This is a genomic window from Rubinisphaera margarita (assembly GCF_022267515.1).
In the GTDB taxonomy this organism is placed as follows: domain Bacteria; phylum Planctomycetota; class Planctomycetia; order Planctomycetales; family Planctomycetaceae; genus Rubinisphaera; species Rubinisphaera margarita.
Genome location: NZ_JAKFGB010000021.1, coordinates 346029 through 403699, shown reverse-complemented (window position 1 = coordinate 403699; position 57671 = coordinate 346029). Strand labels below are relative to the sequence as shown.

General features: G+C 56.7%; 39 protein-coding genes, 1 tRNA gene and 3 pseudogenes (2 of these 43 cut by a window edge). 22 read left to right on the top strand and 21 right to left on the bottom strand.

Features of this window, described 5'->3' with window-relative positions:
• A protein-coding gene (locus L1A08_RS23105) for a putative toxin (RefSeq protein ID WP_390896941.1) crosses the window boundary here: on the bottom strand, nt 1–33 show its start. Its footprint begins 366 nt before the window's first position; only the first 33 of its 399 coding nucleotides appear in the window; it begins with the start codon at nt 31–33; its stop codon lies off the left edge, out of view.
• A gap of 581 nt (nt 34–614) precedes the next feature.
• Between L1A08_RS23105 and L1A08_RS21265 the strand changes: the two genes are divergently transcribed.
• Complete coding sequence (locus tag L1A08_RS21265) at nt 615–767, top strand: hypothetical protein (protein ID WP_238758588.1); 153 nt, start codon at nt 615–617, stop codon at nt 765–767.
• A gap of 175 nt (nt 768–942) precedes the next feature.
• Nucleotides 943–1143, top strand: a pseudogene (locus L1A08_RS21260) (IS701 family transposase); the annotation flags it as partial.
• A gap of 404 nt (nt 1144–1547) precedes the next feature.
• On the opposite strand, the gene L1A08_RS21255 reads toward L1A08_RS21260, so the two are convergent.
• The 4 genes from L1A08_RS21255 to L1A08_RS21240 all read right to left on the bottom strand — a co-directional run bounded on the left by L1A08_RS21255 (nt 1548) and on the right by L1A08_RS21240 (nt 18294).
• Nucleotides 1548–2072, bottom strand: coding sequence for a hypothetical protein (locus L1A08_RS21255; protein WP_238758587.1), 525 nt, complete (start codon nt 2070–2072; stop codon nt 1548–1550).
• A gap of 20 nt (nt 2073–2092) precedes the next feature.
• On the bottom strand, nt 2093–15520 hold the full coding sequence (locus tag L1A08_RS21250) for a cadherin domain-containing protein (RefSeq protein ID WP_238758585.1): 13428 nt from the start codon (nt 15518–15520) through the stop codon (nt 2093–2095).
• A gap of 201 nt (nt 15521–15721) precedes the next feature.
• Nucleotides 15722–17650 (bottom strand): terminase gpA endonuclease subunit, encoded by a 1929-nt coding sequence (locus L1A08_RS21245; RefSeq protein ID WP_238758584.1) that lies wholly within the window; start codon nt 17648–17650, stop codon nt 15722–15724.
• A complete protein-coding gene (locus tag L1A08_RS21240; RefSeq protein ID WP_238758583.1) occupies nt 17647–18294 on the bottom strand; it encodes a hypothetical protein in 648 nt (215 codons plus the stop codon). Before L1A08_RS21240 ends, L1A08_RS21245 begins: the two co-directional genes overlap by 4 nt.
• A 513-nt stretch (nt 18295–18807) precedes the next feature.
• Between L1A08_RS21240 and L1A08_RS21235 the strand changes: the two genes are divergently transcribed.
• A complete protein-coding gene (locus tag L1A08_RS21235; protein ID WP_238758582.1) occupies nt 18808–19191 on the top strand; it encodes a winged helix-turn-helix domain-containing protein in 384 nt (127 codons plus the stop codon).
• 125 nt (nt 19192–19316) lie between these two features.
• Here L1A08_RS21235 and L1A08_RS21230 read toward each other — a convergent pair whose 3' ends face one another.
• From L1A08_RS21230 to L1A08_RS21190, 9 genes are all read right to left on the bottom strand, one after another.
• Complete coding sequence (locus L1A08_RS21230; RefSeq protein WP_238758581.1) at nt 19317–20645, bottom strand: DNA modification methylase; 1329 nt, start codon at nt 20643–20645, stop codon at nt 19317–19319.
• A 37-nt stretch (nt 20646–20682) separates the two neighbouring features.
• Nucleotides 20683–22248, bottom strand: coding sequence for a ParB N-terminal domain-containing protein (locus L1A08_RS21225; RefSeq protein ID WP_238758579.1), 1566 nt, complete (start codon nt 22246–22248; stop codon nt 20683–20685).
• 3 nt (nt 22249–22251) lie between these two features.
• Nucleotides 22252–24087: a hypothetical protein gene (locus L1A08_RS21220; protein WP_238758578.1), complete on the bottom strand. Its 1836-nt coding sequence runs from the start codon at nt 24085–24087 to the stop codon at nt 22252–22254.
• Nucleotides 24084–25157 (bottom strand): toprim domain-containing protein, encoded by a 1074-nt coding sequence (locus L1A08_RS21215; protein ID WP_238758577.1) that lies wholly within the window; start codon nt 25155–25157, stop codon nt 24084–24086. Before L1A08_RS21215 ends, L1A08_RS21220 begins: the two co-directional genes overlap by 4 nt.
• Before the next feature lie 14 nt (nt 25158–25171).
• Nucleotides 25172–25462, bottom strand: a complete 291-nt coding sequence (locus L1A08_RS21210) for a hypothetical protein (protein WP_238758575.1) — start codon at nt 25460–25462, stop codon at nt 25172–25174.
• Nucleotides 25463–25556: 94 nt separating this feature from the next.
• Nucleotides 25557–26138 (bottom strand): sigma-70 family RNA polymerase sigma factor, encoded by a 582-nt coding sequence (locus tag L1A08_RS21205; RefSeq protein ID WP_238758573.1) that lies wholly within the window; start codon nt 26136–26138, stop codon nt 25557–25559.
• A 179-nt stretch (nt 26139–26317) separates the two neighbouring features.
• Entirely contained in the window at nt 26318–26836 is a 519-nt protein-coding gene (locus tag L1A08_RS21200; protein WP_238758571.1) for a hypothetical protein, read from the bottom strand.
• 394 nt (nt 26837–27230) lie between these two features.
• Nucleotides 27231–27704: a hypothetical protein gene (locus L1A08_RS21195; protein ID WP_238758570.1), complete on the bottom strand. Its 474-nt coding sequence runs from the start codon at nt 27702–27704 to the stop codon at nt 27231–27233.
• A gap of 10 nt (nt 27705–27714) precedes the next feature.
• On the bottom strand, nt 27715–28452 hold the full coding sequence (locus L1A08_RS21190) for a hypothetical protein (protein WP_238758569.1): 738 nt from the start codon (nt 28450–28452) through the stop codon (nt 27715–27717).
• A gap of 176 nt (nt 28453–28628) precedes the next feature.
• Here L1A08_RS21190 and L1A08_RS22790 point away from each other — a divergent pair, with 176 nt between their 5' ends.
• The 4 genes from L1A08_RS22790 to L1A08_RS21175 all read left to right on the top strand — a co-directional run bounded on the left by L1A08_RS22790 (nt 28629) and on the right by L1A08_RS21175 (nt 31305).
• The gene (locus L1A08_RS22790) at nt 28629–28763 is read left to right on the top strand and encodes a hypothetical protein (RefSeq protein WP_261362997.1); all 135 of its coding nucleotides are present in this window, start codon (nt 28629–28631) and stop codon (nt 28761–28763) included.
• Between the two features lie 91 nt (nt 28764–28854).
• Nucleotides 28855–29364, top strand: a complete 510-nt coding sequence (locus L1A08_RS21185; protein WP_238758568.1) for a DUF2924 domain-containing protein — start codon at nt 28855–28857, stop codon at nt 29362–29364.
• Nucleotides 29351–30904 carry a recombinase family protein gene (locus L1A08_RS21180; RefSeq protein WP_238758566.1) on the top strand — a complete coding sequence of 518 codons (1554 nt, stop codon included), beginning with the start codon at nt 29351–29353 and terminating at the stop codon, nt 30902–30904. Before L1A08_RS21185 ends, L1A08_RS21180 begins: the two co-directional genes overlap by 14 nt.
• Nucleotides 30901–31305, top strand: coding sequence for a hypothetical protein (locus L1A08_RS21175; protein WP_238758565.1), 405 nt, complete (start codon nt 30901–30903; stop codon nt 31303–31305). The genes L1A08_RS21180 and L1A08_RS21175 overlap by 4 nt, the downstream gene beginning before the upstream one ends.
• Before the next feature lie 7 nt (nt 31306–31312).
• Here the strand turns inward: L1A08_RS21175 and L1A08_RS21170 are convergent, their stop codons facing one another.
• Both L1A08_RS21170 and L1A08_RS21165 read right to left on the bottom strand, forming a co-directional pair.
• Nucleotides 31313–32047, bottom strand: a complete 735-nt coding sequence (locus tag L1A08_RS21170; RefSeq protein ID WP_238758564.1) for a hypothetical protein — start codon at nt 32045–32047, stop codon at nt 31313–31315.
• 220 nt (nt 32048–32267) lie between these two features.
• Nucleotides 32268–36068 (bottom strand): SIR2 family protein, encoded by a 3801-nt coding sequence (locus tag L1A08_RS21165; RefSeq protein ID WP_238758563.1) that lies wholly within the window; start codon nt 36066–36068, stop codon nt 32268–32270.
• 607 nt (nt 36069–36675) lie between these two features.
• On the opposite strand from L1A08_RS21165, the gene L1A08_RS21160 reads away from it, so the two are divergent.
• The 6 genes from L1A08_RS21160 (at nt 36676) to L1A08_RS23090 (ending at nt 41781) form a co-directional block, all read left to right on the top strand.
• Nucleotides 36676–37830 (top strand): restriction endonuclease, SacI family, encoded by a 1155-nt coding sequence (locus tag L1A08_RS21160; protein ID WP_238758562.1) that lies wholly within the window; start codon nt 36676–36678, stop codon nt 37828–37830.
• Nucleotides 37831–37847: 17 nt separating this feature from the next.
• Nucleotides 37848–38831, top strand: a complete 984-nt coding sequence (locus tag L1A08_RS21155; protein WP_238758560.1) for a DNA-methyltransferase — start codon at nt 37848–37850, stop codon at nt 38829–38831.
• A 719-nt stretch (nt 38832–39550) separates the two neighbouring features.
• A complete protein-coding gene (locus L1A08_RS21150) occupies nt 39551–40900 on the top strand; it encodes a hypothetical protein (protein WP_238758559.1) in 1350 nt (449 codons plus the stop codon).
• A gap of 324 nt (nt 40901–41224) precedes the next feature.
• The gene (locus L1A08_RS23100; protein ID WP_390896940.1) at nt 41225–41353 is read left to right on the top strand and encodes a type I restriction endonuclease; all 129 of its coding nucleotides are present in this window, start codon (nt 41225–41227) and stop codon (nt 41351–41353) included.
• The gene (locus L1A08_RS23095; protein ID WP_390896948.1) at nt 41350–41523 is read left to right on the top strand and encodes a type I restriction endonuclease; all 174 of its coding nucleotides are present in this window, start codon (nt 41350–41352) and stop codon (nt 41521–41523) included. The genes L1A08_RS23100 and L1A08_RS23095 overlap by 4 nt, the downstream gene beginning before the upstream one ends.
• Before the next feature lie 42 nt (nt 41524–41565).
• Nucleotides 41566–41781: a hypothetical protein gene (locus L1A08_RS23090; protein WP_390896947.1), complete on the top strand. Its 216-nt coding sequence runs from the start codon at nt 41566–41568 to the stop codon at nt 41779–41781.
• 101 nt (nt 41782–41882) lie between these two features.
• Here L1A08_RS23090 and L1A08_RS21145 read toward each other — a convergent pair whose 3' ends face one another.
• Entirely contained in the window at nt 41883–43010 is a 1128-nt protein-coding gene (locus tag L1A08_RS21145; protein WP_238758557.1) for a hypothetical protein, read from the bottom strand.
• Nucleotides 43011–43211: 201 nt separating this feature from the next.
• A complete protein-coding gene (locus L1A08_RS21140; RefSeq protein ID WP_238758556.1) occupies nt 43212–43880 on the bottom strand; it encodes a hypothetical protein in 669 nt (222 codons plus the stop codon).
• Nucleotides 43881–44728: 848 nt separating this feature from the next.
• Between L1A08_RS21140 and L1A08_RS21135 the strand changes: the two genes are divergently transcribed.
• The 7 genes and pseudogenes from L1A08_RS21135 to L1A08_RS23080 form a co-directional block, all read left to right on the top strand.
• A complete protein-coding gene (locus tag L1A08_RS21135; protein WP_238758555.1) occupies nt 44729–48145 on the top strand; it encodes a class I SAM-dependent DNA methyltransferase in 3417 nt (1138 codons plus the stop codon).
• A gap of 54 nt (nt 48146–48199) precedes the next feature.
• Nucleotides 48200–48364, top strand: coding sequence for a hypothetical protein (locus L1A08_RS21130; RefSeq protein ID WP_238758554.1), 165 nt, complete (start codon nt 48200–48202; stop codon nt 48362–48364).
• Nucleotides 48365–48634: 270 nt separating this feature from the next.
• Entirely contained in the window at nt 48635–49006 is a 372-nt protein-coding gene (locus L1A08_RS23085; RefSeq protein ID WP_390896939.1) for a toxin-antitoxin system HicB family antitoxin, read from the top strand.
• 23 nt (nt 49007–49029) lie between these two features.
• Nucleotides 49030–49665, top strand: a pseudogene (locus L1A08_RS23140) (rolling circle replication-associated protein); the annotation flags it as partial.
• Between the two features lie 282 nt (nt 49666–49947).
• The gene (locus L1A08_RS21125; protein ID WP_238758553.1) at nt 49948–50205 is read left to right on the top strand and encodes a hypothetical protein; all 258 of its coding nucleotides are present in this window, start codon (nt 49948–49950) and stop codon (nt 50203–50205) included.
• The gene (locus tag L1A08_RS21120) at nt 50195–50446 is read left to right on the top strand and encodes a helix-turn-helix domain-containing protein (protein ID WP_238758552.1); all 252 of its coding nucleotides are present in this window, start codon (nt 50195–50197) and stop codon (nt 50444–50446) included. The genes L1A08_RS21125 and L1A08_RS21120 overlap by 11 nt, the downstream gene beginning before the upstream one ends.
• A pseudogene (locus L1A08_RS23080) lies at nt 50337–51446 on the top strand (tyrosine-type recombinase/integrase); the annotation flags it as partial. The gene L1A08_RS21120 and the pseudogene L1A08_RS23080, both read left to right, overlap by 110 nt.
• A gap of 202 nt (nt 51447–51648) precedes the next feature.
• Here L1A08_RS23080 and L1A08_RS21110 read toward each other — a convergent pair.
• A tRNA-Asn gene (locus L1A08_RS21110) sits at nt 51649–51721 on the bottom strand.
• Between the two features lie 224 nt (nt 51722–51945).
• Nucleotides 51946–52962, bottom strand: a complete 1017-nt coding sequence (locus L1A08_RS21105) for a DUF1559 domain-containing protein (protein ID WP_238758550.1) — start codon at nt 52960–52962, stop codon at nt 51946–51948.
• A gap of 238 nt (nt 52963–53200) precedes the next feature.
• Between L1A08_RS21105 and L1A08_RS21100 the strand changes: the two genes are divergently transcribed.
• Together L1A08_RS21100 and L1A08_RS21095 are read left to right on the top strand one after the other, a co-directional pair.
• Nucleotides 53201–54631, top strand: coding sequence for a sensor histidine kinase (locus L1A08_RS21100; RefSeq protein ID WP_238758549.1), 1431 nt, complete (start codon nt 53201–53203; stop codon nt 54629–54631).
• Nucleotides 54628–56040, top strand: coding sequence for a sigma-54-dependent transcriptional regulator (locus tag L1A08_RS21095; protein ID WP_238758548.1), 1413 nt, complete (start codon nt 54628–54630; stop codon nt 56038–56040). The genes L1A08_RS21100 and L1A08_RS21095 overlap by 4 nt, the downstream gene beginning before the upstream one ends.
• A 30-nt stretch (nt 56041–56070) precedes the next feature.
• Here the strand turns inward: L1A08_RS21095 and L1A08_RS21090 are convergent, their stop codons facing one another.
• Nucleotides 56071–57671, bottom strand: partial view of a protein-L-isoaspartate(D-aspartate) O-methyltransferase gene (locus tag L1A08_RS21090; RefSeq protein ID WP_238758547.1) — the 3' portion only. 412 nt of this gene lie beyond the right edge of the window; 1601 of the gene's 2013 nt are visible here — the last part of the coding sequence; its start codon lies off the right edge, out of view; it ends in the stop codon at nt 56071–56073.

The following is a 57671-nucleotide window of genomic DNA, read 5'->3' as shown; positions in this document are numbered from 1 at the left end:
ACTTGCGGCTCTTCGGACTACCTCCCCTTTCAAGACGGAGTTACGAACCCTACGCGCCGCCTCCAAAGTTTGTACTGAAGTGCTGGCAACGACTTACAGCAAATGCGTCTCGAATGGTCCCCCCTAAACCGAACCCGACGGATACGAACTCACGACTGGTTGGTTAACAGAAATCAAGGGCTGCGCGCATTTTCGAGACTCTCCAAATGACGCGCGCGTATTTTTCAGAGCGCAATCCGGCCTGGCGGGAACCCCGATCCCGGTCCCCTGCTCTGCCATATAAACTCGGCGCACACCGGCTGACGTCCGGGGTGCAAATATTCTTCGCTACCTGCTGGGAAGCTCCTTTGACACAGATTTCAAAGGTCGAACGCCATGCGACGCACTCTGCACCCGCTGTTTGTGATGCTGGCCTCTCGGAGAACGTCGAACAGGCTGGCGATCAAGATCGTGTCACGGGTTTTCCGAAATCGCCACGCCAACATCATCAACCAAGGTTAATGCGGCCGTCAATGGAGAAATGTGATTGCCGGCATTCTCGGACACCGCTGATTCGTCTCCGACCGGCTCTGTGACACTCGCTGAGCTATTCGAAGCAGTCAGCGACATCAGGGGTGAGTTTCGTCAGGCTGGCCGCCTACATCGTCGATACCCAGGCTGACCGAATCGTACTCCAGATCGGCGTGCGTCAGACCGACCGCGTCCAGTACGGTCATGCGATCCCGCAGTTCGACGATGTTCTCACCCCCAGGTGGTTGGACAGCTGAATCGTGCCCTCATTGACGAGGTGCAACGGCCGATTCCGCGAGCCACTTGAAATAGGCCCGGAACCCCTCGTCCCATTCGGTAACAGGTACCAGAAATACGACAATTGCCATTCGCCACGATGGAGGCTGTGTCTTCATTGGTATCCGTTCGACCGTTGTTGCCTTTGACGATCGCTTCCCTCGCGGGCTGCTGGTGCGTCGGTCTTTAAGCGCCTCGGAAGATTTGGCTTACTACTACACTTTTAGCCCCAAGCGGACTCCACTCTCGCGACTGGTGGAGATTGCCGGAAGTCGCTGAGCGATCGAGGAATGCTTTGAGCCAAGCAAACAGGAAACCGGCCTGGACGAATACGAAGTCCGTTCGTGGCATGGCTGGTAGCGGCACATCATGCTCTCGGTGCTGGCTCACGCGACCTGTAGGTGATTCGTTCCCGGCAAGGCGGAGAACTTCCCACAAAAGCGACCAGTCCCTGATTCCGCTGACGATTCCGGAAGTCCGCCGACTGCAGGTCGAGATCATTCTGAAGCAGGTGGCCCTGCTGATCGTGCGATCACCTGGTCAATCTGGTGGCGGCACCATCAAGGCGTTGCGCAACTGTGTCACTATCGAAAGCGAGGCCCCGCCCTGTGGGTGAAGTGCAACTGTAGTACCAGGAAAACGAAGAGGCAACCCATTGGAGATCCCATGCTTGTCCCTATCAGCATGACCTCCGCCAACTGGCTCCCGAGATGCAGGCATGAAATCATCAGTGTTGAGTGGCACCTGGCGTAATTCAAGGTTCATTTTCTGTCGACATAACGTTCCCACAACTCTACCATATAACGTCGTTCAGATTCATTGTTAAACTCTAGATCCGTGTATTCCTCAAAATATATCTTCCTTGCCGTGTCCAAAGTGCAGCGGTAAGAACAAGAAATAAAATTGCTATCTCCACATAACATGTAGTACTTATTCGAATTGTGCTTGTAATAAACAAACAACTCACTGACTGATGTCAAGATAGCAGTTCTCCATGTGTTTCTAAAGTTATATTCCAGAATCGCATCCCGAGATACGTGTACGCGCTCGACATCTGGATTCGCCTTGAATTCAAATGCGATTCCGACCACTTCCTCATCCCCAAGTCTGTCAATTGCGTCGGCCAGCCACTCTGCTTTCATCGAGTCCAATACATCAGGAACAGGAAGAGACCACCAGTTCATTTCTCGCAGTGCCTTTATTGACATCTCCTCATTTGCGTCGATCCACTTTCTCATGAATTGCCCACACCACCCATCTATCCGTGATCTTTCACTTTCACTCATCTTACACTTCCTTTCGGTGATCAGTCATAACGAATTTCGACACCACGCCCATTCGATCGACGAATCTCCAGAGTAGGACGTCCATAGGAACTTCCCGGTCTGACAGTCACTATTTGGCCGTCTGGCAAGATCCCCGTCCGTCCGGGCCCCCATTTTGTCTCGAAGCTTTTCACGTTCGAGGGGCCGAGCGAATCAAAGTCTGTATTTGCGGTACTAAAACTGCCTTGCTTGTGACGTTGCAGAGACGGCCCCGCAGTTTTTCTTCCTGGCGTCGTACCGCTGAGTATTTTGTCAAGTCTTTTTGCGCACTCAAGAGCGTTCTCGACTTGTTGGCGTGTATTTTTTACCTTCTTCAGTGCGTCCAAAACCTCGTCCGTTTGCTCTGCGTTTTGAAGGATAGCCTCTAAGGCTTTCAATTCTTTAGCCGCTGCAGAAGCTCCCTTCACTCCCCGGCCGATGAGTGCGGTAACCGGTAGTACCGCAAAGGCCGTGGAGATCCCCGCAATGGCATGATCGAGCTTGGAAAGTTCCTCTCCGGTAAAGAAGTTTTTCCCCTCTGCCGTTTCCACGAAACCTACGATCGCCCCCACAAATGGCGTAACGTCAACGATGATTCGGGCCGTCTTTTGACCGATTTCGACGATCTCGCCGGTCTGGTTGAACATGTTCCAGGCAGCCGCGTGGTTCTTTTTGGCTTTCTCTTGGTGTTTGCCGACAGTTCTAAACAGTTCCACGGCATCGGGCGGCTCGTAAGCAATCTCCCCTCCATCAGGAGGGTTGAGACCTTCCGCACCATACTCCCCAAATTTCGCAGCCACCTCCGGAATCTGGAACTTCGCCCCCTGGGCCATGGAGTTCGAAGGGCCGGTCGGCGGCGATTCCGCCTGGCCGGCTTCAGTTCCATCGTCCACCGGGATAACTTTACGAATCGAGTAATCATAAGCAATAGCACTGACGATGTTTCCGTCTGTATCATAGAGATTGCCGACTACTGCTCCATGCCCAAATGGCCCTACGTCATAGACCTTAAAGACGCCATAGCCGACGTAAACGTCATCGGACTTATCTTCCGGAGTGTCGTTATCGTCGTAGTAATACTCATACCAAATTTGATCTAGATCTCGGTACTCCGTCGGGCATTCGCAGTTGCAGGAATCAGTTTCGCCGTCCGACTCGCCGCCGGTCGTCCCATCACCTGTCCCACTGTCGTCACCTGCTGGTGTTGGCACCTGCTGCGTGGACTCCCACGCCGGCAGAAGGTTGTTGGCAGGTGCCGGGTATCCGTCTCCTTCCATTGAGAACTGAGGGTGCTGTCGACTTGCCGGTCCTTCTCTATCCCAGATGTCGAATCCTTCATAGTCGTCTGTGGAGCCGAGCTTCTGGGCGTTATTGGTCTTCTGTAGCATTGCGTTTGGAAAACGAATGCTCACGTCAAAGCCGGCCGGTTGATGCGAGTTATCGATCGCCGACTCAAGGGCTTGAATGCGTGGCTCGACCTGTTCAGTCAACTCCGGAACGGCCAGCCCATCATGGTATTCGGCCGGAGCCGTCCAGTTCGAGCTGTCATCATAGTAGAAGATGTCTTCCTGCTCGTAGATGCTCGGATTCGACAGCGGGGGCTCGTAGAAATGCTCTTCGTCGAACATGCCCATCATTTCGCTGGGACTCACCGCACGTTTCGCACCCGTCGCCGCCACGCCGGTCACGGTGTAATCGATCTTGCCATCGTCGCCGTAACTCCCCTCGGCGTCGACACTGATACCTCCAGTGGCAAACTCGGAATACGACATGGCATCGTACCCGTCGGCCGCATCAGCGTTCTCATGCTGGTGCTGAAGTGAGACTCGGTCCAGAACAGTTTGCCCAAGAGTCTCTTTGACCGAATTCTTTCCGCCCGGATAATTCGAAATCTCGATCTCGGACTTGTAGGCAGCGGTTTGGGTTCTACCTCGAGAACCACTTGACTTCAGCGGCAGCTGATTCGAAACCGTTCCCAAAACGTTCCACTCAAACTCCGAGTCGATCTGGACCATGTGGAAGTCGTCTGCGAGGACTTTGCGATCGACGCGGCCATCGCGAGCTTTGATCTCCACATAGTCATCCCAGCGGGCGTAAACGTGTGTCCGATACATCAGAACCGCGGAAATGATGTGATCGCCCCCGGAGAGTGTTACCACCTCAGCGGTACGGTTGCGTCCGGTACCCGTGATCGTGTTCGAGTGCCCCTGGGAACGACTGACCGATTCCCGTTGATCGGTCGAGCTTGTCCCCCGGCCAGTGATGACAATCGTGGCCTGCCGAGATTCTTCCGATTCGTAGTTGTCCTCGAATGAATCCGTATCGTAGAAGGTGGGGAATTCCGGGCTGAATTCTGCAGACGACACGACGTTGTCGCCATAGGCGATCGTGTCAACGATTGCATGAGCGCTGCTAAATTCCAGCTGGTGCTGTTTTGACGAGAACATCCAGTCTTTTCGGTCGATTCGATTGGCACTCTCGTTCTTGCTCTGATTCGACAGAAGCTGCACGGACTCGCTATGGTCGTAGGATTCGCCCGAATTCTGTCCAGCATCCGAAGTTGTCCAGGCGTCGCTCCAACTGTTGAGCGTCATGCCGTCACTGGCCTTGACTTCCGCGGCCGTCAGTGTCGTCTCCGCATCAGCATAGCTCATCGCTAGTGCATTGTATTTGATCGGCCCCTGTCCCTGGGAATTCGCGACCGCTCTCGTCTGCAGATGACCGATGACGGGCAACTGGGCGACCGGACCGACGTCGGTCGTTGTCGTGCTTGGCGTGGTGTTCGGTGTCGTGAACGTTGTCGTACTTCCGTCGTCGATCAGATCGAACGTCTCGGTCGTATAGAACTCTCGGGTTCTCACGTCCTGATTTCCGACATCTGAAATCCAATGACTGAAAGCAGACTTCGTATCGTATTTGTACTCGCTGGGGGGCCCCCCACCCTGAGATTGAACCGTGACAACATCGTCCGGCACGACTTTCTCGCCGATGGTCTCGGACACGGAAGAAGCCGTTTCCTGAAACAGGGTCGTCGCGGACCAGGTCGAAGATCCTCGGATCGTTGTAAAGGAGCCCGTTTTGTAGGGATAACCTGCAAACGCCTGGTTCGTGAGCAAGATCTCATTGGAAATCTCATCTTCGACGGATGTCAGACGTTCGTAGCCTCCGCGTCCCCAGACATATTCGTCGGTGAAGTTCGATTCACTTCTCGCCGTGATCCGACCATCTGCGTCGAGTGCGAGATTCTCTGTCTCCCAGTAGTGCCTTCTTCCGTCACCTTTTCCTTCCGACTGCCCGGAGGAGTAGCGAACCCTGGATTGACTGTTCTGGTCCGACTCATTGTAACGTGCGGTGCTCTTTGAGCTCGCGGTGTAGTCGAAGTACTCGTCAAACCGGTAGCTCTCATCCATCGTCGTATTGACGACCGCCGTGCTAGTTGGCTCAGTCTGCTCATCGTCGTCCCAGCCATTCTCGGTGGTCAGCGTATCCGTCACGTCATATTCAACAAATCCGCTGTAGACCTCGCTGATCTCTTTCAGACCAGACTCTGACTCGGACATTGACGATCTACTGCGCTTCGTCACACCATCCGTCGTTTCTGTTTCCAACGAATCGGCGTCAACGGAATAGTACGAATAGACGTTCTTCCCGGTGAGTCCCTCGGCTTTCCCGGTCATTCCGCTGTAGTCGTCGCGAGAATAGATCTCCAGTTCGGCTTCCTGCTCACCGTCCTCGACGACTCCATCGCCGTCCACATCAGCATTGGACAGCGTTAGCGTAAACGTACCGGTGCCACCAAAGTGACTGCTCCATTTCATTGGACCGGTGGCAACGTCATGCGAATCACTGTCCTGGGGCTGACTCGTTCCACCATAAGGATCCGTCCCATCGACGAGGTCCACAGTCCCCTCGAAGAACGCCAGATCAAAAGTGGTCGAGGTCCCGTCCCCTTCTCCCCAAATTCCGTCTGCATCGCTGTTCTCGGACGAGTGCTGTTCCAGGCTCGTCGCATAGTTAAAGCTGCCATCGCTCTGATCGTCATACAGGGTCGTGACGGATGTCACCGTCTCTTCGGTCGTATGATCGAAAGTAATTGCTCCACTCGAACTTGCAGTTGAGTTCCAGTCATCGCTGCCGGCGAAGTAATCATAAAATGTCTGATGTCCGGTCGAACTGGTTTCGCCTCCGTTTTCGTCAGTCTCGACCGTGCCAGTCGGTCGCACCTCTTCGTAGTAATAGGAAACAGTCTGTGCGGTGCCGCGTGAAGCGAAGGCCGTATTGAACGAGAGAGTCTCTTCCGCCGAAACAGCCGGGGTGTAAGCCGCAGAGCGGGTGTCGGAGACTTCGTAGGAGCTTGGGTCCGACTCGGGGGTCAGCGTCCGGAAGTACTCTTTCGAATGGTAAACGCGATCGCCGCCCTGTATCGAACCGGCTGCGTCAAGAGTCGCGTTCTCCCACACTTCCGTGTCAGCACCGACTTCGTAGTTCGACAGGCTGGTTCCGGCCTCCACGTAGTTCGATGCGGCTTGACCGGTCCGCTTGCCATCAGCGTTGATCGCACTGCTTGAGATCGCGTACCCGCCTTCTTCTCCGGTTCCGAAGAACGATGTGAAATCCCCGCTGTCATCGATCGATTCACTGATCGTAATCGAGGTGATCTCTCCGCTCGTGGCTCCCACACCGATCAGCGTTGTCAGCGTATCTCCCACGACTCCGTAGCTCCCGGAGCTGCTGCTGCGAATTTTGAAACTAACGGTTTCCACCAGGTCAGGTGACAGGCCAGACTCCCGATTTCCGATGAGCTCAAAGTCGAACGCCGAGGTGCCGTCACTACTGATATCCATCGAGCCTATCAGCTTCGACGTCACCGTGAAATCTTCCGATGTGCCCGTGCCCCCTTCTTCGTCCGGTTCCGCCGTCACCGTTTCGGTTGTCGTTTCCGATTCATTGAAGTCAGACGTCGACAGAAATGCGAAGGTATCGTTTCCGTCTCCGCTAAATTTATAGTATTCATCGCTGGTGAGGACGTCTGTGCCGTCACCGGTTAAACTCAGCGTTCCCTCGAAGGTCCATCCCGCAGATCCATTCGATGAATCGGTCACGATAATCGTCGTACCCTCTTCGCCAGATACCATCGGCGCCGCCACACTGGTGAGCATGGCATAGCCGTAATCTCCAGAGACCTGCAGGTTCAGCGCGTAGTTTTCAGTGACGTCAGGAATCGCACCGGTCTCGTCGACGGATCCATCCGCGACCAGAGACATCGTCTGCGTACCGGAGATCTCATAGGGACCACTGTCCGTCGCATTCGGATCGCTGAAGTCCAGCGTGGTTGTCCATTCATCGTCGTCGACGAAGGTGACCGTTCCATCCAGGCTGAAGCTGAATGTGTCGGTTCGCATCTCTTCGTCATTCAGCGTGTAGAGTGCGTATTCAAAGACACCATTATCCATTTCGATACGCCAACCGAACTTGTCGGTGCGAGAGCGAGATCCTGCAAACGTGATCTCTCCATCAACATCCTGGTCCAAATCGAACGCCAGCGTCCAGACTGAGCTTCGATCGATCACTTCAGTGTAGGTCCAATTGTCGGCATCGACGTAGCTCCCCGATACCGTTCGGTCCCCCGTGATGACCTCACTGATGGAAAGTGTTCCGAGCGGAAGATCCACGATTTCATCGGCGGGGGTGTCGGCGTACGAGGTGATCGTCTGCGGAACGTTGGCCTGGCCCGGATAAGCAGCGGGGAGATTCCATTCCGAAATCATCTCGCTGAGATACTCGGGAATGTCGGCCGAGACAAACTCCGGAATCACCCCAGTTTCGGGAAGTGCCACGGGCGTCTCGAACGGGTCGTCGGCAAAGCTGGCGTATGTCAGCAGTTGCTCCATAGTTTTCGTCAGGTCGGTTTTGGTCTGCTTTTCGACCTCGACCGGTAGATCGACGGTCTGGGAACTCGTCCCATCGCTCACCTGAACCTGCAGCGTGTATTCGCCCGTCACATCGGCATCGAATCCCGCCGCGGCCGCCGCGACAGTTACAACGCCGGTCGCCGCATCGATCGCGAACAACCCGCCGGCGTCATTGAGCAGTGAATAGGTCAGCACCGCACCGTCATCGACGTCGCTCGCCTGAACGGCACCAACAACGTCTCCCTGCTGAGCGTCGTCCAGCATCGACAGCGACGTAGTCACAAAAACGGGTGCATCATTGGCATCGGTCAGCGTGATCGTGTATTCGGCGGTCTGGCTCTGGGGTCGCAGGCCATCATCGGTGACTTCGATCACCAGCGTATGATCCGCCAGTGTTTCATAGTCAAGCGGCGCATCCTGTTTCACGGTGACTTCACCGGTCTGTGGATCGATCTCGAAGTACCCCGATTCATTGCCGGACACGATCCGGTAAGTGAGATTGTTTCCGTCGGTGTCAGTCGCCCGGTTGCCCCCAACGACAACATCCCCACCAACGCTGTTCTCAGCGAGTTGGACCGAGATATTCTGGAGGACCGGAGCCTTATTCGCATTCGCACCGGCACCAGCGACAAGAATGGTCACGTTTGCCGTCGCCTGTAGCGTCCCGGAACCATCGTCGGTAACGCACACCTCCAAGGCAAATGACGGGGTCGTGAGATAATCGATTTCCGAAGGATTCAAGACCGTGATGACGCCAGTAGCGGCATTGATGGCGAAGGCGTTGTTCGTGTTTCCCTCGGTAATCGCGTAGGTCAGGCTCTGTCCCTGATCTGGATCGGACGCCTCGATCGTTCCAATCACCGTGCCCATTGGTGCGTCTTCATCGACGATCAGTGTCGTCGTCGAGATCGCCGGAGCCTCATTGACATCCGTCAGTGAGATCGTGTAGGTCGCGCTCGTCGAGACATTCGGGAAGCCATCGTCCGTGACCTCCACAATCAGCGTATGCGCGGGAACAGTGTCAAAGTCGAGGACTGCACCGCTAGCGACGGTGATCTCCCCCGTCGCTGCATCGATGGCGAACAGATTGTCTTTGTTTCCACTCAGAATCCGATAGGCCAATGTATCCCCGTCGGCATCCGTCGCCAGATTACTTGGCACAACAGAAGTGCCCGCAGCCGCATCTTCGGCGATGCTGAAGTTCGCGTCGGTAAGGACCGGAGCGTTGTTCGTTGTGATCCCGTGCCGGACGGTAATCGTGACGGTCGCCGTGGCAGTTGTCAGTCCGTCAGTCACTTCGTAGTCGAACGTCTCCGTGCCTTCGAAGCCTACCTCCGGCGTATACATCAATGAGCCGTCGGATTCGAAGGAGAGCTTGCCGTTCGGTGTCAGGATGCTGCCGTCATAGTCGCGATGTAGCCCCTCCCGCGTAAGCACATCAAGAGGGTCTGCATCGGGATCCGGTTCCTGAATGCCCAGGATCGTATAAACGAGAGGATCCCCGTCAGCATCCGTATCATTATCGCGAGGGTCGAACTTGAGGAAGCCATCCCGGTCGACCCCAAGGGCGTCGTCGGTGGCGACAACGGCATGATTTACAGACGCCGCCCCCGTTACAGCTACCTCTCCGAAGTACCATTCGCCACGATCATTCTCCAGCACGTAGACGAGTGTTTCCTGCTGGCCGTCGGCAAGAGTGGAGTTCTCGTATTCGATGACATAGCGCAACCGATCGTTGATCGTTCCGTAGTCCCAAATGTAATCCTCCAGACTCCCGTAATGGTCCGCAATGTATCCGTCGAGAGAACCGTGGCGCTGGGCCCCGCCAGTGCTCTCATAGTGAGCGACCAGTGCTTCAGGAACTTCAAAGCGGACCGTGGCCGTCCCCTGTGTCGCCGCCTCAACCGCCACCAGACGCCATTGGCCCTCATAGCCCATCTGATCCTCCACAGAATCGTCCGGGACCTCGCGATCAACCATGCCCGACGGGTAGAGATCCAGCAGAGGATTCAGGCTACCGGTCTGTCCCTGCTCCACGGTCAATGCGGCGATCGGAGCGGCAAGATGGGCATCGCTGATGTCGAGCAATACGGTTTGAGGAGATGAAATCTGGCCGCCATAGGTAACCGTATACGTGAAGGCGTCGCGTCCTGAATAACCGCTGCCGGGTGTGTACGTAAACGTTCCATCGCTCTGCACAGTCACCTGGCCGTGAAGAGGAGCGTCGACCAATGTCACGGTGATCGATCCGGGTTGATAAAGATCATTGGCCAACAGTCCGAAGTCTGGCAGACTGACATTCAGCACCTGATCCGGTCTCAACGCGTACTGATCAGCGACGGCCAGGGGCGTGGGCGCTGCCGAACCATCCGCCGTGATCGTGAACGTAATCGTTCCGGCGCTTTCCTGACCATTCTCATCAGTCACCGTGTAGGTCACGGACTCAGAGCCGGTGAACTGCGGATCGGTGGCCACGTAGTACAGCACGTACTTACCGCGATCGAGCGGTGATCCTTCGGACCGATAGTAGTTGTCAAACCCATTGTCGAGTTTGCCGATCGGCCCCAGACTTGCTTCAAAAACGTCATCATCTTCCGCTTCCCAGTCGATCGTCTCAGCGAACCAGTCGACCGATAGCTGATCCTCGTCGGCGAACCGATCGTTGACATACGCTCGCAACGTGCCCCACACGTCTAAACCACCAGCCATTTCGAACTCAGCCAGTAGCGAGTCAGAAACCTTCGGCTGATAGGCCAGTTTCCCATGCGAAAGCGTGAGAACGGTCTGTTCATCGAATCCGGAAAGCGTAATTGACGCACCATCCCAGCCGGAGTCATTGGCGAGCGGATCCACGGTGACGCTGCCTCCGGCGGCGACCACCACCTCATCGTGCTGCGCGACCGGGATCGCCTCAGCGACGTCAATAGAGACCGTCGTTTCGGTGTATAGTCCACTGGCCGTTTCCGTGGCTCGCAGTTGCAGGTCGTATTGAGCCGTCACCTCGGGATCAAGGACCGATGCATCAACGATGCGAATGACGCCCGTCGCGGCATCGATGGAGAAGATGCCCTGCCCAGTCCCTCCCACCAGGGAGTAGGTAATCGAATCAGCGTCATCCGGATCCGTGGCCAGAACCGTCCCGACGACGGACTGACTCAAGCTTCCCACGTAGGCCACGAGTCCGTCAGGCAGCAGAGAGAACTCCGGCGCCTCGTTGACGTCCGTGACGGTTACCGTGAGATCATGCTCCGTTGCGAGTTCCCCGGCATCCTTCACGATGACAGTGACCGTGAGCGTCGGATTCACTTCATGATTGAAGAAAGTCGCATCCTTCACCTGAAGCTGGTTGCCGACAATCTGAAACGCATCATCGCCAAAGCCAGGTTTGACGGTGAACGTGACCGTATCGCCAGCGTCTGGATCACTCGCCATGAGTGTCGCGACTGCAGTTCCATTCATCGAATTCTCGGCCACGCTTACCGTCGTCGGCGAGGTGAGGTCAGGTGCCTCGTTGACATCGGTCAACGCGATCGTCAATGTGGCCGTGTCGACATTCATTGCAGAATCGGTCACCTGGATCTGCAGGTCCCATGTCGGGGTCGCCTCAAAGTCGAGCACCGGATCAGGAGTCGCAAGAGTGATCACCCCCGTCTGCTCGTCGATGACGAAGGTGTTATCGGTGTTGCCGCCAACGATTTTATAACTCAGCGACTCGCCGCTATCGGGATCCGTCGCGGACAGAGTTGCGACAACGGTCCCTCCAGAAGAGTTCTCCGCGATGCTGGGAGTGCTCGGCAGCGTCAGTGTCGGATCTTCGTTCACATCCGACAGAGTCACCGCCACAAAGGCGGAGTCTGTGTTGCCAGCGGCATCAGTCACTTCGATCTGCAGGTTCCAGACAGTGGGGCTTTCGAAATCCAGCAGGAAGTTGTCGGCGACTGCCAGCACACCTGTGGTTGAGTCGATCGCGAAGGTGTCACCTGTGTTGCCGCCGGTGATTGCATAACTCAGGCTGTCGCCCACATCGCTATCGGTCCCTACGAGCGTGGTCACGACAGTCCCGAGCTCGGAGTTCTCATCCAGCGACACCGTTGTGTCCGGCAAAGTGGGGGCCTGGTTCGTGACCGTGATCGCGACCGTCGCTTCGGAACTGTGAAGTCCATCGAACAAAGCGTAGGTGAAGAAGTCGGTTCCCATAAAGCCGGGACGCGGCCTGTAGACAAAGGTCCCATCGTGACTCAGCTTCAATGCTCCATTCACTGGGCCGCTGACCAGCCGCGTAATAGCCAAATCGCCATCATTCACCGAGTCGTTGTTAAGCAACGATGTTCCGGCCGTGTCGATTGTCAGCTCACCTGACATCGCGACGGTATAGCTCTCATCCAAAGCCGTGGGAGCGACCGTGTTTGCCGCTGGATCGGTCTGAGCACGGAGAGTCTCCCAATCGGTCGCCGGGTTACCTTGAGAACTGACGCTCACCTCCACGTCATGCCCCACCGCCTGCACGCGAACTTCCGCCGTATACTCGTTCCCATCGCCGTCAGTTGCGGTGTACGTGAAGAGATCTGTTCCCGCAAACCAGGCCGGTGTTGAGTACTGCAGCCGGTCGACAGTCGTCGTGCCATTTCCCTGGACGATCGAAACGGTTCCGAACTCCGGCGTCGTGACAGATGTGATATTCACCGACGCCGGATCGGCACCGATGCCATCATTCTTGAGAACATCCAGATCCAGCGTGACCACACCATCAACATGGCTCAGCTGGGCCACTGACGCGTTGCGGAACGAAACCTCCGTTGCCGTCAGCGTCAGATCGTCGTCGGGACCGGAGTACGCCCAGTTAAACATTCCCACCAGTTTGATATACGCCGTCCCTGCTCGGAACAGGTTCGGCTCGGCTCCACCGGGAGCGATCGTCCCGCCTCCAATGACCGTATGATAGTTTGTCCATTCGGAGTTGATGTATTCCGAGTGCAGAAGCGCGTAGTTGTATGTTGTTCCACTTTGGGCATTCCGGACCTTGGTCCCGGCAGCGATCTTCCCATTGCCATCCAACAGTCCGTCTGTGCCATCGGTGATCGCCGCACTGACCGATCCGGTGACAGCGATCTTCCAGAGTGTGACCGTTGAACCGCTGGAAGCTTCGATCGGCGCCCCATTCGCGTCGAGAATCAAATCCCTATTTCCGTCGACCTGATAGGTGGCCGACGAGATTCCTCCGGAAGCCCACATTCCACCACTGCTGAAATTCTGAGTGACGTATCGGGAATAGTCACTGTGGACGTGACCGGTACTGTCCGCATAACTCATGAAGCTCAGATTGCGGGTGTGAGCCGCTCCGCCGGTACTCCACCCGGAGAGGTCTCCGGACAGGTACATGGTCCCGCCCGCACTTGGATCAAAATCCACAGCCAGAGTCGCTTCCTGCGAACTGCCGTAGGTCAGCACGTGAATCGGTTTGATCAGATTCAGGTCAATATCGTACGAGGCAAATCCGAAGTAGTGCCGCTCGGCCGCCGCTCCCGACTGCTGCTGGGCCTGCATCTCCACAGCGATCTCGTACTGGAGGGCCGTGTCCACCGGCAGTATCTGATCGGACATGATCTCGTCACGAGCGGTGCTCGTTGTATAGGTCGTCTGCCCGCCGAAGGTCAGATCCACGGTGCCGTCCCGATAGAGATCAACGGCCCGGCTGACAGTCAGATCCCGCCATGAGAACAGATTGCCGGTTGTTGACTCATTGGCCCGCACGATCGGCCGGATGTAAGCGGTATCGGGACGGAGCTTCAGCGTCGTCTCTGAGGTTGTCGTTGTCTGGCCACTGAGCAGCAGCGTCAGCGGCTCCCACTGATCGCCGGTGCTGACGAGGGTTTGACCGGAGCGTCCGAGCAAGCGTCCCTGAGCGTCGTACTGCTCCAACCCGACGTAGTGCTGGTTGGCGGCATTGAATTGTCCGCCTGCACCATCGCCGGACCGGATAAACCCGGTGAGCGCATAGGACTTGGCTGCATCGATTCTGATGAGCTCGTCGCCCCGGAATTCGTCGCTCTGGTCACTGCTCTGCAGCGTCGCTCCACCGAACGGGATCACCGCCTGGAAACCAGTCTGGTCTTCGAGGCCCGTCATGGCCTGTTGCGTTAGCCCAAAGCGAACGTCGCGGTACTCCAGAACCTGACTGCCGCCACCGCTGTCGGTGTGATTGGCGAGAATGGCTGGACGAATGGAATATGTTCCCGGACGAAACGTTGTGTGCCCCACATCGCTCGGGTCTTTCACACCAGAAATGACGGCGGTGCGATACGTCCATCCGACGGGATTGGACGCGTCTCGGATCAGCGTGACTGCCGAGCCCAATGAATAGTTGAAGGTTTGCCCGCTTGAGGCGTTGCGGACCTTGGTCCCCGCGGTGATGATTCCTGAGGGAACAACATCCAGAGACGCCGCCGCGTTAGCAGACAAGGTGATATAGGTGCGGTTGTTGGCGACATCTTCCGTGATGCCCGATGTCGTCCACATCCCACTGGAATAGGCGGTCGTCACATGACGCGTGTAGTCGGCATGCGTGATCCCATCTGACGTCGTATAATTCAGAAATGCCACATTGCGCGTGTGTCCAGCACCACCGGTGCTCCATCCCAATCCGGTCCCCACCAGAACAATCTGGGTGTCTGTCACGGGGTCGAAGTCTTCGGCCAGAACCGCATCCACACTCCCGGAGAACCGCAGCACGTGGATGGGCGCAATTTCGTTGCCGTCGAAATCGTATTCTCGAAACCCGAGATATTGCGTATTACTCGGCGAGTAACTGCCGGAACTGTTGACCTCGTCTCCGGCACGGAACCAGCCTGAGTACGTATAGGACTGAGTGGCATCAATGACGACCTGTTCCCCGAGCAAGGGGCCCTTCCCCGTCTTCGATCCGCTCGCCTGCCCGTTGATCATCAGTTCTGAACGACTATCCAGAACCTGCCGTCCATCGGAGTTCTGCAGGAACTCATAAGCTGTGCCGTCCGCTCCAAACAGATCATCAACTCGACGCACTGTGAATTCGTCATCAACGACCGGCGACGTCGTGCTATTCCGATCAAACAGCTCAAGAGTCACCGACGCCACCGAGGTTGTGGTCCCATCAAACAGCGCGTAGTCGAACTCCACCGTCTGCTCGAATGTAACTCCCGGGGTGTACTGAATGAGATTGCCAACGACAGCAAGGTTGGCTGGTGAACCCTGCAGCTGAATCGTGACCTCGCCATTGGCCGAATTGCCGTCAAGAAGCGTTGGATCGATGTCGTCATTATCGAGCACCGCGAGGTCCAGAGCGGTCCCCGTGCGGTTGTACTCGCCGACGAAGACATCATCGATCGCAGTGAACGTGGTGAGCAACGTCCGCTGTTCAAGCACCTCGCCTGCGAACTGCAGTCGCCGGGGACGGCGGGCCCGCCTGGAAACGTGATGACCATATCGGGACAACCAGCGCAGTTTTACCGGCAACAGTTCCAGCCACGGCCGCAACAGCATGAGCGCGTTCCTTCGAGTAGGATGAGTGGTCGGGTGACGATAGACAGCGACGCGAATGGCGTGTCATGAACATCCGAAAAGTGGACCAACGTTCTAGTGAACACGATAAAAAGATGTCAAATATCCAGCGCACATTTTTTCGAGATTCACAACTGGTCATCATCTCTCGATAAAACGAGCTTTGGTGCGCGAGTGTCATTCTCACCAAACTTGCCGGTTTACCGATCGCCCGGATGAGGGAAAGCTCTGTCCCTGTTGCAAGACGGGAGCCATCAGGCTAGCCCGGAACCAGTGGTTGTTCTTGCGGATCCGTTCCCAGCGAGTCACCATCCCCTTCCCGGCCACAAACTCCTCGATCTTCCGCTCGGCGGTCAGGTGCTTGGCCAGACTCAGGTGCTCGTGCGGCGCGGCCTGGAACAACCGCATCGCGCCGGGTTGCGACAAGGGCGTCGTCAGCCGCTGATGCACCCATCTCATCCAGTGGTCCGCATTCACTTCCAGCAGAGTTACTCCGTGGTCAAGCAGGTCATTGCCGGTATACCCTTCGCCGACACCCCGCAAGCGGGACCGTTTCGAGTTCGAGGGATGGTCCCAGCGGGTGGAGATCTGCGTGGCGCCGCGACCAACTGCCGGAAAGATCCCCGGTTTATTCCGGCAGAACTTGTAAACGGTCTCGGTCATGTAGCCGGCATCGATCCAGGCGGCGTCGAAGGCCTTACGATTGTCCTCAATGCGGGAAGGTTCGTTCTCATCGATCCCCATGGGCAGACGCATGCGCACCAGGCCCGAGAACTCCTGCATCGCCAGCAGCAGAGCCGGCTCCAGCCCCAGATCTTCAGACGCAACCTCGAGTCGTCCGTAATCCACGATGTAGCCGGACGCATCCTCCTGCCAGGCGACGATGATCCAGTGACACAGATACTTCCCGAGATCCATCGCGGCAGTCAGATACTCGGTTCCCGGCGGCACGACGCCCGGTGGCCAGATCGAGACGCGGCGCGTGATCTCCTCGGCCTGCAGCGCGGTCTCTTCCCAGCGGTTCGGGACGACCGGCAGGCACCACACAAACTGTCGCATCTCGCGCTCGGCATTGTCCTCGTCCGGAGAGCGGGCGGCTTTCCATTCATCGGCGGCGACATCTCCGGCAGTCTGGAACAGATTGTGGACCGACGACCAGCGGAAGCCGAGCGTTTCGGTTTCTTTGGGGTCGCCGGTGACGGCCCCTTCCGCCGTGATCTCCTGACCCTCGTGCACCAGCTGACTGTCAACGTTGGCCTGGCGTCGATCGTTCTCGGTCCAGAACATCCCGCAGTTCGGACAGGCGTAGGCGCCCTTGCGCCGGGCTTCGGCCTGCGAGAGTGCGTCCTGCCAGCCTCTCAGCTGCTGACGCTCGACACTCACCCAGTCCCGGCAATGCGGACACCGCAGCAGAATCTGGCTCGCGGTTCCCTCCCGGTATTCCTGCCACGTCCGCCCGTCCTGCGTCGAGACCGTGCATTCCAGATAGATCCGCTTGCGGGCGCCGTAGGCCCGGGTGCGGGCTTCTAGCTGTGTGACCTTATCCGCTTCCCGACTGGCGACGCCCGACTTGTCCATGCCGTCCGTTTCGGTGATGACGACCACGCGGGACGTAAACCCGGCCCGGGATTTATCACCACCTCCTCCCGACATAAACTTCAATGTGGCCCCGTTCAGGAACTGGATGGCTTCGATCTTCCCGCCTCGGGAACCGCTCCCCCGCACGGGCATCAGTTCGCGGTAGCGGGAGCGTTCAATCACGGGCAGCAGATCCTCGCGCCATTTGTCGGCCGCCATGTCCATGTCGGGGAGTCCACAGATGACAGTCTCGCCGACTTCGAAGAGGTGATATAAGAGCGGGATCAGGAAGCAGCAGAGGGTCTTGCCGGACTGCGTCGGTCCCGTAGCCACAAAGCGGTTCCACTTTCCAGAACTGACGGAGTCCATCCAGAGCCGGGAGAACGGCTGCCGATCGCACGAGAACCGACGTCCCTGATAAGGTCCGTCCGGAACAATAATCTCCTGCTCGGCAAACTCGCGCATCGTCCGGAGTCGGGAGGTTCGCGACCGGACGATCAGCGAGGCCAGTTCCTTCTGGAGAGTCTGCTTCACGCATCGTCCTCCTCGAGGTCCTCGTCACAAAGTCGGCAGGCGGCAACCTCGGCTTCATCGAGCGCTTCATTCAGAATCGTGACGGCGTCTTCACCGAACTGCTGCCGCAAGGCTTCCCCGGCGGTGCGGAGAATCGCGGCGATCCGTTCCAGGCCCTCCCGGATGATCAGACGGGGAATCAACTCCCCTTCCCGTTCCTGGCGGTCCAGTCGCGCCATGATGGCTCGTTCTTCGCGGTACCGTTCCAGCGCGGGGCTGGCGACGTTGGAAGCCAGCAGGTCATCGTCCTGCGGGAACCGGCGGCAGTTGTCAGCCAGGAAGTTGTGCATGGCTCGCACGACCTGGGGCAGGGAGATCGTTTTGCCTCCGAACGGGATGCCATAACGCTCCGCCTGTTCGTTGATGACTTTCGCCTGACGCCCCGACATCTCCCGCCAGTGCTTCTGCGGGATCGTCTCGTAATACTGCCAGCGACGGTCTTCTTCCTGCTGCTTTTCGTAGCGGCGGAGAGCGGAGCGCTCCTGCGCGGACGGAGTCTCGCCCGACATCACTTTGCGGTAGGCCCGCGCGGCCAGCTCCCGTTCGAGCTGATCGGACAGCCCGGACGTGCTCTTCGCCGGTGGCTTGTTGCCGCGTTTTGCCATGGGTTCGATATACCCTAGTTTCGTGAAATTTGACTTACCGAAGAACGGCCCTCAAGTAAGTCTTTTCTCACGCTCGGGACACTTCCGGAATCGCCCGAATGCCTTGTTTTGTAGACTCTGGGGGCCCGGGAGTCCCCTCAAAGTAATTATTACTTACCGAGACAAATTCACCCCTTACGCACAAAAATGCCGCGGTAAAACGAACCGCGCGGCCCGTACCCCCGCCTGGAAGGAACCATTGATCTCGCAAAGACTTACGGCGACGGCCTTTCTGGAGTGGACTCGCCATGTCGCGGCAGTGGACTGGTTCTTAACAGCATTATGCACATGCGTGTCAACCTGGGTGGACCCTCGGTCTACGAAGCGTGAGAGCGGTGGCAGGCAACCTTAGAACATCTTTCTGAACTCTCCGAGAACGGACTGGATGTGTCTTCGCGGTCGAGGTAACTGATGGTCGTCGCGAGCCGCGTTGGCTTGCATAGACCACGATCCCAGAGAATGAGGACCACGACAATGGCAACGAAGAAGAAGACCGCACGCAAGACTGCTGCACCGAAGACCGACGCTCAGGCTCCCGAGCCGAAGACAACCAGGAAGCCACGCACACGACGGATGGCTGAGAAAGCCAAAGGCACGACGACGCTGGCCAAGAAGGCGGACAAACCCAAAGCGAAACTGAGCCTGCTCGACGCGGCCCATCAGATCCTGAAGGACGCGGGCCAACCGATGGCCTGTAAGGCGATCGTCGAGGCGGCGGCAACGCAAGGTCTCTGGTCGAGCCCGGCTGGCAAGACCCCGCACAACACGCTCTACGCGGCCATGATGCGGGAGATCAATACCAGGGGCGACAACGCCCGCTTCACGAAGGTCGAACGCGGCCAGTTCCAAGCCCGCTAGACTCCCACGAGACTCGCCACACAACGCCCCACGTTCGCCACGTTGGGGCGTTTGTTCGTTGTGGCGCGGAAACGTGCGGACGCTCTCGGGAACGCGACACGGGCCCACGTGTTCGACGATGCCATTCATGCGGCCACCTCATTCTCCGCGGCAACCCGCTTCGCTTTGAGTCCCGTGTAGTTCTCCCAGCGCTGCACGATCACATCGCAGTACGGCGGATCCAGCTCCATCAGGAAGGCACGACGTCCCGTCATCTGGCAAGCGATGAGTGTCGAGCCGCTGCCACCAAACAGATCCAGCACGTTCTCTCCCTTCTGCGACGAGTACTCGATGGCTCGTTCGGCGAGTTCGGTGGGCTTCTCGGTGAGATGCACCATGTTCTGCGGCGTCACCTTCTTCACGTGCCAGAGATCGGTGGCGTTGTTGGGCCCGAAGAACTTGTGGCCGGCGCCGGATCTCCACCCGTAAAAACACCACTCGTGCGCCGTCATAAAATCCTTCCGTGTCAGCACAGGGTGCAGCTTGTCCCAGATGATGGCCTGACTGAAGTAGAGCTCGTGCTTCTTCAGGAACGGCGGATAGTTGGCACAGTTGGAGAAGCCGCCCCAGATATAGAACGACCGTCCCGGCAGCAGGACACGGGCGATGTTCCCGAACCAGGCATCGAGCAGTCGATCGAATTCTTCGTCGGTCACGAAGTCGTTGGCCAGTGGCCGGTCCTTGGCGCGCATCTTGGTCGTGGTCTTCTTAGCCTTCGACGGATGGCGCTCCACATCCAGCTTCTGGTGGTGTTTCGTACCCTCGAACGACGACAGCCCGGCGCTGATCGCATTGTTGCTCCGGGGCTCGACCTTCACGTTGTACGGCGGGTCCGTGTTCGCCAGGTGAATGGGCTGGCCGTCGAGCAGACGATCGAGCTGCTCCGGCTTCGAGCTGTCCCCGCACAGCAGACGATGATTTCCGAGAATCCACAGGTCACCCGGCTGCGTGATGGCTTCGTCGGGCGGTTCGGGAATGTCATCCGGATCGCTCTGCGGCTCAGGCGGCTCGGGTTGCATCAGGTCGGCGAGTTCCGTGACCGTGAAGCCAAGACTGCTGATGTCGTAGTCCATGCCCTGCAGGGCCGTCAGTTCGAGCGGCAAGAGATCCAGATCCCATTCGGCCAGCTCGGCGGTCTTGTTGTCGGCGAGGCGGTAAGCCCGGATCTGGGCTTCGGTCAGCCCCGTGGCGACATGCACAGGCACCTGCTTCAGCTTGAGCCTCTTCGCCGCCTTCCAGCGGGTGTGACCGCAGATGATCACCCCCTGCTCGTCGACCACGATTGGTTGCCGGAAGCCGTACTCTTCGATGGACCGGGCGACCTGCTCCACCGCCTGCTCATTCTTGCGGGGGTTCTGCTCGTAGGGTTTGACGTTCTTCAGCGGCTGTTGCTCGATCTTCAGTTCCGTCTGCATGCGATAGTCCCCATTGATTAGGAAAGTGAAATGTCAGTCAGTCAGCGTCGTGAATATTGGCGGTCAACGCCTGCCGGAGCTGGCGTCGTTTTTCGTTGAGTTCTTCCTGCTCGGAGGCTTCCCGAGCCACCTCGGCTTCAAACGCATCGAGATCCAGTAAGTCCCGGATCGAGGCCTCAACGATGTCACGTAACCGATCAGCGGAAAGTGATTCCAGTTCCCAGGCCCGTTCGCCGTGTTCCCGCACAAACCGCTTGTACCGTGAGGATGAATCCTTCGAGATCTGTCCCTCGTGCAGTTCCAGCGTGGCGACCTGATCGGCGGTCAGTGCGGCTTTGACGATCTTCAGCTGCTGAGCCGGGATCCCGAAGTCGTCCCTCAGTGAGATGCCGAAACTGCCCGGGATGTCCTCCCCTTCCGGATCGAAGTCACTGACGACAACGACCACCAGTTGTTCGCGGCCGCACTGCCGGAACCGGTCGACCATGTTCTTGCGTGGCGGCAGTGACGAGTAACCCCGCCCGCTGGTCATCGGGATGGTGTATTTTGCGGCGACCTGACGCAGCTGACTGGCGACCGTGTTCTTTTCGACGAGCAGTTCGATCCAGTTCGGCTGGCTCTGCAGCAGGCTCCGGTAGTAGCCCGACAGGAAGCCATCGCACTCCTGCCGCACGTAATCGCCCACACAACGATGCGTATTCCAGAGGACCACGGGCCGGGTCTCATCCGCGATCGACTCAAACGGCACGGATCCATCCAGACGCAGCCGCGTGAGCATGTTGGTCACATCGTCGTAGGACGCGGCGTTGTTGAGGTAAGGCACGCGGGTCTTGTCGTTCCGCACGAGGCCCGGAATATTCAGCAGGCGATAATGCACGGCCCGGTCACTCAGGGGCCAGTTGCGTTGCTCATCGTGAATCACTCGGACGATGGCATCCCGCAGTTCGATCTTGTCCCGAATCGTTGAGCGGCGCTTACGACCTCGCAGTTCGACCGTCTCGCTGTTGACGACACTCGCCTCTCTCCGAAAATCTCGCACCGACCGATACGACTGGTCGGTCATCAGGGCGACTTCTTCCCGCATCTGTTCGCTGGTCGTCTTCACGCGCTGGCGGTTGTAACTGGCCAGCAGCCGCAGGAACGCATCGGGATCACGGAGATACGAGACGTCGTGCTTCACCCGCACCGGGATGCGATCCAGACCGATCACACAAGCGGCTGCATGCCGGCGGTGACCGGAGAGAATGTAGCCGTCGCCGCTCACGACGATCGGTTCCAGAATGCCGTTCTGTTCGATGTCTGCGAGGAGAGCTTTGAACGAGGGTTCGTCTTCATCGATCGGGTCGTAGAGCTCATCATTGAGGTCCGCAGGTTCGATGGCTGCAGTACACACGTCGTACTGGCGTGCCTTGACCGCCTGTGTACTCGATTCACGCGGCAGGATCAGACCATCCGCTTCGAGCTGTTTGCGCTGCAGGGAGACGGTGCGGTTGCTCACCCCCAGAGACGTGGCAATCACCCGGTCGCTGGACGTGCGCCACTGCCGCAGCAGAGCGTCACGGGACTGGTCGGCTTTTGAGGAAGCGGGACAGGCGACGGTCAAGAACTAGACTCCTTCAGTCTGAGGATCAGGGTTGCTATTGTCGCGACCAGCACTATCTGGCGCAGACGACATTTGTGAAGCGGGAGCTGGTCCACGCAACCAGCCGGAGCGTGGTCCTTCGCGGTGGATCAGGTTGAGCGATTCGAGCTCGGACAGCAGATAGCGGGCGGTACGGAGAGGGACGTGGGCGGCGTCAGCCACCTCCGACGTGCTAACGGCAAGTTTTGTATAATTAATTAACTTAAGGTTTCTTGCCGTTAGCTCCTGGATCAGTCCCCAAACACGCACGAGCTGGTCGTTCATGGTGGGCGGCCGATCGTTGATCACCCGCAGTCCGCACTCTTCGGAACTGAGCACGATGACATCACAGCCATCCTTGAGGATGCCACGGCCCCGACCAATCGCCTGAACGACGTTGGCCCGGACAATGGCCCGATGAGCCGTCATCCACAGCGGGTCGTAATAGCCGCGTCCTGAGAGCTTCAAGTCTTCGCCGTCGGTCGTTTCCGCATGCCAGTAGATCTCGCCCCATTCGGACGCAGCGCAGGCGGCATCCCATTCCCCGATACGAATGAGATATTCGATGACGGTCGTGGCCGGAACGCGAGGTGTCCCCAAGACGAGGATCAGGTCGCAGTGGCGGTACCAGTCGTTGCTAGATCGCTCATCGCCGGAGCCGTAGTAACTCGTCTTGATAATGCGGTCCCGGAACTCCGGTTCGAGCTTCTCAATGGCCGGCAGCAGATTGCTGTGCGTGATGACGCCCACCGCGATCCGGTCAAGGTATTTGCACAGCAGACCGCGGATCAGTGACCGGAGTACGGCCGGCTGCGTTTTTCGGGTGATGTCTCGGTGGTACTGCTCGGCCTTCTTCTGCAGCGGGACAACGCCGCCGGGGGTGGCGTCGATCACGCGACCGTCGAGCAAGGACTCGAGCGTATCCTGATCTGCTGTGGCATCCGAAAACCAGACGGTCTTGCCGGCGGGAGGGTCGTTGCGGACAACGCCGTAGGCCTTCCGGAACTTCACCGTCGTTCCTTGTGGTGCACCTTTGACGTGATGTTCGGTGACAATTATCATGCCCGCATACAACTGCCCGGTCAGCGCCGCCAGGATAAACCGCCACGGCGATTCTTCGAAGCGGACGCGTTCGTATTTGAGGACTCGCCACAGAAACGACTCAAAGCCGGGTGGTGTCTTGATCGTGACCGGCGAATGCCAGGCCTGCGTGGTCTCCGCCGCGTTGAGGGCGTTCTCCAGATCCTCAAGCATGTTGCCGAGTTCGATCATCGCCTCGTAGATTCGCTGGCGTTTGACGACGAGGTCCTGGTCTTGAATCACCTCTCCGTCACGGGTCGTGAGTTCGTCGCTGCTGTACCAGTCGAGGTGTTTGGGATTGCCGACCATGCCGTCCACGAAATGGCGCACCAGGAACAGATCCTGAAGCGTTAGCGTCATCTCAGGACGCAGCACCGTCAGCACGTCTTCGTGGACCGAGGCGAACGGGCGCTCGCCCGCCAGTTCTTCGAAGCCCGATTTCGAGAGCCGCTGGTGCGTGACCAGTGACACGGTCGCTTCCCGGGCTCGCTGCATCTGAGCGAGGTAGCCATCGTCGGCACACTGGCTCCGATACTCGCAGCCGTTGCAGATGGTTTTGACGACGGGTAACCCGATCTGTTCAGCCTGATCCGCTTCCGGATTCCAGCAATTGATCGCGTGGTCTTCGGCTTCTGTCGTGGCCCGGACAGGGTAGGCAGCGGCGTCGATCTCGGCGGCTTCGTACCGCTCGAGTTCTTCGGCCAGGTTGCGATGCGTCGGATACGCGAGGAGAGCCTTCACGCGGCACCTCCTGCGAGCTTGATGAGCACCTTCACGACTTCGAGATCCACGGTCGATTTGCCGGTGCCAGTCATCGAGCGGTCGAGGTAGAACCCGGGCTGGTCGATACCTCGCAGCCGGGCCATGACCATCTCATCGCGATAGTCCCCGAGCAGTGTGTCGGGAACGCGGAGTTGCGGAACTCGGACCGTTGGTGGGGGTGTGATCTTCTTCGGGTGCAGCCCATCGAGAAAGCACTGCTGCATTTTGAGCGGCTCAGAAGTCACATACCGACTCAACCATTCCCGGGCATCTTTGGCGTGGTCCGGCGTAATCGCCCAGCAGACGGTTCGCTCGAGTCGGGTGGCCAAATCCTTCGCCGTCTGAACCGCACCGTCCTTGCCTGGCCACAGCCCGTCTTCCTTCTGGTCATCATCCCCGAGAACGATGATCTCACGATCCTCCGGGAAGTCGTGCAGCAGCTCAGCCAGAAAGACCACACCGCCCCGGTTGCTGGGACGTCCGATGGCGTTGAGGCCGAGCGTCAGCAAGGCGGCGGTGTCGGTCGGGCCTTCGACGAGGATCACGGGGCCTTCGCCACTGTCCCAGGCATCCGCGTAGCTGAGACCGTTCTTCGAGCCTTTGAGGCGTTTCTTTTGACTGTATTGATCGCGGGTCAGGATGCCGACGATGGTCCCCTGCCCGTCCCGCTCCGGGAACAGGAACTGCTGTTTGCGGTTGTCGAAGCCAACCTTGAGATTGCGAAGAGCATCGGCACTGACGCCGAGTGTGCGAGCCAGATCCTGAAGGCGGGGTTCGGCGTGCTCACGGTGCTGCCGGAGTAGTGCAATGAAGTCGGGCTTCTCGGAGTCGTCCGAAACGGCTGTGACCGGCGGGAGCGGCACAACACGGTCGGGATCGATGCGGTGCAGAAATCCCGAGCCGTCGATGTACTTGATGGCTCCGTCGGACGTGCGGCCACAGATCGCCGCCGTCCCATCTAGGGAAATCAGACACCAGTCCGGTCTCCCGCAGATGGGGCATGGATGCAGGCGGCTCACACGTTGCCACTTCTCATTGCTTCCGTGCATATCGCTGTCCGTCCTCAAGCGGCGACTGGTTGCGGGGTTTCTGTGATGCGTTCAACTGAGAACTCGTGCGGTTCGAATTCCCGCTGCAGGAAGCCCATCAGGATTCGGTTGAGATCCTTCCCCACTTCCGTACTGGCGTCGATAACGACCTTCCGGTCTTCCTCATCGAATTCGTAGTCCGCATCCAGCTGCACCTGCGACGTTCCGTGCAACGCCTCGGTCGCCCATACCGAAAGCAACAGCGAAGCCTGCACCTCCACCATCGAAACATTCGGCTTGAACACATAGCGGTAAGTTTCCGCCATCCCTTTCTCCTTTGTGAAAAACAATGTCCCTCTATCTATTAACTACACCTTTCGCGGACGAACTGACCGCGGTTACCAAGATTTTTTTCGGATCTCATCGGAAGTTTTTCGAAGGCGTTAACCGGCCAGTCGTGTGATGGTCCTTCAGTCCCGCCGCAGCCAGTTGGTGACGCAGTTTTTCGATGCGTCCCTGGAGCGTTGTACGAGGGATTCCCAACTGCCTTGCCGCTTCGCTTTTTGTCTCCGTCATCAGTCGCAAGCAGATCGTTCGCTGGTCCGGCGGGAGAGATGCGAGTGCTTCGGCAAGATCAACGCAAAGATCCGCTCCCTCCATCTCGGCACCGAGCGTCAACTCGAGAATCTCGGGCGTCAGCTCTTCCAGAGAGACCTGCTCATCGCAGCGCCGAAGATCCACGGCGTGATGCCGGAGAAAGTTGGCGATCGCGGAGTCAACGACCTTGTGGCAATAGCCGAGAAGTTCTCCCCGCTCCGGCGAATACTTCGCGAGTGCCTTGAGCAGCACCTTCCAAATCGTCTGTTCGATATCAGATCGGTCGAAGTGCCGCAGACGGGCGTGTCGTTGGAAGCGGCGGGCTTTGCTGAGCACCATCTGGCGAACGGGGGACTCGGGCTGGACGATCTGGTGTTTGAGATCCTCGTGAAACGCGTTCTGCATTGTCATTTCCCTGACGGGGGTTTGCCTGAACGCCGTGTCCAATGCACGGCACAAAACCCGGGGAAATTGCAGCTACGCAGACAAAAAAAACGGCCACGAAACGTAACCCGTTCCGCAGCCGATAATTGCGATGTTCAGAATTTCAAATTGCAGTTGCAGTTAAATGGACTTGCTGCAATTCAGTCCGCCGCAGTGATCCCATCACGTCGGAGACTTCCAGAATACGTGACAATCTTCTCTACATCATCCAGCACCTCATAGATGTGCCGGATCTCGTGGTTCGCCGGATCTGTGAAACAGCGATTTACACTCGTTGTTGTTAAGCCTGTCAATTTTGCGATGTCTTTCTGTGTGGGACGATCGAGAAGCTTGGCTTCGCCTTCCGAATACCTTGTCGAAACCGCGTGGTCCCGGGCATCTATCAAATGCGAAATCAACTCGTCTTTTATTTTGGCTGTCGCCTCAAGGCGTGAACTTCGTCGCGGTCGACGCTCCTTCTCAGCCGCTTTCGAGAAGACGCGATTGTCGATCAGTGACTGCTTTACCGATTCCAGATTCACGCGGATCCGCTCACCATCGAAGTCAAAGACTGACTCCAATGAGAAAACACGATTCGAGACCTTCACTGCAACACGCTCGGCAGTCCGTTCACTAGCCACAAATAGAGCTGACTTTGGATACCGAGATAAGTAGTCCATCGCTCGGCTGCTCCGAATTGCGGCTGGACCAACGGCAAACAACAGGTCGTGGACAGGCCCACCCCACGACGCTTTCCCGATTCGCCACAGGACCTCGTCATCCAGGGGCTCGATTTCGACTCGCACATCGGTGAGATCGAACAGCGTCTGCAATGCCGACCGGGTACAGATCTGCCATCGCTTCAACTCAAATTCGGAGACCTGGTACAGGCCACATTCCGGACAGAAAGCCATCGGGATGGAATGGCCCTTCTCATTGCAGATATAGGTGACATCACAGCGATGACCGGCTCCGCAGCTCACGCAGTCCACCGAGCCGACATCGCTACGGGGAACGACCATCTTGCGAACGAATGAGCTCGCCGCTGGGGAATCAACAAGGCTATTGAATTCGTCACCATGCAGACAGGGTGGCTTCAGATCCCACCGTCTCAGAATCGTTGTCAGCACACTGTGCACGCGCAATTCTCCACCGACTGAGGTACTTTCGGATCAGTTCCTCCCATTCCTGATGCGTATTGCGGAAGTTACAGGAATTGGGATATCCGATGTCCACACTGATCCTGCCGGTCTTGCGGGACTCGTGCGTCTGAAACTCGAATCGGATCGTTGCGTGATCAACGAACAGATCGTCCATCTCAGCGTGTTCGGGATGCAGGTATTCGTCGATCATCGTGTGAATGCTGTCGTACTCGTCTGTGTCGTCAATTTGCAGAACAATTGATCGACGAGTCCCTTTGCACTTGAATCGCAACTTGCGAATCTTCACGGCGATGTAATCGCCCGGATCTGTCTCCAAGAGCGTCGTTGAGTGCTTCAGGTGATCGAGGTCGTAACCGACAAAACTCAACCACGAAGGCAGGTCCATGCATAGCATTTCACGTGCGAATGCTTTCTCGAACTGCTCTTTGAGTGCTGCACTCCCTCTCGCACAGACTTCCAGAGGTGCCTTCACTCTGACAAAACGCAAAACCGACTGTGAACGTGGGACGGATGCGGCGGGACCGGAGTCTTCCTCGCTTGTCGTGAGACTCGTACTTGGTGATGTAGTCATCCGGATCCGCGAACAGATAGACGGTGTCGCCGCGCTCGTACTTATCGACCGTGCACTGCTGACCTCGTCCTTGCTTACTCACCAGGTAGTCGCTGATTCCGAGCTTAAGTCGCTGAAGTGCCGCAGGAGAAAGATCTGGTTGTTGTCGAGGTAAATCGTATCTCTTTCGCCACCAGTTCAGATTGTCGATCGACTGGATCCGCAACGCGGTGTTGAACAGCTTACGGATGTGCTGCCAGCACCAGACTGCCCGTTCATAGTCGGTCGCATCGACGGGGATCTCTTCTCGATATCTCTTACTGTTCAATTGCCGGGCGGCTTCTGCCAGACACTCGCTGCCTTGGGAGGTTGCCAGAGTGAAAATGGCTCGCATCTCCTTCTCGGCCTTCTTCTGTTGCGATGCGTCGAGCCGCGAATAGGCGTCTACGACAGGGGCAATATTATTTGCGGAGACGTCGCCCCACCTGACGTCCATCGGGAGATTGAGATGCTGGAAGAAATCATCCAACGCACAGGTTGAAACACAGCGGAAGAACGTCTGAGGCGTGAACTGCCGGCTCATTCACTATCACCCGTCTTATAATGACAATGCGAACACTTGTGCAGGTACGATACCCACACCCGATGGTTAACACAAGTACCCCTTTCAAATTTTGAAATCTTTGGCCACTTCGTCACGGAACCGTGTAGTTAACAGATAGAGAACCACACGATTCATCCACGGAACAGGACCAGCCGATGCCGCACGAATGCCCTGCGATCGCCGATATCGCCGCCCTCCTCGCCAAAGCCATTCTCCGCCTCGCCGCCCACGGAGACCTCCCCTCCGGCGATTCTGAAAACACCGCCACAACCTCCCGCGAGGTCGCTTGAGCTTTCCGGCCCGGGTTGGCCCAGTGTGTCCAGCGGTTAACGGCGTTCGAGAGCCGCCGCGACATCATTCTAAAGCAAGGAGAACACCACCATGAAGGTCGACGTGGAATTCGAGCTGGCCCGGCTGCGGCAGCTCACCACCAAGCAGCTCAAAGAGAAGTACGAGGACGTGTTCCGGGAAGCGTGCCGGTCCAACCACCGCACCTGGCTCATCAAACGCATCATCTGGCGAATGCAGGCCAACGCCTACGGCGACATCTCGGAGCGGGCCCGGCAACGCGCCTTCGAGATCGCCAACGACGCCGACCTCCGGGTGATGGCCCCGAAGAGTACACAGCCTTCCAGGCATGCCCCGACGAAGGTGTGTACCTCGAAGATCGAAACGAATCACGATCCCCGCGTCCCGCTGCCGGGAACGACCATCACCCGGGAATACAAAGGCCAGACACTGCAGGTCACGGTGCTGGCGGACGGGTTTCTCTACGCCGGGGAGGTCTACAAATCGCTGAGCGCCGTCGCCAAAGCGATTACAGGCTCCCACGGCAACGGGTTTCTGTTCTTCCGCCTGAATGGCAAGGAGGCCAAGAATGCCACGACGTAGAACGACTCCCGAAAAGACGACGCCTCAGGTCCGGTGTGCGATCTACACCCGCAAATCGACCGAAGAAGGTCTGGAGCAGGAATTCAATTCCCTCGATGCCCAGCGGGAAGCCGGCGAAGCCTACATTACCAGCCAGAGAGGCGAGGGCTGGGTGTGCCTGCCGACCCACTACGACGATGGTGGGTTCACGGGCGGGAACATGGAACGCCCTGCCCTGAAGCGGCTCCTGGACGACATTGAAGCGGGAGAGGTCGACTGCGTCGTGGTGTATAAGGTCGACCGGCTGAGTCGCTCGCTCAAGGACTTCACCCGTGTGATGGAGGTCTTCGAGCGGCACAATGTCAGCTTTGTCTCGGTCACGCAGGCCTTCAACACAACCTCCTCCATGGGCCGGCTGACGCTCAACATCCTCCTCAGCTTCGCCCAGTTCGAACGGGAGATCATCAGCGAACGGACGCGGGACAAGATGGCGGCTGCCCGGCGGAAAGGACGCTACCTCGGTGGTCCGCCATTGCTCGGGTACGACATCGATCGGGAGAAATCCCGTCTGGTGGTCAACGACCGGGAAGCGGCCAAAGTCCGGAAGATCTTCGAGCTCTACCTCGAGAAAGGATCGCTGCTGGCCACGATCGCCGAACTCGATCAGCGGGGATGGAACACGAAGTCTTACACGACGCGGAAGGGAGAGCCTCGGGGCGGGACACCTTTTAACAAAGCCCGACTGCACGCCCTGCTCACCAACGTGGTCTACGTCGGGAAAGTGAAATACAAGGACGAACTCCACGAGGGCCAGCACGAGGCCATCGCGAACGCCGATACTTTCCGGCAGGTCCAGAGCCAGCTGCTTCGGAACCGCGTAACGGGAAATCCGCGAACGAAGACCACCGCCCTGCTCCAGGGACTGCTCTACTGCGAACCATGCGGTTGCAGCATGACGCAGAGCTACACCACGAAGCAGCGGAGCAAACGCTATCGCTACTACGTCTGCACCAATGCCCAGAAACGGGGTTGGCATGACTGCCCGTCGAAGTCGATTCCCGCTGGCCAGATTGAAGAGTATGTCGTCGACCACGTACGCGGTATGGGACAGGATGAGGGGCTGATCGAGCAGACGATCGCCGCTGTCCGGGCTGAGCAGGCGATGACCAGAGCCACGGCCACGGAGCAGAAGAAGAAGCTCACGACGGAGCTGACCAACGCCGACCGGGAACTGGAACGCCTCTCCCGCAACCCGGCAACGCTCGTTCCCGCAGAGCTCGCCGCCGTTCAAGACCGGATCCAACGAATCGAAGCTCGGCTCCGCGAGGCCGAACGCCAGCTCTACGAGGGCCCGATCATAAGCGACGACCAGATCCGCACCGCACTCCGCCAATTCGACCAGGTTTGGGACAGCCTGAGCCTCAAAGACCGCAGCCGTATTCTGCAACTACTGATCGAACGGGTCGAGTACGACGGCGCCGAGAGCACGGTCTCCATCCACTTCCACACCAACGGCATCGAGAGCCTGATCGCCGAACTTCCCGAGGGAGCCACTGCATGAGCCAGCTGACGGTCAAGAACAAGATCCACTTCCAGCACGGACGCTGTGGCACGAAGAAGGTCGCGAGGGGTGCCGGTCGCGAGAAACCGCAAGGACGCCTCCCCCGGATCACAAAGCTGATGGCGCTGGCGATCCGGTTCGATCAGCTGATCCGCGATGGGCACATTACCGACTACGCGGAACTGGCCCGGCTGGGGCATGTGTCGCGGGCCCGCATCACGCAGATCATGAACCTGCTGAACCTGGCACCAGAGATTCAGGAGCGGTTGTTGTTCGCGGAACGGGTCGAGAGTGGGCCGGATCCGGTGACGGAGCGGGAGCTACGGGACTTACTCACAAGTGCTGACTGGAAGTTCCAACAAGAACAATACTCGCAGATTCGACAGCCACAACTCGGCTAAACGAAAACTATTCCTCGGACTCTTTTCTGTCTCGCGCGAGTGCCATCAATTGCTCCTGGGTCAGCGCCAGGAGGTCAATCGCAACATCGGCCAGGATCACGCGGCCTTTGGTGAGCCAGGCTGCGGCAAAGGACCAAATTGCGACCCATTCCAGCCAGAACAGAACATTGAACTGGTCGAGGAAGGTCTTCCAGTCAAGTGGTATCACAAACAGATAGCCACCCATGGCGATCATGCTGAGCAGAATGCTGATTCCGCTGGCCCGGTAGACGAAATTCCGTTGCTGCTCATGCGGCTCCAGCTCGAGATTGTCTGAACTTGAAATTGGGAAGTGGTAGAGCGAATAGAACGCGAAAACCAGAAAGAACCCGCCACCACTGACGGAGTGCACAAAGCCGATCATCGTTCGCGGATGCAATGGGTCGCTACCGACGTCGATCGGGAACAAAGCCAATCCCAGGGCAAACAGGCATCCGAGGTTGGCGGTCCAGTTCTCGACCCAGTCGTGCCCTTGATAGCAAAACAGAAAGATCCCGATTCCACACAGCGTTCCCACAAAGATGTCCCGGAGGGGCGTGTGGTAGTAGCTGCTCATGTTGTCCTGGAGCTCGATTCCGAAGATCAGCCAGCCAATCGGTCCAAGCAAGATCGGCAGCATGAGCCCACTGATGCCGATTGCCCGTCGGACACCAATGTAGGACATCACCAGCGGATGAGCGGATTCGGGGAGATTCTGGAACACAGGTCAGAGTACGAAGTCGATAAGAGTGACTGGATCGAGAAGGCGAAAGCCGGTGGAGGGAATCCTATCGCAATCGCAGCTCGAGTCGAGGCTGGCCGTAGCGAATCAGGAGCGGTTGTTGTTTCTGGAGTGGGTGGAAAGTGGGCCGGATCCGGTCACGGAGCGGGAGTTACGGGAGGTTGTGGCGATTGAGGGTTGGGAGCAGCAGAATAATTATGGATTAACTTGATCGCACTCTCCGCCTTAGATCAACCAGTCGCTTGTCGTGCCTTAACGCCGGAGCGGCAAGCTCGATTTTCGACAATGTATCTGGGAGACCGAATGGCCAGCTCTGGACGTCTCCTCTGAACAACTTATTCAGTACGGCTAAGAACTCTTCAGGATTTCGTTCGATAATTTTGTCTGTCTGGGTTCGAAAATTGAAGTGCAGGCTCGCTCCGTTGATCACAGGCGTGAGAATGCAAAACACCGGTTCGAAGATCGCGGCAAAACTAACCTCGTTAGCAAGAAGCACATCCAAAATCCGACTTGTCATAAGTGAGCTTTTGACGATCTTCTGCTTCGGCCACGCGTTCTGGAACAGTTCTACCGCTCGTTCTTGCCAATCGGATAATTCGTCAGTGGAAGCACGAGCGAGGCTATCAGAGAATTGCCAGAGAACATGCGAACGAAAATCGTCTCCTCCATTTAAAAGTGCCTCTCGAAGGTCTTCATTTGACACCATTGCCGCCCCAGTGTGCTCGTCTTCAGCGATCCATCCGCGCAGGATCAGCCACGAAAGAGTTTGCCAACCCCCTTCCTGATCACCGTGGCTACTCTTTGTCTTCACCAACTCAAGCAGATCATCTTTCAAAATGCCGAGCATTGCATCCGACAGGTTTGGCCTCCACAGAATACCGGCCCAGAAGGCGTCCCTATGTGTGTGATCGTCGGTGCGGAGGAAAGCCAACAAGTACGATTCAGTCCACGATGGATTGGTTTCATACAGCCACCCGAGATGATGAGCCATGAGGGTGATAGCTGAAGTTCGCGTATCACCTGAGAACAACAGCAACTTCTCAGATTGCGTCATCCAGAAAGTGTCTTCCGGGCGACAATGCATAGACGTCTCGTAACGGGCGTCATCCAGAAGGGCTCTGACAAGATGGCCCGCTGGAGAATTCAGGGCGTCTAGTGTCCAGTCTCTCCCTCGATTTCTTTGGGTGACGACGGACCTGCCAAGAGCGGGATTCCGAATCAGCAAATTCGTCAGCCGCTTAGCTACTTCTTCATAGACATGAGGCGAAGCTCCGGACAATACCTTCGCTGTATTCGCAAGCCAATGCGTAAACGAGTAGAACTCCCCCTCGATCAAGTCGTCGGGTAGATGGCAGATTTGCCGACCAACCACTGAAGCTAACGCGGAGTTTCCGTCAGATTCATTCCAGGCAGCGAGGAACCTCTTCCAAGCCCAACTCGGAAAGGCATTTTTCTTGACCTCTCTTTTGAGCGCGAGAAACGCTCGTTTAGGATTTTCCGCACACAGGCCAGAGAAAGGTTCCCGCTCGGTCCATCCATCCCTCGAACTCCTGCCGGTCAATTGTTCGGCTCTGGAGATTAAGCTGTCGAGAGGTTCATTCTCCAAAACTGCTGAGTCAGTATCCCTGGGCACCCGACCTACGCGGATGCCTCGCGGCTCGAATGCAAATGTAGCATGTTCGGGCTTCCAGGCTGGAACGATTCTTCGTCGAACTTCAATCTCTCGATCGACGTCAACGCTGAATATGGCGCCACTGTCTTTCAGCGACTGAAGCCGCTGTATGACCTCCCAATTGCGGCGCTCCTCATATTCGGAAATATCTTCGTCCTCAAACTGTCCCGGACCGTCCAGCAGTCGTCTTTCAATCTTCTTCCTCAACCTTTGAGGAATGTCCTTCCACCGGCCCTGCAGGGTGAGAAGGAAATCCCGTTCGTGGTCACTGGACCAAAAGGCGACGTCCGACAGGTTCGCCACTACACTCCCGAAGACGGTGGGGGTCGCCACATCCTCCATTCCGCTCGCCCAAACCCTTAGTCGACTGAAAACAGTGTCATCATCTGATCGCCATGAATTGAATTCCTCCTTGGCGGACTTAATGTCCTTTGACGCAAGCTGCTTGAACAGTCCAGCGAAAAATACCACGAGAGCGGAAAGACCATGCTTCCTGTCGTAGTCGCTTTGATCGCCATCGCCTTCGATCAACGAATTTATGTGTAATCGCCCCCAACCTTGGATACTCTCATCCAGCCTGAGTGCCTTCTCGAGTTGACATCTAATGACGCGGGTCACGTCAGGGAGATGCACATTTGAGACCTCCAGCGAAAAGCGAGGGATTGAGACTTCGACTTTGAGGAAGGCTATGTCTCGGTATGTTTCTACCTGTGCATCATCTGGAGGAACGCTGCGGGATCTCAATCCGGGCTCAATTTTGACGTAAGGATCGCACAGCTCAGCGAGCCGTACGGTCGTTGTCGAGGTCCACCCCTGCTTGCTGATATCTGCCTCCAAGTCGGAGCCATCTCGATCCGGCATATTTTCAGGCCGTGCCCAGAAATTGAGGGCGTGAAACCAGTGCGAGCCCAGAACGCCACTCCCGTCAGTGCTATATCGTAATCGCCACCGAATCCGATGAACGATCTCGGGATGAAGATATGACTGGCGAGCCAGCCACCAGATTGTTGCAGACTGAGTCGCTACGAGCGAAATCCAGTTTGCTAAATGAAGTAGCCGGAGCGGAAGCGCTGGTTGCTCAAGCTCAGCGTTTCCCCGAAACTGTGCAAAATTCTGCGATGTGAGTCGCTTCTTGTCAGCTTCAGTTACAGCGAATGCATCCCATGCGGCCTCGGGCACCCTCATCTTTCGAAGTCCCGATGTCGAATCATCGATTTCCGGGCGCTCTTCTCCATCCAATCCATAATGTTCAAACGGAAGGGTCTCTACCGCACCTTCGTTTACAAAAAGATCCCCCTGCACGTTTTCAAATCGACACGCCGGATCAAAAACGCAAAGCCATTCCCCCGGAGGCTTCGCTTCTGCGAACGCCCTCGCTCCTTCAGCGGTTGAAACGATATGGGCGATCTGTCCACGTTCGAAGTCATTCAGATTCCGAGGTCCTTCAAGTGCTCTTTGGAGAATCTGCTCGCTCCACGCCATCGGATCATCGGCTCGGTCGGCCCATCGCTCAATTGTCTCCCACAGTAGTTCATGATCTGAATAGGGAATGGCTGTAACGCCACGGCGCTCCCATTTCGCCGTGGCCCGATCGGGGGCGCCTGATTGGAAGGCATAGATTGGCTGTCGTTTTCCAGGCTGTTTATTCAGCCCTTCAAGCAAGTACTTGACCGGAGGATCGTCGGCTGAGTAACCAATGAAGACTACCACGTACTCGCGGAGGGTTTCTCGCACAAATGCCGTGGCCCACCCCTCCGATAGATATGCGTATCCGAAATCGGCACTCGAGAGAACAAACTCCGTCCCTTCTGCAGAGGAGTATTGTTTGTTGACTTTTCCATGAAGGTAGACGAGACCGTCCCAGTTCCTATCTCGAACAGGGTGCGGTAGTACGGAGGGGCTGTACAACCTGATCGCCGGGTGGGCGGCTTCAAAAAGTCGATCAAAGTTGGTCGTAACCAGCTTGATTTCGGAGGACGGAGTTCGGGCCAACCGAATTAGACAGTCATGAGCAGAAACATCCGCATTCTTCGATGGCCTCAGTGCCGCCGCGACTGCATTTTGGATATCGACCGTATCGAAATCGGCTTCTAACGCTCCAAAAATGCTGTCAGCAGAGATAGTGGTTTTCGTCGTTTCGTACAGCACTCTCGATTCTGAGTCTTTCGATGCTCCAAGACTTTGCAGAACACGATCGAGCAAACCGAAGAAATCAGGCAGACCGGCCTTGGCGCGAGACACACCCGCACCGCAAAAAAACACAACTCTGCCTTCGTCCCTGGCAGTCAGCAATTCATCCGGAATCGATGGGCCGTTCTCAACAAAGCGCATGTTTGACTAACTCTAGCTATCTAATGGATTTCGCCCCGCAACGTCGAGGAAACAGACTTATTCCCATTGGAACGGCCAGCCTTGACTTAGGTTCACGGTGACACGTTGCTTTTTCTAAAATCGATTTGAGCGAGATGCCAGTCAGAATCGTCCAAACCGGCAATCGCTCACTTCGCAACACTCAATTGCCGCTACTGCCAACACCCTGTACATCCTCGCCACTATTTCCCGATACCTACTGACAAGTAGAGCAGTCGAGGCCTTCCTTGCCCGTTGCTCGCAATCGTTTCGAGTTCGACGCCGCCGCACGATCCGATGCCCTGCGGAGGAAGTCCAGCCTTTCGAGAGGTTGATCGCAACTTATGCCGGTGAAAACTTTTCCAGCCACCAAAACATTTGCAAGAGCCCTGAAGCCGCTGCCATGAACATGTATCACGAAATTCGATCACACCGTTTCCGAGCCTGCGGAATTGTGTGACGACGTGGACAGTGATATGCTGCTGCCTCAACTTTTGGTCCATCCGATGGCGATCGACGAGACAGGGGATTACAACCTGCCGCTATTAAACGTTGTTCGGATATTCCTTACAGCGGGGTTTGAGGGTCAGTGTCGATTTCAGTTGATCATGTGAAGGCGACAGAAATCCTCTTTTCGGAAAGCGCAGCTGCGGCAAACGAGACGCTTCCCGAAATTGCGGCCGTCTGGCAAGATCGGGTGAAACAGCTCGGAAGTCTGTGTCCTCATCGCAAGAGTTCCACAACGATCGCTGCGCTCGGGACCGCAATCTTAGCCAAAGCAACAGACCAACGAGTGGACGTTTATTCGTTGCTGGATCGCGGAGAGGCCGATCGGTCCTATTCTGCAAGGTCACTCGCCGACAATGTTTTGGCTCGACATCGAGCAAGGCTTGAGATCGATCTCGGCGCGAGAGGTACAAACCCTCTCAACAATACTCCCTTTATCGGAAAAACACGAATCGACGAAATTTCGGGGGTTCGAAATCGAGAGGGATGGGCGTACTTCATGGATCTCATGGAACAGTTGCGGGATCTTCCTGGATCTGCTGAGGCTAGGCTCGCACTTCGCGGTTTCATTGCTGCACGGCGACGTGCTCTAATCGCGACAATCGACGTTGCACCGCAGCTGGGTGATAATTTATCTGTTGGCACTTTGACGAACGCTATCAGCGAATATGCAATTGCAGAGTCTGAAGGTGGGCGAAGGGCGCAAGCGTGCGCTGCAGGACTTCTGGACGCAGTATTCGGGCCCGAGCGTGTCGTCGTAGGTGCAATAAATGACCCCGATCGGCGCGCCCCGCTAGACATCGCTGTAAGGAGTCTTCGTAACGACTTTGAGGTTGCATTTGAAGTCAAAGATAAGCCTATCTCGGATAACCACGTTCTATCGAGTGCAGAAAAGACCTTCCTTGATCACGGAACGACAAATTTAGTCTTTCTTGGTGTTAGCTCCCGTCAGGTTTACCAGGACTTCTCAGAGGCCGAATTGTGGGGATCGGCACGAGGAATAAAAGTAACTATTTTTGTGAATTGGCTGTCATTTGTTATGGCTTGTAAGTGCTTTGCTCCCGTTAAGCGAGAAGTCTTCGAGGGGATCGTATCTCGTTCGATCGTAGCACGTGGAGGAGAACTTGGAGTTCGCAGACAGTCGCTTGAAGAATTTGTACTAAAGATCGAAAGCGGCTCATCGGTTGACGTTTCCGGAAAGATTGCGCCTCATCGCGATAGTCCAGGAAAACTTTGACCAGAACGGAAAGAAAGATGTCTACAGACAAGAAGCGATCTAATCGAGGACAGACAAAGCTGCCATTCAAATCACAACATAAGCCGCCGTCCATTCGCGGTTTCAAGCCGTTCTACAAGACCGGCCCAGGAGCAGCATACTGCGGCGATTCACTGGAACTCTTATCTGCGTTGCCAGACGGTTCCGTCAATCTCGTGGTGACGTCCCCCCCCTACGCGTTGCATTTCAAAAAAGAGTACGGAAACGCAGAAAAACATCAGTATGTTGATTGGTTCCTTCCCTTTGCCTCCCAGATCCTTCGCGTTCTGACCGACGACGGAAGTTTTGTTCTAAATATTGGCGGTAGCTATAACAAAGGGACGCCGACGCGATCGATCTACCATTTCAAGCTGATGGTGGCGCTGGTCGAAGAGATTGGTTTCCATCTGGCTCAGGAACTGTTCTGGTACAACCCGGCGAAAATGCCTGCACCTGCGGAATGGGTAACTGTTAGACGTGTACGAGTGAAAGATTCTGTCGAGTATGTCTGGTGGTTCAGCAAGACGGAATGGCCTAAAGCGTCAAATCTCGGGGTATTGCGGCCATACAGCAAGGACATGCTTCGGCTGAACGCCAAGAAGGTCCGCGAAACGACACGACCGTCGGGTCACGTTATTCGTTCCGGATTTGACAAGATTGAAGCCGGTGGTTCTATTCCGCCAAATGTAATCGAGAATGAGTTTCATCCCGAAGACATCATCAAAGTCGGGAATAATGCAGCTAATGATCAATACACAAAACGCTGCAAAGCGGCTGGTATTAAAATCCACCCTGCTCGATTCCCAGCCACCCTCCCCGAGTTCTTTATAAAGTTTCTTACCGATCCCGATGATCTTGTTGTTGATCCGTTTGCTGGTTCGAACACCACCGGAGCATCCGCCGAACGCTTGGATCGCCGGTGGATCGCGATTGATTCTGACGAAACCTACTTGGAAGCAAGTAAATTTCGTTTTGACATGTAAGCATTTTTCCACTTGGCGCGACTAGTTGCGAGGCTCGAATCGTTGGCTAATGCAAGAAGAACGCTGGGTACCCGATGTTTGGGTCAGACGCTGCGTCGCATCCATATGTACGGAAAATGAGCCCTTCAACTGCCACTGATCTGTTCTGATTCGGCGCCACGTTCACATCTGCTACATTCCATTTGCCACAATCTGGCAGATGGAAGCTTTGAAAACCATGAGACCACAGAATGCCGGCTCCTGAGGATCACCAACACTGAACGCACGCTGTTCGAACCCAATCTCACCGAACAAGAACTGCTCAATCAGGCCTATGAAACCCATGGCCAGAAGATTGCCTGGAGGAGCGCCCCAATCGGAGCAAACCAATGAATTTACCCGCGAACGCAACCCTTCATTACCGCACACGCTTCATCCTTCGACCGGCGGCGAATACGACAATCGACTGGGGAGATGTCGTCCGTGAGATCCGATTCTGGATCGGAAACCGAGTTGAAAGGAATGATGCGTACAATCGGGGCTCCTGGCTTTTCACCGGGGGACAATGGGCGCCACCCGGTGGTCAGGGCACACTTGTGGAGACACGCCGTTTCATTGGCTCCGGAACCGAAAGCAGTCCACAGTTCTGGGCTCTGTGCCTGACTCACTCGTGCGGCCAGTTTCCCCAGTCACGCCGCTGGCAAACGAGTATCGGAATTGCGCTTCAGGACGACGGTAGTTTGGAATTCGCGATCTCCAACCACCACTGGATCATTCCCGGATTCATTGGTGAGGAACCTGATGCGCCGCCATCTTCCGCTCCCGGCATCGTTTTGAAGCTTCTCGACGTGTATTCCGCATGCTTGGGAACGACACTGTTATCGACGACTCCTCGCCAGCTTGATATCGGCGGCGGAGCCACATTCCGGGACCAACTGGCGGACGCGAACCGACAGTGCCCCATCGTACTCATTCGGGCGAGCCGGATTACCGAACGACCTGTGCTCAATCCTGGCGAGTTGGCAAGGCTCCTCGCGGGAATTGCGGTCGTGTATGACGCCCCTGCTCGCGAACTGAACGAAGAGCTGGAATGGATGATCCCGGAAGCTTACCGCTGTACGCACGGGATGGCGCGAGTGTACATGCCCGGTCTTCGACTGGATGCTCTCCACGACTACCGTCGGCATCGGTTCTTCCTGGATCGAGACGTCGATTCTATCGGGCAGAATGTCGTCCGGGATCTCATTGTGGAGGCATTAGCCCGCCGGTTCACGGCATCCGCTCTACATTCCGTCGGGTCAATTGCTGATATCGAGCAACTGGAACGGCGAGCTGAAATTGACCGTGTCATCCAGCAGGCGCGGGAAAGCGGCCAGGACAGTGAGTTCGTCGAGTACTGCAACAACGAAGTGAAACGACTCGAGGCCGACGTCGAGCGCATGCAGCTTGAACTCGAAGAGGCAAACGAGCGAGCAGATCAGTCAGAGACCACGATTCGAACCGAGGAGTTCCTCCGGCGGGATGCCGAACAACGCGCTGCATCAGCAGAAGCCGACACGAATCGACTGACGGATGTGCTGCAGCTGATTGCTGACCACGGTTTGCCTGTCGAATCGATTGGAGATGCAATCGGCGTAATCGAAACTCTTTTTCCGGACCGTATCGCATTCACGGATGATGCGCGTCGATCTGCCGATCGAGCTGAGTTCAATAGCCTGAGGCGTGAGATACCGCAGGTCGTGCGAATGTTGTGGCACCTAGCAACGACAATGCACGACTTGCTGTATCGCGATGGGACGGAGTCAGGACGCATTGTCGACTTATTCAGAGAACGGTCCGGCGGATTTGAAATGACGATGACAGAAGGATCGATGACGAATCGTGACGCAAGTGCCTCGGCAGCTCGACGCGTCGATTTCAATGGCGGGAGGGTCGATATCACGCCGCACCTCAAACTTGGTCCCGTCCAGAACAAGTGGCTCCGCGTCTACTTCGGGAAAGCGGCAAACTCGAATGGCCAGCCGATTCTCGTCGTTGGTCATTGTGGTGACCACCTTGATACAGCCGGGACGAGACGTCGAAGAAGGTAGTCATGCCAAACCACCGAACTGAAACTACATATGAACTAACGACGATATAACGGCTGAAGCAGCTCTACGGGGAGGATACATACTGCCACGGAGTCGACCTAGACCGTGACCAGAGCGAGGTCGTTCTGCGCAACGTACTGCAGCGAACGCTCACGGTTCGTTATCCGGATCTGCCGGAGCCCAGCTTGGAAAAGGCGGTCCGACGATTCTCCCGGCCGGGAGGGGCAGATTCGCTTCGCCGCAACCTGGCGTTCCACAAAGACCTGCCCCGGGGTATCGAGTTACGAGTAGAGTGGTCGGATTGAACATCGTCGCCATTATGCAATGGACTGGGATAACGCGGACAACAACGAGTTTCTGATTGTCTGTCAGCTCTCGATTCACAGGCACAATGATCGCCGGCCGGATCTGGTCAGCTTCGTCAATGGTCTTCCACTCGCCCTTTCAAACTGAAGAAGCCGTACCGCGATCAGCCAACCGTCGAAGACGCTCTGAACCAGATTACGCATTACAGGCACGACATTCCGCAGGTGTTCGAATTTAACGCCGTCACAGTGATGTCAGACGGCATCACGACGCTGAATAGAATGTGGACTGCAACGCCGGAGTGGCATGTTCCATGAAAACCTGGTCGGACTAATACGGCGGCAGACCGGGTTCAATTCATTCGGGTGGACCGCACCGACCTTGACGATCAACCCCACGATCAGTTCGTGCCGGGTTGGGCGCTAGTTGGTGATGTCAAGCATGCGGAGTCCGTTGACGAACTTCGCGACCTGCTGCAGACAGAAGGTGGCGAGGTCATCTTCACAACAATTGAGAAGCTACGGCTGAAGACAGACGGAAGTGAGACCGAGCATCCAGTCCTTTCGGACCGCTAATACTTCACCGTGATTGCAGACGAAGCTCACCGCAGCCAGTACGGATTCATGCAAGGATACGCCCCTTATATTCGCGTCTCATGACTTCATGAATGACCGGATTATTCCCACCACTCGTAATAGATCGGATCGTTGATGGTCTTTACCACATCGCCGATGCTGTCCTGCCGATATCGAAGGGCCTCGGCCCTCTGAGGGATTCGTGGCGAGTTGATCCCCTCGACACTTTCTTTCCTCCGCCCTTGCGCAATCGATTTCAAGTACTCGTTTGCCGCTCGCGATTCAGCTGCCTGGATTAAACTCTCCCTCTTATCGTTGGCAAGCGGTGCATTCGTGATAGATTCGTATTCGTCAGTAGCGGCAAAACCGACGGCTAAAAATGTTCGCGTTGTGGCGTACTCCCCTTTCAGATCAATTGGACAATAGCCTTGTTTAACGCAATCATCGGGCGTCATCTGAGATCCCGCGATCATGCTCGCAAAAATAGTTGATGGAATAATCCGGTGAAGCCTCTCATTCTCCCACCAGGTTCTATCGTACAGCACAACAGCATCCCTTCGTTTTCGGGGATTATAATTGTCGCGTATTGTACTGATCTCAAAATAACGCCGGCGGGCATAGAATGTGAATGCATCACCGGACGTTCCGTACGTTGTCCACGTGGGGTATAATCGCTCGTGAATGCTATCGATCGTATGCCCATTCAACACGAGTTGGAAACTTCTTCCGCGCACGGTAATCACCGGCGAATGCTCGGGCTGATAGAAAGTCCTCCCGTATATTCTTATCTCTCTCATCGAGTGAAATCGCAGAACGAAAATCCCACGTCCGAATTGATCAACTGCAGGCATGATTGAGAGATTATTGAAAGGCAAGAAGCGACGAAGACCTGCATCGGAGAGCTGCGAGAAAAGGAAGTCCCCGAGATGGCACCAGAGATATAGCTCTCTCAAAGCCCATTCTGGTGAACTCATCGCAAGTGCATGAACGGCTGCGTACACCTCGTAGGGCCCATGCATCCGAATGAGTTTGTAGTACTTCTGCACGTTCGGCTCGCAATGTGCGTCATTTTCAAAATCGAAATCTCTTAACGCTGCCAGTATCGTGCTCGTCCATTCAGGATCGGCGTCGTTGGTATCCACAATCAGGCGGGGAAACTCCGCACGGAAGTGCTCGGGGTGAAACTCGTCACCACCACAAAGTACCGGTACTCGGCGTGGATGATTCATGGATCGACGATCTCCTTAACGGACACTTTTGCTGATTGCCTCACCAAAATACTACGTTCATCGTGCGTCTCGTAGCCGCCACAGACTCTTCACAATTGCCGGCGATATCTGAAACTGTCATCGAAGCTGCCGTGCAGGAGATAAATCTTAAAACATCACTCATCGTAATTCGCGACCTTATCAAAGGTCAGCAATTGTCCCTCACGATTCCACCTTTACATTCTCCAGAAGGGAAACTTCCAGCGTATTGGCGAGGGGACGGTAACAATCTGGAAGGTGTCCCTCAAGAACGAGCAGCGCATCGATGTTGCCCGTGATGCTGTAGCCGGTAACTTTCGACATGGCGGTGAGGAGCGATCGGTATTTCACGACCTGAAAGATTCCTCGCTCGTAATCTTTTTTGTATCTATCAGAAACAGCCGATTTCACTTCGATTGCTACGCATCCTCCTTCCGTCTTGAAAAGGACGTCTACCGCATCGAGGGTCGGCAGGGGATACTCAATAATTCCGACCGCGTTCGCGGTAAGACCGACGACCTCGGGATTGGCACACACGAATTCCTTCAAACGACGATGGTACTCGGATTCCCCGCGGCCTTGCGGGACTTCGTCTCCCGTGGGCCGCGGGAGGCTCAGTTCCATCGCCTGCAAGACGTCATTCCAGCGACTTCCGAACTCCCCGATCCTCTGGTATTCGATTTGTGCCTTGTGTCGTTTCTCTGCGATCGTCAATTGATCATAGTCTGGCCAGATACTAGTAATGCCGTCGTCGGGTACGCCCTTATTAGGCCCATGCTTACTGACAACGAGGCTCTGGATATGTGGAATTTCTCCCCATTCACCAGACAAGATGTCGAGCTTACGGCCCATCGTTCCGAGGACATCTCCCATGCCGATCCCAACCCCCGAGCCATCGGGGCGAACGCGACCAATTCGTTGCGCGAGTTCGCCGTAATGTAGGGGAGGCAGTAAGCCGGATCGATGTTCGAAAACATGCTGGACGAGTTCCAGCAGGCATCGGTCTGCATACGCAGCATTTGTCGTCATCGCAGCGGATTGTCTTCCGGGTGAACTTCGAGGGGTGAGGCACAAGAAGGGAAAAGCCAAGGGAACTGGTGGACAATTCCACACACGCCATTCTGCCCGGAGAGCCGCTTGAGTTCAAACGTTTCGGGGCACCTTTCCGGACGGAAGCGTTAACCGGAGAGACGCGGTAGCAGAGAGAGTTCGAGAGTCTCGGCGAGAGCGAGGCAAAGCCCGGGCGAGCGAGAACCCCCGAGAGTCTCCCAAGCCGACTCTCACCATTCCGCCAGCGAGCCGCAGTGCTACAAAATAGGCCTATACCACGCGAAAACGCCGGACGATCTCTCGTTCGGCGTTTCGTTAACTCCGGGGTACAATGAGTTCGTACCCGTATGGTTTAGCTCCCCCGGTAGGACGCGAACAATGGGCAAAAGGGCCTAGACATCCCGAAAACGCCGAACCGCGCGCTGCAAAAGCCGACGCACGGGATGCTTCTCTCGCCGTTCTGGTCTCGGCCTGGCCCGATCTATCCATGGAACTGAAGGAACGCATTCTCGCTCTTGTGGTGTCGGAAGCGAGGGCGGCAAAGTAAGCGCGGCTCGGTGCGTGGAAGTGTGGGCGGATCATCGGCTATAGTGACCTGATCACCTGAACCCATCACGACATCCACTGCAGAGACACAACGTACGACACTCATGACCGACGCCAGGGAATTCATCAGCCGCTGGAAAGACTCCGGCGGGGCCGAGATGGCCAACTCGCAAACCTTCCTCAATGAACTCTGTGAGCTGCTTGGCGTCGAGAAGCCGTCAATCGGCACCGCTGACCACACGAGCGATCATTACGTATTCGAGAAGCCAGTCGAATTCAGAGACGATGGTCTGACGACCAGCCAAGGGCGGATCGATCTCTACTACAAGGGACGATTCATCCTTGAGTCCAAACAAGGTGTTCACAAGAAGGCACTCGAAAAGTCTGACGCACTGGCGAAGAAGACGAAGGAAAAGAAACTCCGCAAAGGGATGGCAACTCGGGGGACTCCCGACTGGCAGAAGGCGATGCGGAAAGCCTTCAACCAGGCCAAACGCTATGCCGAAGCCATTCCCGATGAGTGGCCCCCCTTCCTCATCGTGGTCGATGTCGGCTACTGCATCGACCTGTATGCCGACTTCACGCAGTCCGGCAAGAACTACATCGCGTTCCCCAATCCGGCCAGCTTTCGCATTCAGCTGCAGGATCTCGAAAAGGACGACGTCCAGGACCTGCTGCGGGCCATCTGGACCGATCCGCTCCAGCTCGATCCCTCCCGCAAGTCGGCCAAAGTCACCCGCGATCTGGCCGCGAAGCTCGCGAAACTCGCCCGGCTGCTCGAAGGCAAAGACACGCCCGAGCATGTCGCACAGTTCCTGATGCGGTGTCTGTTCACGATGTTCGCCGAGGATGTCGGCCTGCTGCCCGATCATGCCTTTACCGATCTGCTCATCAGCCTCCGCGACGAAGTCGAGAACTTCGTGCCGATGATCGAAACCCTCTGGCAGACCATGGACGCCGGGGGCTTCTCGCCGATCCTCCGCAGGAAGATCAAACAGTTCAACGGCACCCTGTTCAAAGACTGCTCCGCCATCCCGCTGACGCCGGATCAACTCGAATTGCTCATCGAAGCGGCTGAGGCCCAATGGAACGAAGTCGAGCCCGCCATCTTCGGCACCCTGCTCGAACGCGCTCTCGATCCCGTCGAACGGCACAAGCTGGGAGCCCATTACACGCCGCGTGCCTATGTCGAGCGGCTCGTCATGCCGACGATCATCGAACCGCTGCGGGCCGAATGGGAAACCGCCTACGCCACCGCCGCCCAGCTCGATGACACCGGAAAGACCAAAGAAGCGGTCAAGGTGCTCCGCGATTTCCATCAGCACCTGTGCAACGTCCGCGTGCTCGATCCGGCCTGCGGTTCCGGAAACTTTCTGTACGTGTCGCTGGAGTTGATGAAGCGGCTCGAAGGGGAAGTCCTCAACGCGATGAAGGAGTTCGACCCGCAATACGGCGGGATGGAGATCGCCACCGTCGATCCGCACCAGTTCCTCGGCATCGAAATCAATCCCCGGGCAGCGGCCATTACCGATCTGGTCCTCTGGATCGGCTATCTGCAATGGCACTTCCGCACCCGGGGCGATCAGGACATCAAAGAGCCGATCATCCGCAAGTTCGACAACATCGAAAACCGCGACGCCGTCCTCGACTGGGACGCCATCGAACCGGTCGTCGACGAAAACGGCGAACCGGTCACCCGCTGGGACGGCCGGACGATGAAAACCTCCCCGGTCACGGGAGAAGAGATCCCCGACGAAACCGCCCGCGTCCAGGATCTACGGTACATCAACCCGAGAAAAGCGGAATGGCCGAAAGCGGATTATATTGTGGGGAACCCGCCGTTCGTGGGAAATTTCGTGATGCGTCTCACCTTAGGAGACGGTTATACAGACGCGCTTCGTTCAACATACGAGTTAGTACCCAGTTCTTCGGACTACGTGATGTACTGGTGGGAGAAAGCAGCAAAGGCTGTCTCTTCTGAGGACAGCGAACGGTTCGGATTGATTACTACCAACAGCATCAGCCAATCCCAAAACAGGAAGGTTGTCGAACGCTACCTGCAAGACTCTCAAAGATTATCGCTTGGCTTTGCGATCCCAGACCATCCGTGGGTCGACGGCGCTGATGGAGCCGACGTGCGGATCGCAATGACAGTCGGAGTTCAAGGTGCGGCGACCGGCGTACTACGGCATTTTGACCGAAGCGGATCATCCATCCTGCGTGAGAGTGAAGGTCAAATCCATCCAGACCTAAAAATGGGCGCTGCTGTTGCCACATCCAAGCCCTTACGAGGAAATGCCCGAATAAGCAACACAGGAGTTAAGCTTCACGGAGCGGGATTCATCGTAAGCAGAGACAAGGCGAGTCAGCTTGGACTCGATCATAATCCCTCAATGGCTTCCGTCGTTGTTCCGTACAGAAATGGAAGAGATCTTACGCAGTCGAGCAGAGATGTTCTTGTCATAGATCTTCATGGAATGAGCGAACAGGAAGTCCGCGAACAGTTTCCATCGATCTATCAGCACGTTTATGACCACGTAAAGCCTGAACGCGACAATAATCGCATGGAGTATCGTAAGCGAAATTGGTGGCTTTTCGGGGCCACGAATGTGCAGATGCGAGAGATGCTTTCGGGCCTGCCTCGGTTCATCAGCACGGCGGAGACTGCCAAACACCGTTTCTTTGTTTTCCTTTCTGGCGACATTAGACCGGATAACGCGCTAATCAATATTGGCCTTGATGACGCCTATTTCCTGGGGGTGCTTTCAAGCCGTATTCATGTAGCCTGGGCTCTCGCGACAGGTGGGCGCCTTGGCGTCGGAAACGATCCAAGGTACAACAAGACTCGTTGCTTCGAGACATTCCCCTTCCCCACCCCCACCGAAGACCTCAAGCAGCGCATCCGCGAACTCGGCGAACAGCTTGATGCTCATCGGAAGCGGCAGCAGGAATTGCATCCGAAGTTGACGATGACCGGGATGTACAACGTGCTCGAAAAGCTCCGGGCCGGGGAGCCGCTTTCCGACAAGGAGAAGACGATTCACGAGCAGGGGCTGGTCTCGGTCCTGAAGCAGATTCACGACGATCTCGATGCCGCCGTCTTCGAGGCGTACGGCTGGTCACCGGAGTTGACCGACGAGGAGATTCTCGAAAAGCTCGTCGCCCTCAACCACGAACGAGCCGCCGAGGAAGAACAGGGCCTCATTCGCTGGCTCCGCCCCGAGTTCCAGAACCCGCAGGGGCAGCAGGCGACGCAGAAGAAACTCGGCATCAAAGAGGACGCCCCAGAGCCAGCCGCCGCGAAACCGGCCAAAGTCAAGAAAGCAACCTGGCCGAAATCCCTCCCCGAACGCATCGGCGCCATCCGCACGGCTCTGCATTCCCAGTCGTCGGCCTGCACGGCCGCCGAACTGGCCAAAGGCTTCAGCCGCGTAAAAGCCGACACCGTCGAAGAACTCCTCGACACCCTCGTCGAAGTCGGCCAGGCCCGCCAAACCGACGACGGCCGGTATGTGGCGTAACTGTGATCGTAGTTTGTTGAATGTCTCTGCCACCCTCTGCCCTGGGAATACTCCATGAGTGACAACACCAACTTTCCTGAGTATCGCAACAATCCAGCCCTGATCCTCGCGCTACTCGTTTCGGTGATCTTGAACATCGCGTTCTTGCGTGACATATGGCGGAGCCGTGCAGAGCTGAGGATGTACGAGAACTATCCGGAACTGCTGCAACGCAGGTAGTCGACAGGTTTGTCGGGTTCACGTTGGGGTAAAGCTCTCGCGAGGGGCCTTCGTCGGAGCCGGCTGTCGGTCGCTCACTTCCAGCTGGTGACCGATGGCCGGCTTCGAGGGAGGCCCCGGGCCTTTGTTGGTGGGGTCTGGAGGGAGCGTTCGCGTGGGGTGCGGCTCGATCCCTTGCGGGTCGGTGCAAAGTTTTGCTAAACCACTATTGACGCACCTGCCGATAGGTGCAACAGTAGTATCACCACTGCACCTTTCTGGAGAGCGGTAATGCCAAAGAAGAAGGAGTCGACCGGGACAGTTTCTTTTCAAGTGAGATTGGATGGAGACATCCATGCTCAACTGAAGCAAGTGGCCGAGTCGACCGAGATGAGTTTGAACCAATTAGTGACAGGGCTCCTGCGGGGCTGTTGTGCCCATTTGAACGTCGGGGAGCCGTACCGCGACGACGAGGGTATGGTGCGCACTCGTCAAACGGCAAAATGTGCGTTCGTCGGCACTAGAGGTAAGGACCTAACCCAAAAAGACTTAGAAGAGAATGAACATCGGGAGGACGCAGGGTTTCCCCCGAAGAAGCCAACCAAAGGCGAAGTGTGGTTCAGCCTGGATTACACCGGACGAGGGTTCGTCCCGGGACGATAGAGACATCGACAAGGACGCCAACCATGGACAGGAAGTCCGGGAAGCAGGATCAACGGCCCGCCCTGGCGGGCGAGCCGGAGCGGAGCGACGCCGAGCGACGCGAGGCGAGCCCGCAAGGGCGGGACACTTATCTTGAAACAATAAGAAATGTTGTGGACGGAACCTGTGCTCGTTTCGAAAGCGAATACTTCGTTCTGGCGTGTGGGTGTAGGAGCTGGTATTGCCCGGATTGTTGTCTGTCTCTGGCCTTGCAACTGCGTGAACGCCTGCTTGGCGTCCTTGAGACATTCGAAGCATGCCAGATGTGGACGCTCACAATTGATCCAGAACTGTTTCCGAGTCCTCAAGAAGCATACCTCTATGTCCGGAAGCGTCGGTCCATCTCAGAGCTCGTGCGTGGTCTACGGACTCGCGGCTACTTGATTACTAATCGCTACTTCTACGTCATCGAATGGCAGAAGAAAACGGAGATGCCCCACTGGCACATGCTCTTCGATGCTCGCCGTATTCCGTTTGAAACGGTCTGCGAGATCTGGAATCGCAATAGACCGAAATCCATGCCTCCCGCCGATGGCAAGAGACCCGGCTTCGGTTCTGTCCGATTCAGTGCGCCGAAATTTAAGACTGCCTTGTATGCTGCGCGTTATGCGACAAAGTATCTCACGAAACAGCCCGAACACGGATATCCCTCGTGGGTGAGAATGTTCCAAGGACGGATTCCACGGTTCGGCGTAAGTCGTGGTTTCTGGCCAACTCCGGCTGGCCGTGAGAAGATCGAATCCCAGCGATTCAATCCGTCTGAAACGGAGAAGGCTACTGTCAGCCATGATCCAAACTGCTTTTGCGAACTGTGTCGGGGTGAGACGGAGCTCAAGAAGCCTAGAAGAAAGACTCGAACAATCGGGGAGCGTGTCGAGAATTGCCGACATGACGCCGTAGTCATGAAGAATTATGTAGGACTCGATATGGACGGACACTTCGTACCGAAACGCAAATGCCTGGGGCGAGCAGTCGATCCGTTCGCCGATTTGAAGGAGAAACTCAATCCAGATCGTGAGTTAAGCGACCGGAAGCTGCGAATTGAGCCCGAGGAGGTCTCGGGTATTCTTGGGGAAGACGTGCGACGAGACCGAGCCGAGTGGCCGGTGGATCACACGTTAAACGACGAAGCGTCAAGGAGGACGCAGAATGAGTGCTGAATTCGAATCAATGTTACTTCGCAATTCCCGGGAGACTGCAAAGGTTCTCGGCATTAGCGAACGCAAATTGTGGAGCCTGACTTCGCCTCGTGGGCCGATCCCCTGCGTGCGGATGGGACGAAACGTTCGCTATGATCTGGCGGACGTTCGGGCCTATGTCAATGCCGCGAAGTCAATCAGCGACGATAAGTGCAACCCAACCCGAGAGGGAGAGATCCGTGGCGAGTCTGTCAACAAGTAAGTCGGGTCTGAGGACTCTGCAGTTCAAGGGGCTCGATGGGGTACGACGCACAATTCGCCTGGGGAAGATGCCACTCAAGGCGGCGAATGCATTCAAGCTGCGAGTCGAGCATCTCATCTCGGCTCAGATCACTGGAAGCTCACCAGATGACGAGACGTCCCGATGGGTGGCTGCCCTGGACGATCAGCTTTACGAGCGTCTTGCGAAGGCAGGGCTTCTGCCGCGTCGAGGACAATCGAAGCGATTGCTCGGCGAATTCCTTGATAGCTACATCAGTGGTCGCGATGACATCACGGATAGTACGGTCGACCATCAAAAGCGAGCGGCCCAGAATCTAAAAGAGTTCTTCGGTCCTCAAACGCCAATATCGTCGATCACCGCTGCCGACGCCGAAGACTTCTATCGCCATCTTCGACGATCTCTCGCCGATAACACCGTGCGTCGTCGATGCGGCCGCGCTAAACAGTTTTTCTCGTTCGCCAAGAAGAAGAAGCTTATCAGCGAGAATCCGTTTGAAGATCTCAAAACGAATGTCCAACCAAACCGTGAGAAGATGCGTTTCATCACGCGGGACGTTGCCGAGAAGGTCATGGACGCCTGCCCGGACAACGAATGGCGTGTTCTCTTCGCATTGGCCCGATTTGGTGGTCTCCGATGTCCGTCGGAAGTGCTCGCGCTCCAATGGTCGCACATCAATTGGGAGTTGAGCCGAATCACGGTTCCGAGTCCTAAGACGAAACGCTACGAAGGGAAAGCATCTCGGGTGATTCCGCTCTTCCCTGAGCTGCGGCCTCTTCTGGAAATGGCATTCGACCAGGCAGAGCCAGGCACGCGGTACGTGATCAATCGGTATCGTTCCGAGAATGCGAATCTACGCACCCAGCTCGAACGGATCATCCAGAAGGCTGGACTAACCCCTTGGCCGAAACCGTTTCAGAATCTCCGCTCAACTCGCGAGACCGAACTGGCGAACGAATTCCCGATTCAGGTCGTGTGTGAATGGATCGGAAATAGCCAGGCGGTAGCGACTAATCACTATCTGCAGGTCACTGACGAACACTTCCAACGCGCGCTGCAAAATCCGGTGCAGCAGGTGCCCGTAGAGCCTCGTACGGACTCGCAAGCACTGAACACCGCGCATGAAAAAAGCCCTGAAAAACAGGGCTTTGCGAAAGATTGCGACACCTTGCAGTGTACATTAGCTCCCCCGGTAGGACTCGAACCTACGACCCAGCGGTTAACAGCCGCTTGCTCTACCAACTGAGCTACAGGGGATTGCGTTGGGCACTTTGCCCCGCTGCTGACTGGTGGACAGTGGCTGTCCGTGTCAGGTTCGCGAATACTAATGGCTGGTCGAAATGAAATCAAGCGATGTCGGGCAGATTTTTTCGCGATTTAAGTCTCTGTAAGCAGAGAGCTTACGCCGATTTCGCGGGTTCTGCCGTTTAGTCGAGCTCTGTTGAGAATCACGGCGGGGGCCGGGAGGGGAATGGGATTGGTTAGAACTCGCCGAGCACCTCTCCTCCGTCGCGAGTGCCGAGGCCTCTCCAGATCGATAAGTCAATATTCTCACTGATCGAGCGGGTGGAGCCGTCGAACAGGGCCACATTCACCATGCCCTGATGGTAGCTTCGCGAGGTGATGATGGCATACGAGGGGTTCCCGGCTCCGCCGTCCAGGCCTTCCTGCCAGGAGTTGTAATCCATTTCGTCGTACGTGATGCCGCCGGTGGTGTAACGCACCTTGGAATTCGGCGGCAGGGTGACTGTGACCCCCGTGTGGTGGACCCGTCCATCGGGCCATTCTGTGTGACCGGTATTCTTGAATTGAGCCCCTGAAGCGACGATCGTTTCCGCGGCGACGGCTGTGGGAGGAATGGTCGTCGACGATGGCCCGCCGTTTCTCTGATAGGGGGTCCAGGCCTTCACTTCCGCGGCCAGCAGCGTGTTGGAAGAACCGTCCACGGCATCGCGAAAAGTCAGGCTGGAGTTGGGATAGAACAGACCTTGTCCGCCACGACCGGTGGAGGGATCGAACACGAACCAGGTGCCGTAATTGAAGCCGTAGGTTGTCGGATAGAGCGTCACCTTCCCGCTGCCGGGATCACGAGCCAGGTCGCTTTTGGCATCGCTCGGACAGGCATAAACGGGAATCTTCAAGCCGTCGATTGGCGACTGGAAATCCCATGCGGTCGTCAGATCGACCGACTCGAACAGGCTTCCCTGTTCCAGGTACGGCAAAATGCGGCCGTGCACACCCCAGGAGCCATTCGAGGCTGTGGTTGTCACCGAGGTATCGACGGAGGCTCCGGGTGGAAGAACCGTGTTGGCATCCGCATAATTATGCAATGCCAGCGCCAGTTGCTTGAGATGGTTCTTGCACTGGGTGCGACGAGCCGCCTCGCGGGCCTGCTGAACGGCGGGCAAGAGGAGAGCCACCAGGATGGCAATGATCGCGATGACAACAAGAAGTTCGATGAGAGTGAAGGCGGGGCGTTTAGAGTCGTATTGTCGCAATTTGGAACCTTGTGGACACGGAGGGTGAAGTCGGCCTGTCTCAGGGCCGAGTTTGTTGGATACCCAGACGAGATGCAAGAGGTGTGCCACGTCGCCGATCATCCGTGATCAGCGGTTCTTTACGTTGAAAAAACGATCTCCGCCGCGATCCTGATGACAAAGTAGCCATTCGTGACGATTTTATCGCCGCCCTGTCAGGTCGTACTGAGGAGTGCGTCGCTGTAGGCTGGATCCGAACATGCGTTGGCCTCTACGACTTCAGATTCTGGTTCCCGTTGTCACGATTCAGGTGGTGACGGTACTCGCCGTGACGATCTCATCGGCGTGGATCGCTGTACAGAGAGCGAGGGATGAGGTCACCGATCGGCTCGACAGTGTCGTTTCCACCGTTCGGATTGCCGCCTATCCGCTGACGACCGGCGTGCTGGCCCAACTCCACGACCTCTCACAAGCTCACTTTGTCATTTACGACGGACAAGGGCGGCTTCGGTCTTCCACGCTTCCAGGCGGAGCTCCGGACCGGCTGCCGGCTCTCGATCGCGGCAAAGCGACTGTTGAAGGATCGGTTGGATCACGATCTCAGATCGAATTCGGAACCGAACGTTACTTCGTGGACGTGGTAACGCGTCCGGTTGGGACTGAGCTCGGAGACGTACTCGTTCTCTATCCGGAAAGTCGCTGGGAGCAGGCTCAGAATTCGGCGATGGCTCCGTCGCTGGCAATCGGCTTCCTTCTGTTGTCGGTCACGGTGTTCGCATCGATCTGGATCTCTCACCGCATCGCGGCTCGAGTGCGTATTGTGGAAAAGCATGTGGCCCGGATTGCTGGTGGCAACTTCGAGCCGCTTCCTCCCCTGCCCGTCAAAGACGAGCTGAGTGAACTGGCGGATTCGATCAACATGATGGCCTCTGTCCTGAAGCTGACCATGCAGCGAATACGCGATAACGAGCGGGCGAAGATGCTCACCCAGCTGGCTGGCGGAATGGCCCATCAGTTCCGAAACTCTCTCACCGGTGCCCGGGTCTCTCTGCAGCTTCATCAGAGGCACTGCGCGGAACGGAACGATCCGGCCATTGAGATGGCTCTGAAGCAACTGAAGTTGACTGAGGAGCAGATCAAGGCACTTCTGCGACTCTCTCGCGGCGAAGCCAGCCCCGGGGTTTCAACCAGTCTGGCCGATGTCGTGCAGGATGTGGTCTCGCTTGTCGAACCGCTTTGCGATCATCAGAAGATCCGCTTTGAGTCACGCCTCGAGCAGATGACGGTTCAAGTTCCTGACGGAGATGCCATTCGCGGGTCGCTGCTCAATATCGTGCTGAACGCGACCGAAGCGACCGGCCCGGGAGGTGAGGTGGTCCTTGTCACGCGGCGAGCCGATGAAGCCATCGTGATCGATATCGTTGACAATGGACCGGGCGTCCCGGAGGACGTTATTGATGAGATCTTCCAGCCATTCTTCACGACCAAAAAGGAAGGTGTCGGCCTTGGGCTGGCGCTGGCTTCTCAGGCTGTGGAGGACTGCGGGGGGCATCTTGAGTATGATCGAGAGGCCGGCAGAACGCGGTTTCGCCTGACAATCCCCGATTCTTCGACAGTTGAGCACACGCTGGGGGAAGATCATGCGAAAGCGGAGAGTTCACCGAATATCACGAGAAGAGATGATGTATGAGTAACATTCTGGTTGTCGATGACGAACCCTCGATCTGCTGGACGCTGGAGCAGGCTCTGGCGGATGATGGCCACGAGGTCGTGGCGACGTCGACGGCTGAAGAAGCGTTGCAGATCGCGGAGCGTCTGCGGCCCGATGTCGTCGTCATGGACATTCGGCTGCCGGGAATGGATGGACTGGAAGCGCTTGAAGCCCTGAAGAACGTGGCTCGCGATACGCCGGTGATCATGATCACCGCGTTCGGCAACCTCGATACCGCCGTGCAGGCAATCAAACGGGGAGCCTTCGAGTACCTCACCAAACCGTTTGATCTGGAGGATGCGATCCAGGTTGTCCGTCGTGCTCTGGGATCGAAGCCGTCATCGGCTGTGGGCGAACATGCTCCGCTGCCCCAGGACATGTCGCAGACCTTGCTTGGCTCCTCGCCCGGCATGCAGGCGGTTTTCCGAAAGATCGCCATGGTGGCTCCTCACGATGTCCCCGTCCTGATTACGGGTGAGAGTGGAACAGGAAAGGAGCTCGTCGCGGCTGCGATTCACCGTTACAGCAACCGATCGAGCGGGCTGTTCATCCCGGTCTGTATCCCGGCGATGAATGAGTCTGTTCTGGAGAGTGAACTGTTCGGACATTCCCGGGGGGCGTTCACGGGAGCGGTCGTCGAACGACGAGGACTTCTTCAGGCCGCCGATGGTGGAACCGCATTCCTCGATGAGATCGGAGACATCTCTCTGGCCACTCAGGTCAAGATTCTGCGCGTGCTTGAAACCAAGGCCATCACCTCTGTGGGGCGGGATGAGCAATACACGTCCGACTTTCGACTGGTGGCTGCGACCCATCGGAATCTGGAAGAAATGGTCGGTCGCGGCGAGTTCCGGGAAGATCTGTTTTACCGTCTGAGCGTCTTCCGCATCGTCATTCCGCCGCTGCGAGAACGAATGGAGGACATTCCGGTGCTGGCCAGGCACTTCATATGGAACGTCGATCCGCGACGAGTGGTCAGCCTTTCGCCTTCGGCACTCGAGGAGCTTGTCTCACGTCCGTGGAACGGAAATATCCGGGAACTGCGGAATGTGATTGAACATGCCGTAATTGTCACCCGGTCCGGGGAGATCTCGCCGCATTCATTTCCTCCGCCGATGCGCCGTGGGGAAGAAATTGATCGACGGCCGCAACTGAATCAGGCCTTGCGCGAATGGTGGAAAGAGACTTACAACCGGGAGGAGTCGCCGACGGAAGGTATGCACGAAGCTTTTCTGTCGGCCGCCGAGCCGGTCATTATGGAGGAAGCGTTGAAGGTGACCGGCGGGAATCGTCAGGAAGCAGCCCGCATTCTGGGGCTGCATCGGCAGACGTTACGAGAGAAAATCCGCAAATACGGGTTGAATCCGAACCCGACTGAGGATGAGTAGCCCCCGGTGAACTCAATTAGCTCGGACGAATCAGTCGACCAGCGCAAACGGATGGTGAGCCGGGTCGAAGTCCATGGCCTTCACATCGAAAGGCTTCACGGCTGATGAGGTATCGAACCAGATCACTTCGTCGAATTGCTCCGGCAGCGATACTTCGAAGTAGTGACTCTGCAATTCGGTACGAGGTCGATAGATGACGCCAATCGCCCGTTCCATGCGCGAGGAGCCTAGACGTTCTTTGAAACCGGGAAGTGCTGTCGCCCGCAATGGGAGAAATGCCTGCTGCAAACCTGTGTCGTGCAGCACCCGTTCGTAGCTCTCTTCATGCGAGGGGCGAACTTGCATAACCTCCATTGGCTCGTCCCAGAACGGCGCCGCGGCGACCGTGCCGCGGTCGGTCAGTTGGCCAATGAGATAGGCAGAGTCCCCGAAATGTTTCCGACAGAGATGTCCGAGATTAATCTGCCCTCGGCGTCCCATCTCCGTAGCCGCATCGTCGCCGAGGTGGGAATTGTGAGCCCAGAGGATCGCCCTGGATTCCCGCCCGTGGAAGTCGAGCAGCGACTCCAGAGTTTCGAACATGTGTTGATCGCGAAGGTTCCATGATTCGTCGCCGCCTCGGTACATCACGCGGTAGTATTTTTCGGCATCAGCGATGAGCTTGGCGTTGAGAGCAGCATCCATGAAGTACTCACCGTCATACCGGGCATATTCCATTTGACTCGCCAGCAGATCCTTGAGCATCGTGACCGCATCCTGTTCGCAGGAGCGGTACTGCCCCATCACTGCGGCCCGTCCATATGACTGCGGATCCGGTTCCCAGGCCGTGAGACAGCTGTATCGCTCGCGGGCGAGCTCCGCACTTTCCGGATCGACTTTCTGGAGATAACCGAGAACCGCACGAATCGAGGTGTAAAGGCTGTAAAGATCGACGCCGTACCAGCCGACCCGCTGATGCCGGTCCCGATTAGTAAGATTGAAGTCGCGGAGCCATTCGACAAACTCGAGGACCTCATGATTCCTCCACATCCACTCCGGGAAGCGTTCGAAGGCATTCCACTTCTGCCCATCGCCTGGCTTTCTGAGCGTCACGTAGTCATTCATTCGACCAGCATCGGGCCAGTCTGCTTCGACGGCGACAAAGTTGAACCCCTTCTGTTCAATCAGGGCCTGCGTAATTCTGGCTCGCATCCGATAGAACTCAGACGTGCCATGAGACGCTTCTCCGATGAGGACCAGTCGCGAATCGCCAATGCGGTCCTGCAGGGCAGACAAGTCCGCCTCTTCAATACTCTCAAATGGCTCCGCCGCCTCGCGGATCAACTCCGGTAGAGTCATGCTGGAATAGCTTTTCCCCGACTCCGACGATGTGGCCGGCTCTGCCTGGTCGCCTGTTGCCCAACCGGCCTGACCAACGAGTGGGACGAAGCGGACGTTGCCCAGATCGTCGTATTCGTATTCGTCTTCGCTGACCCGCTTCACGCGGACGAGTGATTGCAAATGTTTCTGCTCCCCGACGGGGATGACCAGTCGTCCGCCGATCTTCAACTGTCGCTTCAATGTCTCGGGAACATCCGGGCCCCCAGCCGCGACGACAATTCCGTCGTAGGGAGCATGTTCCGGCCAGCCAA

Coding starts and splice junctions, on each gene's coding strand:
- L1A08_RS21255 (WP_238758587.1), bottom strand. CDS start 2,072: ATGAGTGAAAGTGAAAGATCACGGATAGATGGGTGGTGTGGGCAATTC.
- L1A08_RS21250 (WP_238758585.1), bottom strand. CDS start 15,520: ATGCTGTTGCGGCCGTGGCTGGAACTGTTGCCGGTAAAACTGCGCTGG.
- L1A08_RS21240 (WP_238758583.1), bottom strand. CDS start 18,294: ATGGCAAAACGCGGCAACAAGCCACCGGCGAAGAGCACGTCCGGGCTG.
- L1A08_RS21235 (WP_238758582.1), top strand. CDS start 18,808: ATGGCAACGAAGAAGAAGACCGCACGCAAGACTGCTGCACCGAAGACC.
- L1A08_RS21230 (WP_238758581.1), bottom strand. CDS start 20,645: ATGCAGACGGAACTGAAGATCGAGCAACAGCCGCTGAAGAACGTCAAA.
- L1A08_RS21215 (WP_238758577.1), bottom strand. CDS start 25,157: ATGCACGGAAGCAATGAGAAGTGGCAACGTGTGAGCCGCCTGCATCCA.
- L1A08_RS21210 (WP_238758575.1), bottom strand. CDS start 25,462: ATGGCGGAAACTTACCGCTATGTGTTCAAGCCGAATGTTTCGATGGTG.
- L1A08_RS21205 (WP_238758573.1), bottom strand. CDS start 26,138: ATGCAGAACGCGTTTCACGAGGATCTCAAACACCAGATCGTCCAGCCC.
- L1A08_RS21200 (WP_238758571.1), bottom strand. CDS start 26,836: ATGGACTACTTATCTCGGTATCCAAAGTCAGCTCTATTTGTGGCTAGT.
- L1A08_RS21195 (WP_238758570.1), bottom strand. CDS start 27,704: ATGGACCTGCCTTCGTGGTTGAGTTTTGTCGGTTACGACCTCGATCAC.
- L1A08_RS21190 (WP_238758569.1), bottom strand. CDS start 28,452: ATGAGCCGGCAGTTCACGCCTCAGACGTTCTTCCGCTGTGTTTCAACC.
- L1A08_RS22790 (WP_261362997.1), top strand. CDS start 28,629: ATGCCGCACGAATGCCCTGCGATCGCCGATATCGCCGCCCTCCTCGCC.
- L1A08_RS21185 (WP_238758568.1), top strand. CDS start 28,855: ATGAAGGTCGACGTGGAATTCGAGCTGGCCCGGCTGCGGCAGCTCACC.
- L1A08_RS21180 (WP_238758566.1), top strand. CDS start 29,351: ATGCCACGACGTAGAACGACTCCCGAAAAGACGACGCCTCAGGTCCGG.
- L1A08_RS21175 (WP_238758565.1), top strand. CDS start 30,901: ATGAGCCAGCTGACGGTCAAGAACAAGATCCACTTCCAGCACGGACGC.
- L1A08_RS21165 (WP_238758563.1), bottom strand. CDS start 36,068: ATGCGCTTTGTTGAGAACGGCCCATCGATTCCGGATGAATTGCTGACT.
- L1A08_RS21155 (WP_238758560.1), top strand. CDS start 37,848: ATGTCTACAGACAAGAAGCGATCTAATCGAGGACAGACAAAGCTGCCA.
- L1A08_RS23100 (WP_390896940.1), top strand. CDS start 41,225: ATGGACTGGGATAACGCGGACAACAACGAGTTTCTGATTGTCTGTCAG.
- L1A08_RS21145 (WP_238758557.1), bottom strand. CDS start 43,010: ATGAATCATCCACGCCGAGTACCGGTACTTTGTGGTGGTGACGAGTTT.
- L1A08_RS21140 (WP_238758556.1), bottom strand. CDS start 43,880: ATGGGCCGTAAGCTCGACATCTTGTCTGGTGAATGGGGAGAAATTCCA.
- L1A08_RS21135 (WP_238758555.1), top strand. CDS start 44,729: ATGACCGACGCCAGGGAATTCATCAGCCGCTGGAAAGACTCCGGCGGG.
- L1A08_RS21130 (WP_238758554.1), top strand. CDS start 48,200: ATGAGTGACAACACCAACTTTCCTGAGTATCGCAACAATCCAGCCCTG.
- L1A08_RS23085 (WP_390896939.1), top strand. CDS start 48,635: ATGCCAAAGAAGAAGGAGTCGACCGGGACAGTTTCTTTTCAAGTGAGA.
- L1A08_RS21125 (WP_238758553.1), top strand. CDS start 49,948: ATGAAGAATTATGTAGGACTCGATATGGACGGACACTTCGTACCGAAA.
- L1A08_RS21120 (WP_238758552.1), top strand. CDS start 50,195: ATGAGTGCTGAATTCGAATCAATGTTACTTCGCAATTCCCGGGAGACT.
- L1A08_RS21100 (WP_238758549.1), top strand. CDS start 53,201: ATGCGTTGGCCTCTACGACTTCAGATTCTGGTTCCCGTTGTCACGATT.
- L1A08_RS21095 (WP_238758548.1), top strand. CDS start 54,628: ATGAGTAACATTCTGGTTGTCGATGACGAACCCTCGATCTGCTGGACG.